We start from the raw sequence: 57,010 nt of genomic DNA on the forward strand, positions 1-57,010 counted from the left end.
TGGACGGCGACGACCTCGGCGTACTGAGGCCCGCGGTCGACGAAACTGTACGCCACGGCGCCACCTGCGGTGGCGACGATGGCTCCCAGAACCGTACCTACGAGCATCGACTTGTTCACTACAACCTCCTGACTACTCTGTCATAGCGGGCACCTGGCCCTTCGCCATGCCTGGGACATCAGGGGCGGTCGTCGAGTTCCTTGGCCTGCGGCGGGATCAGATCCTCGCTCTTCAGATCCAGCCAGATCAGCACCACGTTGGCGATATAGATCGACGAGTAGGTACCGGCCAGCACGCCGATGAACAGCGCCAGGGAAAAGCCGAACAGGTTGTCGCCGCCAAAGAACAGCAGCGCCGCCACGGCCAGCAGGGTCGAGATCGAGGTCGCCAGGGTGCGCAGCAGGGTCTGGGTGGTCGAGACGTTGATGTTCTCGATCAGACTGGCCTTGCGCAGCACCCGGAAGTTTTCCCGCACCCGGTCGAACACCACGATGGTGTCGTTGAGCGAGTAGCCGATGATGGCCAGGACCGCCGCCAGCACCGTCAGGTCGAAGGTGATCTGGAAGAACGACAGCAGACCCAGGGTCACCACCACGTCGTGCACCAGGGAAATGATGGCGCCGACGGCGAACTTCCACTGGAAGCGGAAGGCCACGTAGACCAGCACGCTACCCAGGGCCAGCAGCATGCCCAGGCCGCCCTGGTCACGCAGTTCCTCGCCCACCTGCGGACCGACGAATTCGGTACGGGTCAGGGAGAAACGCTCGGTGCTCGCCTTCTGCAGCGCGCCGGTCACCTGCTGGCCCAGCTGCGGGTTGTCGCCCGGCATCCGTACCAGGACATCGGTGGTGGCGCCGAAGCTCTGCACCACCGCATCCTCGAAGCCGGCGCCCTGCAGTTGCTGACGGATCTTGCCGAGGTCGGCGGGCTGCTCGTAGCGCAGCTCGATCAGGGTACCGCCAGTGAAATCCAGGCCGAAGTTCAGCCCCTTGTAGAACCAGCTGAACAACGCCAGAACGGTCAGGAGCGCGGTGATGGCGAACGCGATATTGCGTACGCCCATGAAGTTGATGGTCTTTTTCATCGCCGCGTCCTCAAATCCACAGCTTCTTGACGTTCCGGCCGCCATAAATCAGGTTGACCATGGCACGGGTCACGAAGATGGCGGTGAACAGGGAGGTGAAGATACCCAGCGACATGGTCACGGCGAAGCCCTTGACCGGCCCGGTGCCCATGGCGAACAGGATGGCGCCCACCAGCAGGGTCGTCAGGTTGGAGTCCAGGATCGCCGTGAAGGCGCGGCTGAAGCCCTCATGGATGGCGCGCTGGATCGGCATGCCGTTGGCGATCTCTTCGCGGATCCGCGAGAAGATCAGCACGTTGGCGTCCACCGCCTGACCCATGGTCAGGACGATACCGGCGATACCCGGCAAGGTCAGGGTGGCATGCAGGATGGACATCAAGGCCATCAGCAAGACCATGTTGAAGCCCAGGGCGATGGTCGCCAGCAGCCCAAAGAAGCGGTAGATGGCGATCAGGAACAGCGAGACGAAGACCATGCCCCACAGCGAGGCATCGATACCCTTCTCGATGTTGTCGGCGCCCAGGCTCGGGCCGAGGGTGCGTTCTTCGGCGAAGTACATGGGTGCGGCCAGGCCACCGGCGCGCAGCAGCAGCGCCAGTTCCGAGGCCTCGCCCGAGCCGTTCAGGCCGGTGATGCGGAAGCTGTTGCCCAGGGCCGACTGAATGGTCGCCAGGCTGATTATGCGCCGCTCTTCCTCGAAGCCGGGCACCGCCACTTCCTTCTGCACGCCATCCACGGTCTGGGTGGTGTAGCGAGTGACCGGACGCTGCTCGATGAACACCACGGCCATGCTGCGGCCGACGTTGCTGCGGGTAGCGCGGTTGATCAGGTCGCCGCCATGGCCATCCAGGCGGATGTTGACCTGGGGCCGGCCGTTCTCGTCGAAGCTGGCCGAGGCGTCGGTGACCTGGTCACCGGTGATGATGACGTTACGCTCCAGCGGGACCGCCGGACGACCGGGCTCGCGGAATTCGAAGCTCTCGGTGGAAGCGCGCGGGGTGTCCGCAGTGGCGGCCAGGCGGAATTCCAGGTTGGCGGTCTTGCCGAGGATGCGCTTGGCTTCGGCGGTGTCCTGCACACCCGGCAGCTCGACCACGATGCGGTCGGCGCCCTGGCGCTGCACCAGCGGCTCGGCCACGCCCAGTTCGTTGACCCGGTTGCGCACCGTGGTCAGGTTCTGGGTGACGGCATAGTTGCGGATCTCGCGCAGCTTGGCCTCGGTCAGCTGCAGACGCAGCACCTGCAGGTCGCCACGGGTATCGGTGGTCAGCTCGAAATCGCTGTAGTTCTTGCGGATCAGGCTCTGCGCCTGTTGCAGGTCGGCGGCGTCGGTGAAGCCGAGCTGCAGGGCACCGTTCTGGTCGGGCATGCTGCGATAGCGCACCTTCTCGCGACGCAGCAGGGTTTTGACCTCATTGTCATAGACCTTCAGGCGCGCATCCACGGCCTTGTCCATGTCGACCGCCAGCAGGAAGTGCACACCGCCGGACAGGTCCAGGCCGAGCTTCATAGGGCTGGCGCCCAGCTTGCGCAGCCACTGCGGCGTGGTAGGGGCCAGGTTCAGGGCGACCACGAAGTCGTCGCCGAGGGTACGACGGACTACTTCCTGGGCCGGCAGCTGATCGTCGGCGCGCGTCAGGCGGATCAGCACCCGGCTGCCATTGGCGTTGAGATCACTGGACTTCACGGCGAGCTTCGCCTGCGCCAGGGCCGCGTCTACACGCTGGACCTCGGCGGGGGTCACCGCGCGTTCGGTGCTGGAAGCGCTGATCTGCAGGGCCGGATCGTCGGGGTACAGATTAGGAACCGAATAGATGGCGCCCACGACCAGTACGGCCAGGATCAGCAGGTACTTCCAGAGGGGATATTTGTTGAGCATGACACCGCCCGAGATAAAGGCGGGGCGCCTTGCGCGCCCCGGTGTTAGCTAGATTGAGGAAGGCTCAGAGGGCCTTCAGGGTGCCTTTCGGCAGGGTCGCGGCGATGGCGCCCTTCTGGAACTTCAGTTCGACGTTGTCGGACACTTCCAGCACCACGAACTCGTCGGTGACCTTGTTGATGCGGCCGGCGATACCACCGGTGGTCACCACTTCGTCACCCTTCTGCAAGCCGCCGATCAGGTTCTTGTGATCCTTGGTGCGCTTGGCCTGGGGACGCCAGATCAGGAAATAGAAGATCACCACGAAGCCGATCAGGAAGATGAACTGAATGTATTCACCCCCCGGTGCAGCGTTGGCGGCCGGCGCGGCAGCTTCCTGGGCCTGGGCCGTGGAAATCAGAAAACTCATTGCACTACTCCTTGCAGAGTTGGATGACGGAAAAAGAAGAGATGCCGGGGGTCGCTCGCAGCCGTTCCGACCGCCTCGGGACCCCGCTCACGCACCCGGCGAAGGACGCGCGAGCGCCGTTTCGCCTGGACGATCGGACAGGGGCTTTCAGCGGTCGAGCGGCGGCGTAGGCAGGCCGCGCCGAGCATAGAAGGCGTCCACAAAGTCGGCCAATTTACCCTCTTGGATAGCCTGGCGCAAACCGGCCATCACGCGCTGGTAATACCGCAGGTTGTGGATCGTATTCAGCATACTCCCCAGCATTTCCCCGCATTTATCCAGATGGTGCAGATAGGCCCGGGAGAAATGTTTGCAGGTGTAACAGTCGCAGGTCGGATCCAGCGGCGTCTCGTCGTGACGGTGCACGGCGTTGCGCAGCTTGAGCACGCCGGTGTCGATGAACAGGTGGCCGTTGCGGGCATTGCGGGTGGGCATCACGCAGTCGAACATGTCGACGCCGCGGCGCACGCCTTCCACCAGGTCTTCCGGCTTGCCCACGCCCATCAGGTAGCGCGGCTTGTCCGCTGGCAGGTGTGGCGGCAGGAAGTCCAGCACCCGGATCATCTCTTCCTTGGGCTCGCCCACCGACAGGCCGCCGATGGCGTAGCCGTCGAAGCCGATGCCTTCCAGCCCTTCCAGGGATCTCAGGCGCAGCTCTTCGTGCATGCCGCCCTGGACGATGCCGAACAGCGCGGAGGGATTGTCGGCATGGGCTTCGCGGGAGCGCTTGGCCCAGCGCAGCGACAGCTCCATGGAGCGGCGCGCGGTGTCGAAGTCCGCCGGATAAGGCGTGCACTCGTCGAAGATCATCACGATGTCCGAGCCCAGGGCACGCTGCACCGCCATGGATTCCTCGGGACCCATGAAGACCTTGGCGCCGTCCACCGGCGAGGCGAAGTAGACGCCCTCTTCCTTGATCTTGCGCAGCGCACCCAGGCTGAACACCTGGAAGCCGCCGGAATCGGTGAGGATCGGCCCCTGCCACTGCATGAAGTCGTGCAGGTCGCCGTGGCGCTGGATCACCTCGGTCCCCGGGCGCAGCCAGAGGTGGAAGGTGTTGCCGAGGATGATCTGGGCGCCGATGTCGGCGACGCTGTCGGGCAGCATGCCCTTGACCGTGCCGTAGGTACCGACCGGCATGAAGGCCGGGGTCTCGACCACGCCGCGGGGAAAGGTCAGGCGACCACGACGGGCCTTGCCCTCGGTGGCCAGCAATTCGAAATTCATGAAACTCATATCAGCTCTCCGGGCCCTGGGCCCCGGGATTGCGGGTGATGAACATGGCGTCGCCATAACTGAAGAAGCGATAGCCCTCGGCCACGGCCGTCGCATAGGCGGCCATGGTCTCGCGGTAACCGGCGAAGGCCGACACCAGCATCAGCAGGGTCGACTCGGGCAGGTGGAAGTTGGTCACCAGGGCATCGACCACGTGGAAGGGCCGACCCGGATAGAGAAAGATGTCCGTCTCGCCGGCGAAGGCCTTGAGCTCGCCGTCACGGGCGGCGCTTTCCAGCGAACGCACGCTGGTGGTGCCGACGGCGATCACCCGACCACCCCGGGCGCGGCAGGCGGCCACGGCGTCCACCACGGCCTGGTCGACCTGCAGCCACTCGCGGTGCATGTGATGGTCTTCGATCTTTTCCACCCGTACCGGTTGGAAGGTACCGGCACCGACGTGCAGGGTGACGAAGGCGGTCGCCACGCCCTTGGCGCGGATGGCCTCCAGCAGCGGCTCGTCGAAGTGCAACCCGGCGGTGGGCGCGGCCACCGCACCGGCATTGCGCGCATAGACGGTCTGGTAGCGCTCGCGATCCTCGGCTTCGTCGGGCCGGTCGATATAGGGCGGCAGCGGCATGTGGCCGACCCGCTCCAGCAGCGGCAGCACCGGCTCGGCGAATTTCAGCTCGAACAGGGCGTCGTGGCGCGCCACCATCGCGGCTTCGGCACCGCCGTCGATGAGGATACGGCTGCCCGGCTTGGGCGACTTGCTGGACCGCACATGGGCCAGCACCCGCTCCTCGTCCAGCACCCGCTCCACCAGGATCTCCAGCTTGCCGCCACTGGCCTTCTGGCCGAACAGCCGCGCGGGTATCACCCGGGTGTCGTTGAACACCATCAGGTCGCCGGGCCGCAGATAACCCAGCAGATCGGCGAAGTGGCGATGGCTCAGTTCACCACTGGGGCCGTCGAGCACCAGCAATCGACTGCCGCGGCGCTCGGCCAGCGGATGACGGGCGATGAGGGATTCGGGGAGGTCGAAATGGAAGTCGGCGACGTGCATGGCAGGTAGATCTCGAAAGGCCGCACAGCTTACCGGAAGCGGCCTTTTTCACCAACGCACTTTGGATTGACCGGGCCTGCCTGCGTCCCTATACTCCGCCGCCATTGCCCCGGTGGCGGAACCGGTAGACGCGGCGGATTCAAAATCCGTTTCCGAAAGGAGTGGGAGTTCGAGTCTCCCCCGGGGCACCAAGCTGTACCTTCCAGGCCTCCCCCGTGTTGGCTGGAAGCCGAAGAAACCGCCCCTGAGGCGGTTTTTTTGTGCCCTTGAAAAAGCACCACTGAGATTTTCGTCGCCCCCATGGGCGTTACGCCAGGCGTCGCCACAGGGAAGGAGAATCCATGAGACTGCTGCTTTTAGCCCTCGCTCTACTTCTGACCGGCTGCAATCACTACAGCCCAGCCGGCTCCGTCTGCGAACCCAGTCCACTGAGCGGCGAGGACTGCAAGCACCGGCAGGCGGTCGGCGACCACCTGATGGACAAGTATCGGGAATGGCAGCGTTACCAGTAGGCTGGCGTCTGCCCAAAGACTTGCCGAGACCGGAAGATGCGCCTGTACCCTCCCCTGCTACTCGCCCTGCTGCTGATTCTGGGTGGCTGCGCCGTGCAGCAACCGGCCCAGCCAGCCGGTGCGGGTATCGACCTGGATCGCTCGCCCAGCTGGACCTTGCAGGCACGGTTGCACAGTGCACTCTATGGCTGCGAATTGCTGGTGCTGCACGGCAACAACGCCCGCCTGGCGGGCGAGCAGGGGCGGCTGGCGGACTTTCGCCAGCGGCTGAGCGGTTGCCAGACCCAGGCCACCGCCGAAGAAAAGCAGGCCACGGGCCAGTTACCCGCTGGCCAGGATCGCCTGCTGCGCAATGCGCAAAAGGTTTACCTGGCCGCCTGGCAACGCTATCTGGGCGGACTCACCATCGATCATCCGGCCGACTTGCAGCAGAAGCAGTCTTATCTTAACGCGCGATCAGCACTGCTCGACGTGGCGACCGAAGCGCCCGGACATCCGCGCTGAGCCCTGGAAACGACCGAATAGCCAGCTGACAACCGGCAGCTGAAACGCAGGGGCAAAGCATGCAATAGTAAGACATCGATACGGACGCGAGATCTTGCGCATGGAAACGCTCTCCCCCCTCTCCCAGGTGGCGGTCAAGGACCTGGAAACGGCCCAGACCCCCGCCCGCTTCTCCCCGGCCTTCATCGAGCGGCTGCTCTCGCGTTGCGAGACGCGCATCGACGAGATGGAAGCCTGCCCCGACATGAGCGCGGATCTGCGCCTGATCCACATGCAGAACGTCGATCTGCTGGTACGTACCGTGGTGGGCGAATGCCGCCATCGGGATCAGATCCGCCGTGTGCAGCGGATCCTGAATTTCTGCGAAGCGCACGCCGGCTGGTTGCAGCCGCAGCCGGTAGCGAGCAAAGGCGCCGCCTAGCGAGCGGCGCCGACGGGAGGCGCTAGCCGGCCCGTCGCAGCAACAGCACCCCGGCCACGGCGCAGAGCAGCGCCGGTGCCAGCACGGCCAGCAGCGGCGAGAAGCCGAACACCAGGCTGGATGGCCCGAGCAGATCCTGGAAGATCCGCAGGGCGAAGCCGATGATCACCCCGGTGAAGATCCGCTGGCCCAGGGTCACCGAACGCAGCGGACCGAAGATGAAGGAGATCGCCATCAGCACCAGGGCGGCGGTCACCAGCGGCTGGAAGATCTTCGACCAGAACGCCAGCCAGTAGCTCTTGTTGCTCAGCCCCTGATCGGCCAGATAGTGGATGTACCACCACAGCCCGGAGATCGACAGCGCATCCGGCTCCATGATCACGGTGTCGAGCACCTGCGGCGTCAGCTCGACGTTCCAGATCACCTTGGGTTCCTGGCGGATGCTGGTCTGGCGATTGCCGAAGTCGGTGATGCTGACGTTTTCCAGCTCCCAGTGATCGCCGCGATAGATGCCGCGCTGGGCGAAGCTGGATTGCAGCAGGTGGCGATTGTCGTCGAATTCGTAGCGCGTCACGCCCAGCAGCAGGCCGTTGGGCTGCACCGCGTTGACGTGGGTGTACTCGTGACCCTGACGATGCCAGAGGCCATGGCGCGAGCTCTGCGCCTTGCCGGCGCTCTGGGCCAGGGCGCGACCGCTCTGCGCCAGGTTTTCCGACCAGGGCGCCACGTATTCGCCGACCAGGATGCCGGCGATGAGCAGCACGAACATTGGCTTCATCACCGCCCAGACGATACGCCCCAGGGAGACGCCGGCGGCGCGCATCACGATCAGCTCGCTGCTGCTGGCCAGGGTGCCCAGGCCGATCAGGCAGCCGATGAGCGCGGCCATGGGCAGCATCTCGTAGGCCCGCCGCGGCGAGGTCAGGAGGACGAACTTGAGCGCCTCGGCGACGCCGTAGTTGTCGTCGAAGTCGCCGAGCTGGTCGATGAAGGCGAACAGCAGGGCCAGACCGACGATCACGCCCAGCACCGCGAGGATGCTGACGAAGACGGTGCGCCCTATGTACCAGTCGAGCTTGTTCATGCCGCTACCTCCGGCTTGTGACCGCGCAGACGCGCCTTGAGCGGTTCCCAGAAGGCCAGCAGCAGGCCGAGCACCAGGAACAGCAGGTGCACGCCCCACAGGCCGATGGCCGGCGGCAGGCGACCCTTGTCCAGGGCGCCACGGGCGGCGATCAGCAGCGACAGGTAGGCCATGTACAGCAGGATCGCCGGCAGCAGCTTGAGGAAGCGGCCCTGGCGCGGATTGACCTTGGCCAGGGGTACGGCGATGAGGGTCACGATGAACACCAGGATCGGCAGCGACAGCCGCCATTGCAGTTCGCCGCGATACTGCAGCTCGTTGCTGCGCATGAGTTCGCCGGTGGTGACGGCGTCACGCTCGCTGATGTCCTCGCTGACCGCGGGCTTGGGCAGGAGCACGCCATAGGTGTCGTACTGCACCGCGCGGTAGTCGGCCTGACCGGGGACGCCGTCGTAGCGGAAGCCGTTCTGCAGGATCAGGTAGCGACTGCCGTCCGGATGGATTTCCTGCCGGCCGGTGTCGGCCACCAGCACGCCCACGCCACGGTCCTTGCCGCCGGCGGTGGAGGTGTTGCGCTCGGAAATGAAGACCCCGCCCAGCTGGCTTCGATCCGCCGACAGGCGCTCGGTGTAGGTGACCCGCGAGTTGTCCCGCAGCGACTGGAAGCGGCCGGGTTCGAGGGTGTCGAACTCGGTCATGGCGTCCTGCTGGTTGAGGATGGTGGTGACCTTCTGCACGCCCAGGGGCGCCAGCGACAGGCTCAGCCAGGCGACCACCAGGGCCACCAGCGCGGCGGGCGCCATGCTGTAGGCCAGCAGGCGGCGCGGACTCAGGCCGGTGGCGGTGAGCACGGTCATCTCGCTGTCCAGGTACAGCCGACCATAGGCCAGCAGGAAGCCGAGAAAGAGCCCCAGCGGCAGGATCAGCTGCAGGAAGCCCGGGATGCGGTAGGCCATGATAAGCAGGAGCACACCCGGATCCAGCAGGCCCTGGGCCGCCTGGGCCAGGTACTTGATGAAGCGGCCGCTCATGATGATCACCAGCAGCACGGCACTGACCGCGCCGAGGGTGGTGAGAACTTCTCGAGACAGATAGCGGAAGACGATCAAACAGGATTCTCCAGGGTTGTCAGGCTCTGGCGCGAACGCTCACACTAGCTCGGCTGCATGGCTTGCGTTGCAAGGCCCACCCGTTGAAGGCCGATCGCCGGGAAAGGCCCTGGCGAAAGCCCCGCATTATATCCTGCGAACTCATGTGTTTGTCTTGGGGAGCTTCTCCTAATGGAATTCGTCGTCAAAAACGCTCGTCCGGAAATCCTGAAAACCGCCACGCTGGTCGTGGCCGTCGGTGAAGGCGGCGCGCTCGACGCAGCGGCCAGCGCCGTGGATGCCGCCACCTCCGGCGCCCTGAGCGCGGCGGTCAAGCGCGGCGACATCGCCGGCAAGGCCGGCCAGACCCTGCTGCTGACCAACCTGCCCGGCCTCAAGGCCGAGCGCGTGCTGCTGGTGGGTAGCGGCGCCAGCGAAGGGCTATCCGACCGCCAGTACCGCAAACTGGCCAGCGGCGCCCTGAGCGTGCTCAAGAGCCTGGGCGGCAGCGACGCCGCCATCGCCCTCGGCGATGTTCCGGTCAAGAATCGCGACGGCTATGCCCGTCTGCGCCTGCTGGCCGAGACTCTGGCCGATGGCGACTACGTCTTCGATCGCTTCAAGAGCAAGAAGGCCGAGCCGCGGCCGCTGAAGAAGCTGACCCTGGTCACCACCAAGGCCTCCCAGCCGGAAGCCGAACGCGCCCTGGCCCATGCCCTGGCGATCACCCACGGCACCGCCTACGCCAAGGACTTCGGCAACCTGCCGCCGAACGTCTGCAACCCGGTCTATGTGGCCGACCAGGCCAAGGCCCTGGGCAAGCAGTTCAAGGATGCCGGGCTCTCCGTCGAGGTGCTCGACGAGAAGAAGATGCGCGAACTGGGCATGGGCTCCTTCCTCGCCGTGGCCCAGGGCAGCGCCCAGCCGCCGCGCCTGGTGGTGCTGCAGTACAGGGGCGGCGCCAAGAATGCCCAGCCCTACACCCTGGTCGGCAAGGGCATCACCTTCGACACCGGCGGCATCAGCATCAAGCCCAGCGCCGGCATGGACGAGATGAAGTACGACATGTGCGGCGCCGCCAGCGTCCTGGGCACCTTCCGTGCCCTCGTGGAGCTCAAGCCGGCGATCAACGTGGTGGGCCTGCTGGCTCTGGCCGAGAACATGCCCAGCGGCACCGCCACCCGGCCGGGTGACATCGTCACCAGCATGAGCGGCCAGACCATCGAGATCCTCAACACCGACGCCGAAGGCCGCCTGGTGCTGTGCGACACCCTCACCTACGCCGAGCGCTTCCAGCCCAAGGCGGTGATCGACATCGCCACCCTTACCGGCGCCTGCATCACCGCCCTGGGTTCGCTGGTCTCGGGCCTGATGGGCAACAACGACGCCCTGATCGACCAGGTCAAGCAGGCCGGCGATCGCGCCGACGACCGTGTCTGGCAACTGCCGCTGCACGACGAGTACCAGGAGCAGCTGGACAGCCCCTTCGCCGACATGGCCAACATCGGTGGCCCCAAGGCCGGCACCATCACCGCGGGCTGCTTCCTGGCGCGCTATGCCAAGGCCTATTCCTGGGTGCACCTGGACGTGGCCGGTACCGCCTGGATCAGCGGCGGCAAGGACAAGGCCGCCACCGGTCGTCCGGTCCCGCTGCTGGTGCAGTACCTGCTCGACCGTAGTAACGAGGCCTAAGCCTCTCCGAGGCCGCGACGCCCTGGCGTCGCGGCCTTGCCGCTTCCCTCCCCTTTTTCGTGATCCGCCATGACCCGTGTCGACTTCTATGTGCTGCCTTCCACCGATCCCGCGGCGCGGCTGGCCTTTGCCTGTCGGCTGGTGGACAAGGCCTGGAAGCAGGGCATGCCGGTCTATGTGCACTGCGCCGACGCCGAGCAGCGCCAGCGCCTGGACGAACAGCTGTGGGCGTTTCGCGCCGACAGCTTCGTTCCCCACGATCTGGCGGAGAACGCCAGCGACAGCCCCGTGGTGCTGGGCCTGACCACGCCGGCCGAGCAGCAAGGCGAGCTGCTGATCAACCTCAGCCTGGCCCCGCCGCCCTGCCATGCGGGTTTCGCCCGGATCGCCGAGGTGGTCGTCGAAGCCCCCGACGTTCGGCAGGCGATGCGCGAAGGTTTTCGCTTCTACCGCAAGCTTGGCTATGCTCTACAGGACCATCAGCTGTCACGTGTCTGATTTCATGACCAGCACCAAGCCTCCCGCGCACGTCCTGCAAGACCTCGAAGCCATCCGCCAGGTACTCGACAAGAGCCGCAACGCGGTCCATCCGAGCAGCGTCGATGGAATCCCCATCCTCTCCGACGTCATCGCACCCAGCGCCGAGCGCCTCAAGGCCATCCCGCCGCTGCTCGACCAGATCGTGCCGGACGTCATCGAAGACGTTACGCCCAGCGCGCCGCACGAAGACCTGGCCCAGGTACGCCTGCGCCAGGAGGCGCCGGCCATGCTCCAGGAACTGCTCGACGAGCAGTTGCCGCGCCTGGAGGCCGAATTGCAGCGCCGCCTGCAGCAGCGCCTGGAAGAATTGCTGCAGCGTCCCTGAGCGCGGGGCGCCAAGGCGCCCTGCCGTCGGCGGGCCGGAGTCGCTATACTCGGAGGCTTTCCTCTTCCAGCGACAAAAGCCCCCTCCATGGACAAGACCTACCAGCCGCACGCCATCGAAACCTCCTGGTACCAGACCTGGGAACGACAGGGCCATTTCGCGCCCCAGGGGTCGGGCGAGCCGTACACCATCATGATCCCGCCGCCGAACGTGACCGGCAGCCTGCACATGGGTCATGGCTTCAACAACGCCATCATGGACGCCCTGATCCGCTTCCGTCGCATGCAGGGTCGCAACACCCTCTGGCAGCCGGGCACGGACCACGCCGGCATCGCCACCCAGATGCTGGTGGAACGCCGCATCGGCGCCGAGGGCCTGTCGCGCCATGACCTGGGCCGGGAGAAATTCCTGGAGAAGGTCTGGGAATGGAAGAACGAATCCGGGGGCAATATCAGCCGGCAGATCCGCCGCCTGGGCTCCTCGGTGGACTGGTCGCGTGAGCGCTTCACCATGGACGAGGGCCTCTCCGAGGCGGTCAAGGAAGCCTTCGTGCGCCTGCACGAGGATGGCCTGATCTATCGCGGCAAGCGCCTGGTCAACTGGGACACCAAACTGCACACCGCCATTTCCGACCTGGAAGTGGAAAGCCATGACGAGAAGGGCCACCTCTGGCACCTGCGCTACCCCCTGGCCGATGGCGCCCGCACCGCCGAGGGCGTGGACCACCTGGTGGTCGCCACCACCCGCCCCGAGACCCTGCTGGGCGACGCCGCCGTGGCCGTGCACCCGGAAGACCCGCGCTACAAGGACCTGATCGGCCAATATGTCGAGCTGCCCTTGGTGGGCCGTCGCATCCCCATCGTCGGCGACGACTACTGCGATCCCGAATTCGGCACCGGTTGCGTCAAGATCACCCCGGCTCACGACTTCAACGACTATGAAGTCGGCAAGCGGCACAACCTGCCGCTGATCAACATCTTCGACGCCGACGCGGCCGTCCTGCCCGGCGCCCAGGTGTTCAACCTGGACGGCAGCGTCAACGGCATGTTCGACGCTACCCTACCCGCTGCCTACGCCGGCCTGGACCGCTTCGAGGCGCGCAAGCGCATCGTCGCCGACCTGGAGGCCGCCGGCCGCCTGGAAAAGATCGACGACCACGCCCTCAAGGTGCCCAAGGGCGATCGCTCCGGCACCGTGATCGAGCCCTGGCTGACCGACCAGTGGTACGTCTCCACCAAGCCCCTGGCCGAGAAGGCCATCGCCGTGGTCGAGAGCGGCGAGGTGCAATTCGTGCCCAAGCAGTACGAGAACATGTACTTCAGCTGGATGCGCGATATCCAGGACTGGTGCATCAGCCGCCAGCTCTGGTGGGGCCACCGCATTCCCGCCTGGTACGACCAGGCCGGCAACGTCTACGTCGGTCGCGACGAGGCGGAGGTGCGCGCCAAGCACGACCTGGGTGACATCGCCCTGCGCCAGGACGACGACGTGCTGGACACCTGGTTCAGCTCCGGCCTGTGGACCTTCTCCACCCTGGGCTGGCCCGAGCAGACCGAAGCACTGAAGACCTTCCACCCCACCGACGTGCTGGTCACCGGCTTCGACATCATCTTCTTCTGGGTCGCCCGGATGATCATGCTGTCCACCCACTTGACCGGGCAGATCCCGTTCAAGACCGTCTACGTCCACGGCCTGGTGCGCGACGGCCAGGGCCAAAAGATGTCCAAGTCCAAGGGCAACGTGCTCGATCCGCTGGACATCGTCGACGGCATCGACCTGGACACCCTGCTGCAGAAGCGCACCAGTGGCCTGATGCAACCCAAGCTGGCCGAGAAGATCGCCAAGCAGACCCGCGCCGAATTCCCGGACGGCATCGCCAGCTACGGCACCGACGCCCTGAGATTCACCTTCTGCTCCCTGGCCACCACCGGTCGCGACATCAAGTTCGACATGGGTCGCGTCGAGGGCTATCGCAACTTCTGCAACAAGCTGTGGAACGCGGCGAACTTCGTCATGGAGAACGTCGAGGGCCAGGACACCGGCGTCACCGACGAACCCGTCGAGCTGTCCTCGGTGGATCGCTGGATCATCTCCCAGCTGCAGCGCACCGAGGCCGAGGTGACCCGTCAGCTCGACGCCTTCCGCTTCGACCTGGCCACCCAGGCCCTTTACGAATTCGTCTGGGACGAGTACTGCGCTTGGTACCTGGAACTGGTCAAGCCGGTGCTGTGGGACGAGAACGCCTCCCTCGAGCGTCAGCGCGGCACCCGCCGTACCCTGGCGCGGGTCCTGGAAGTGGTGCTGCGCCTGGCGCATCCCTTCATGCCCTTCATCACCGAGGAGATCTGGCAGCGCCTCAAGGCGCCGGCCGGTGTCCAGGGCGAGACCCTGATGCTGCAACCCTGGCCGGTGGCCAACGAGGCACGCATCGACACCGCCGCCGAAGGCGACATCGAGTGGGTCAAGGCACTGATGCTGGGCGTGCGGCAGATCCGTGGCGAGATGAAGATCTCCATGGCCAAGCGCATCGACATCATCGTCGCCAACGCCAATGCCGAGGATCAGCGCCGCCTGAGCGACTTCGAGCCGCTGCTGAACAAGCTGGCCAAGCTGGAATCGGTCCGCGTGCTGGCCGCCGGTGAAGAAGCACCGATGTCCGCCACCACCCTGGTGGGCGAGATGGAAGTGCTGGTGCCCATGGCCGGCCTGATCGACAAGGACGCCGAACTTACGCGCCTGGACAAGGAGATCGGCCGCCTGGAAGGCGAGGTCAAGCGCGTCGGTGGCAAGCTGGGCAACGAAGGCTTCGTCGCCAAGGCCCCGGCCGAGGTGCTGGAGAAGGAGCGCGCCAAACTGGCCGAAGCCGAGCAGGCCCTGGCCAAGCTGGTGGACCAGCGGCAGCGCATCGCGACCCTCTGATGCCCCTGAAGCCCACCCTTGCGGTGGGCTTTTTATTGCCCAGGACGATTCTCATGGATGTGAGCAAGACCAAGACCAGCTTCTATCGCCGACTCTATGTGGCCTGGCTGGTGGCCAGCGGCACCGCCACCAGCGTGCCGACTCTGATGACCGCCACCGGCATGCCGCGGCGCACGGCCCAGGACACCCTGCTGGCGCTGGCCGATCTGGATATCGACTGCCAGTTCGTACAGGGCGAAGGCGCCCGCAACAACGCCGGCGGCTACGAGATCCGCGACTGGGGCGCGGTGGATCCCCGCTGGGTCGAGCGTGAGCTGCCGCGGATCAAGACGGTACTGGGTTATCCCTGACCCCTAGAAATCCAGCACCTGCACCACGTCATAGGCTGGCGTCTCATAGGGATGCGCCGCCTTGAGCGCTGCCACGGCCTGGCGGGCGATCGGCTCGTCGGCCAGCACCAGCTCCACCCGCCATTCCTCCAACTGTTCGAAACTGCCCTGCTCGCCCAGGTGCGGCTGGCTGCCCGGCAATGGGCGGAACTGGCCGAGGCCCCGGACCTGCCAGCAGCAGTTGTCATAGAGACCGATGCGACCGCCGCCCACGGCGAAGATCGCCTGCTTGACGGCTTCGAGGTGCGAGTCGGGGACGTAGAAACACAGCTTGAACATCTAGAATTCCAGGGACAGGGGACGACCCCTTCAGCTTAAGCCTTTCCCAGAAAGACGAAACCCGCGCCAGGGCGCGGGTTTCGTCAAAGGGACAAGCCAGAGGACCTAGTCCACCCAGACCCGCGCATTGCGGAACAGGCGCATCCAGCCGCCATCCTCGCCCTGCCAGTCGGCAGGGATCCAGGAGTTCTGCACGGCCCGGAAGCAGCGCTCGGGGTGCGGCATCATCAGCAGCACGCGACCGTCCTGGCTGGACAGACCGGTGATGCCCAGCGGCGAGCCGTTGGGGTTGGCCGGATAGGTCTCGGTGACCTTGCTGTGACCATCGACATAGCGCAGCGCCACGGTGCCGGAGACATCAGCGGCGACCAGCGCCTGCTGGTTCGGGTACTCGGCGAAGCCTTCGCCGTGGGCGATGGCGATGGGCAGCCGCGACCCGGCCATGCCGGCGAGGAACAGCGAGGGCGAATCCTGCACCTGGACCATGGCCACCCGCGCCTCGAACTGCTCGGAGCGGTTGCGCACGAAGCGCGGCCAGAATTCGCTGCCGGGCACCAGCTCGCGCAGGTTGGCGACCATCTGGCAGCCGTTGCACACGCCCAGGGTAAAGGTGTCGGTGCGCTCGAAGAACTGCTGGAAGCCGTCGCGGGCACGGGCGTTGAACAGGATGGACTTGGCCCAGCCACCGCCGGCGCCGAGGACGTCGCCATAGGAGAAGCCGCCACAGGCCACCACGCCCTTGAAGTCCGCCAGGTCGATGCGCCCGGAGAGGATGTCGCTCATGTGCACGTCGATGGCGGCGAAGCCGGCGCGATCGAAGGCTGCACCCATCTCCACCTGGCCGTTGACGCCCTGCTCGCGCAGGATGGCGACCTGCGGCCGCACGCCCTTCTTGATGTAGGGGGCGCAGATGTCTTCGTTGGGGTCATAGGCCAGCTTGGCCGACAGCCCCGGATGATCCTCTTCCAGCAGGGCATCGAATTCCTGCTGGGCGCACTCGGCGTTGTCGCGCAGACGCTGGATCTGGAAGCTGGTCTCGCTCCAGACGCGCTGCAGCATGCGCCGCTCGGCCCGGTAGAGGTGCTCGTCGTGGTAGTGGATGTTGATCTCGTAGCCGTTGACCGGGTTGCCGATCACCGCCACGCAGTCTTCCAGACCGGCCGCGCTGAACTGGGCCAGCACCTCGTGGGTGAAGTCCTGGGGCACCTGGATGACGGCGCCCAGCTCTTCGGCGAACAGCGCACGAGTCAGCTCGTCACGGTCGGCGGCCAGGGCGTCCAGGCGCAGGGCCAGGCCGCAGTGACCGGCGAAGGCCATTTCCACCAGGGTGGTGATGAGGCCGCCGTCGGAACGGTCGTGGTAGGCCAGCAGCAGGCCGTCCTGGTTGAGGCCCTGGATCACGGCGAAGAAGGCCTTGAGGTCTTCGGCTTCATCGACGTCGGGGGCCTGCTGGCCGAGCTTGCCGTGGGTCTGGGCGAGGATGGAGCCGCCCAGGCGATTCTGGCCGCGACCCAGGTCGATGAGGATCAGGTCGGTCTGGCCCTTGTCCAGGCGCAGCTGGGGGGTCAGGGTGCGTCGGATGTCCTGGACCGGGGCGAAGCCGGTGATCACCAGCGACAGCGGCGCGGTGACGCTCTTGTCTTCGCCACCGTCCTGCCAGCGGGTCTTCATGGACATGGAGTCCTTGCCGACCGGGATGGTGATGCCCAGCTGCGGGCACAGCTCCATGCCGACCGCCTTGACGGTCTCATAGAGGCGCGCGTCTTCGCCCGGGTGGCCGGCAGCGGCCATCCAGTTGGCGGACAGCTTGATGTCGCCGAGTTTCTCGATGCGCGCGGCGGCCAGGTTGGTGATGGTCTCGCCGATGGCCATGCGGCCGGAAGCGGGCGCATCGAGCAGCGCCAGCGGGGTGCGCTCGCCCATGGCCATGGCTTCGCCGGTGTGGACGTCGAAGCTGGTGGCGGTCACGGCGCAGTCGGCCACCGGCACCTGCCAGGGGCCGACCATCTGGTCGCGGGCGACCAGGCCGGTGATGGTGCGGTCGCCGATGGTGATCAGGAAACTCTTGCTGGCCACGGCAGGGTGGCGCAGGACGCGCTCCACCGACTCGGTCAGGTCCAGGCCGGCGCCATCGAAGGCGTCGCCCAGTTCGGCTTCCCGGGTCGCGCTGCGGTGCATGCGCGGCGGCTTGCCGAGCAGGACGTCCAGCGGCATGTCCACGGCGTTGTTGCCGAAGTGGCTGTCGGCCACGGTCAGCTGGCGCTCCTCGGTGGCCTCGCCGACCACGGCGAAGGGGCAACGCTCGCGTTCGCAGATGGCCTTGAAGGTTGCGAAGTTTTCGGCGTCCACGGAGAGCACATAGCGCTCCTGGGACTCGTTGCACCAGATCTCCAGCGGACTCATGCCCGGCTCGTCGTTGGGCACGTTGCGCAATTCGAAGCGACCGCCGCGACCGGCATCGTTGACCAGCTCGGGGAAGGCGTTGGACAGGCCGCCCGCACCCACGTCGTGGATGAAGGTGATGGGGTTGTTCTCACCCAGCTGCCAGCAGCGGTCGATGACCTCCTGGCAGCGGCGCTCCATTTCCGGGTTCTCACGCTGCACCGAGGCGAAATCCAGGTCGGCGGAGCTGGCGCCGGTGGACATGGACGAGGCCGCGCCACCGCCCAGGCCGATCAGCATGGCCGGGCCGCCCAGCACGATGAGCTTGCCGCCCACCGAGATGTCGCCCTTCTGTACGTGGTCGGCACGGATGTTGCCCAGGCCGCCGGCGAGCATGATCGGCTTGTGATAGCCGCGCACCTCGGGACCGCGGGGGGTCTCGACCTGCTGCTCGAAGGTGCGGAAGTAGCCGGCCAGGGCCGGGCGACCGAATTCGTTGTTGAAGGCGGCGCCACCCAGCGGGCCTTCGATCATGATGTCCAGCGGGGTGACGATGCGCTCGGGCTTGCCGTAGGGCTGCTCCCAGGGCTGCTCGAAACCGGGGATGTTCAGGTTGGAGACGGTGAAGCCGGTCAGGCCCGCCTTGGGCTTGGAGCCGCGACCGGTGGCGCCTTCGTCGCGGATCTCGCCGCCGGAGCCGGTGGAGGCGCCGGGGAAGGGGGCGATGGCGGTCGGGTGGTTGTGGGTCTCCACCTTCATCAGGATGTGCACGGGCTGGCTGTGCGCCCCGTACTCGCGGGACTCGGCGTCGGGGTAGAAGCGCCCGGCGGTGAAGCCTTCCATGACCGCGGCATTGTCCTTGTAGGCGGACAGCACGCCGGTGCGGTTCAGCTCAAAGGTGTTCTTGATCATGCCGAACAGCGACTTTTCCTGGCTCTCGCCGTCGATGTCCCAGCTGGCGTTGAAGATCTTGTGCCGGCAGTGCTCGGAGTTGGCCTGGGCGAACATCATGAGTTCGATGTCATGGGGATTGCGCCCCAGGGCGGTGAAGCTCTTGACCAGGTAGTCGATCTCGTCATCGGCCAGGGCCAGGCCCAGTGCCAGGTTGGCCTGCTCCAGGGCGGAGTGACCGCCGCCGAGCACATCCACCGCGGTGAGCGGCCTGGGCGCGGCATGGCTGAAGATGTCGGCGGCAGCGTCCAGGGTTGGCAGTACGCGCTGGGTCATGCGGTCATGCAGCGCCGCGGCCAGCTGCGCCTGGGCAGCGGCGTCCAGCTCGCCGGCGACGTAGTAGGCCACGCCGCGCTCCAGGCGCTCGATCTGCGCCAGGCCACAGTTGTGGGCGATGTCGGTGGCCTTGCTCGACCAGGGCGAGATGGTGCCCAGGCGAGGCACGATGAGGAACAGCGCGCCGCTGGGTTCTTGCTGGGGGACGCTGGGGCCGTATTGCAGCAGTCGGCCGAGGATGCCCTCTTCCTCCGCGCTCAGGGTGCCGGCGACTTCGGCGAAATGAACGAACTCGGCATAGAGCCCGGAGACACCGGGAACCAGGCGAGTCAGCTGGTCGAGAAGTTTGCCGTGACGGAACGAAGAAAGAGCGGGAGCGCCGCGCAGGATCAGCATCGGGGACAGCCTCGGGGCCAAGTCACTTTGGGGCCGTGCATTCTAGCCTAAAGGCGCGCCGGGGACACCTTCCGGCGACGAGGGTTCATCCAGCCTTACCACCAACCCTGTATGTATAAAATGGGCGCTTGGCCACTTCTCGCGTATACTGCCCGCCGATACGGCCTGCCGCGCCCCATGGACGCGGCTCCACATTGGGCTCAGGATAGAGCCTTTGGCCGGACCGGTGGCGCGGAGCGTCCCGACTATAACGAGTGCCCGGAGGGGCCGACCGATGAGGCGCGTCAGCAAGGCGCCAGTGCCGTTTTGATGCCGTATGGCCGAGCTAGCCCATTTGAATAGAGCCTTCAAGCGATTCGCCTGGCTTACCCTGCCCTTCCTCGCCTTGCTCATGAGCTGCGGGGAGGCCGACGTGCCTGCGCCGCCCAAGTCGACCACGCTGGAGCAGGTGCAGCAGGCGGGTGTGCTGCGCGTGGTGACGCGCAACAGTCCGGCGACCTACTTCCAGGACCGCAACGGCGAGACCGGCTTCGAATACGAACTGGTCAAGGGCTTCGCCGAATCGCTCAAGGTGCGCCTGGAAATCAGCACCGCCGACAACCTCGACGACCTCTTCAATCGCCTGACCGCGCCGGACGGCCCGGTGATCGCCGCCGCCGGCCTCACGCCCTCGGTCAATCGCCAGAATCTGAAATTCTCCCGCAGCTATCTGGACGTGGTGCCCCAGGTCATCTACCGCAACGGCACCGTCCGCCCCAGCACGCCCAAGGATCTGGTCGGCAAGCGCATCCTGGTGCTCAAGGGCAGCAGCCAGGCGCAGCAGCTCAGGGCGTTGCAGGCCCAGGTGCCGGAACTCACCTTCGACGAATCCGATCAGGTGGAGGTCAGCGACCTGTTGCGCATGGTCGACGAAGGCCAGATCGACCTGACCCTGGTGGATTCCAACGAACTGGCCATGAACCAGGTCTATTTCCCCAACGTGCGGGTGGCCTTCGACCTCGGCGACAACCAGGGCCAGGCCTGGGCGCTGCAACCCGGCGAGGACAACAGCCTGCTCGACGCGGTCAACGCCTACCTCGACAAGGTCCGCCGCGACGGCACCCTGCAGCAGCTCAAGGAACGCTACTACGGGCACGTCGACGTGCTCGGCTATGTGGGCGCCTACACCTTCGCCCAGCACCTGCAGGAACGCCTGCCCAAGTACGAGAAGCACTTTCGCAAGGTGGCGCAGAAGCATCAGCTGGACTGGCGCCTGCTCGCCGCCATGGGCTACCAGGAGTCGCTGTGGACCCCGGACGCCACCTCCAAGACCGGGGTGCGCGGCCTGATGATGCTGACCAACAACACGGCCCAGGCCATGGGCGTCGCCAATCGCCTGGATCCGGAGCAGAGCATCACCGGCGGCGCCAAGTATTTCGACCAGATCCGCGACGAGCTGCCTGACAGCATCAACGAACCGGATCGCACCTGGTTCGCCCTGGCCACCTACAACATCGGCATCGCCCATATCCTCGACGCCCGCCGGCTGGCCGAGTCCCAGGGCCTGGACCCGGATCGCTGGCTGGACGTGAAGAAGATGCTGCCGCGCCTGGCGCAGAAGCAGTGGTACAGCAAGACCCGCTACGGCTACGCCCGCGGCGGCGAGACGGTGGAGTTCGTGCAGAACGTGCGCCGCTATTACGACATCCTCACCTGGACCACCCAGCCGCAGATGGAAGGCCAGCAACTGGCCAAGACCGGCCTGCACGTCCCCGCCATCGCCGACGACCGCCCCGCCCGGGAAACGCCGCAGGATATGTAGAGAGAGACGTACCGTCGTTCGTCCGATGTGCCAGTACCGCCCCCTCTCCCTCCGGGAGAGGGCTGGGGTGAGGGCCGGCTCGCTCGAAACCTCGTAGCGTGGAAAACCGCACAGCGTTTTCCACGGGCACCCCGGCACCTCCCGCGTGGACAAGGCTGCGCCGTTGTCCACCCTACGCGCCCGCGGGCGCATTCACGCCAAACATGGCCGGCTCGAACGGGTCACCGTTGGGCTTCGCTGCGCTCGACCCAACCGACGAAAAGCGCTACTTCTTCGGCTTCTGGATCAGCTTGTCCACGGCGCGGGCCGCGGCGACCATGCCGAAGGTGGCGGTGACCATCATCACCGCGCCGAAGCCGCCGGCGCAGTCCAGGCGGACGCCTTCGCCGACGAAACTCTTCTGCTGGCAGACGCTGCCGTCCGGCTTGGGATAGCGCAGCTGCTCGGTGGAAAAGACGCAGGGCACGCTGTAGTGGCGGCTGGGATTGCGCGAGAAGCCGTAGTCGCGACGCAGCAGGGAGCGCACCCGCGAGGCCAGGGGGTCGTTGTAGGTGCGATTGAGGTCCACCACCTGGATCTGGGTGGGATCGATCTGGCCACCGGCACCGCCGGTGGTGACGATGGCGATCTTGCGCCTCTTGCACCAGGCGATCAGCGCTGCCTTGGAGGCCACGCTGTCGATGCAGTCCAGCACCAGGTCGAGGTCTTCGGTGATGTAGTCGGCCATGGTCTCGCGGGTGACGAAGTCCGCCACCGCCTTGACCGCGCAGGCCGGATTGATGGCCTGGATGCGCTCGGCCATCACCGTGACCTTGGGCCGCCCCACCTGCCCTTCCAGCGCATGCACCTGGCGATTGGTGTTGCTGACGCAGACGTCGTCCAGATCGAACAGGCTGATCCGGCCGACGCCGCTGCGGGCCAGGGCCTCGGCGGCCCAGGAACCCACCCCGCCAATGCCGACCACGGCGACGTGGCTGGTCGCCAGGCGCTCGACGGCCTCCTGCCCATAGAGCCGGGCGATCCCGCCGAAGCGTTGTTCATCGAACGTCATGAAGGCTTTCCACAAAAGCCACAGTATAGGTTTTCCTTTACCATACCGCTCCCCCTGAACCCTAGCCGCCTCCCGGGACCCGCCATGACCACCGCCCTCACCCCCACCCTGGAACTCGCCTGCGACCTGATCGGCCGGGCTTCGGTCACGCCGCTGGACGAAGGCTGCCAGGCCCTGATGATGCAGCGCCTGGAACGCCTGGGCTTCGCCCTCGAACCCCTGCGCATCGAAGAGGTGGACAACTTCTGGGCACGCCGTGGCGGCGAGGGTCCGGTGCTGTGCTTCGCCGGCCACACCGACGTGGTGCCCACCGGTCCGCTGGAGGCCTGGCAGCAGGCGCCCTTCAATGCCCACGTGGATGCCGACGGCATGCTGCGCGGTCGCGGCGCCGCCGACATGAAGGGCAGCCTGGCGAGCATGATCATCGCCGTGGAGCGCTTCGTCGCCGACCATCCCAACCACCGCGGCGCCATCGCCTTCCTCATCACCAGCGACGAGGAAGGCCCGGCCCTGCACGGCACCCGTGCCGTGGTCGAGCGCCTGCGCGAGCGTGGCGAGCGCCTGGACTGGTGCATCGTCGGCGAACCCTCCAGCACCCGCCTCCTGGGTGACGTGGTCAAGAACGGGCGTCGCGGTTCGCTCAACGGCCGCCTGACCGTGCGCGGCAAGCAGGGCCACGTGGCCTATCCGCACCTGGCACGCAACCCCATCCACCTGGCCGCCCAGGCCCTGGCAGATCTGGCCGCCGAGCAGTGGGACGCCGGCAACGCCTTCTTCCCGCCCACCAGCTTCCAGATTTCCAACGTCAATTCCGGCACCGGCGCCGGCAATGTGGTGCCGGGCGAGCTACAGGCGCTGTTCAATTTTCGCTTTTCCACCGAATCCACCGTGGAGGGCTTGCAGGCCCGGGTCGAGGCCATCCTCGATCGCCACGGCCTGGACTGGCACCTGGACTGGTCGCTGTCCGGCCTGCCCTTCCTCACCGAGCCGGGTGACCTGCTCGACGCCGTCGCCGCTAGCGTGGAAGCCGTTACCGGCTACCGCCCCGAAGCCTCCACCAGCGGCGGCACCTCGGACGGTCGCTTCATCGCCACCCTGGGCGCCCAGGTGGTGGAAGTGGGTCCGGTCAACGCCACCATCCACCAGGTGGACGAGCACGTGCTGGCCAGCGACCTGGATCTGCTGACCGAGGTGTACTACGGCACCCTGGTACGGTTGCTGGCATGAAGCTGATCTGTCCGCTCTGCCAGGCCCCGCTGGCCGAACTCGCCGGTGGCGTCGGTTGCGCCGCCGGTCATAGATTCGACCGTGCCCGCCAGGGCTACCTGAATCTCCTGCCGGTGCAGCACAAGAAGAGCCTGGACCCGGGCGACAACGCCGCCATGGTCGAGGCACGCCGGCGCTTTCTCGATGCCGGTCACTATGCGCCCCTGGCCGAGCGCCTGGCGCTCCTGGCCGCCGAACGCGCGCCCCGGCGCTGGATCGACGTGGGCTGTGGCGAAGGCTTCTATACCGCGCGCCTGGCCCAGGCCCTGCCCGCGGTCGACGGCTATGCCCTGGACATCTCCCGCGAGGCGGTGCGCCGCGCCTGCCGGCGCACCCCGGCCCTGACCTGGCTGGTGGCGAGCATGGCGCGCCTGCCGCTGCCGGACGCCAGTTGCCAGCTGCTGGCCAGCGTTTTCAGCCCCATCGACTGGAACGAAGCCCGGCGCGTGCTGGCACCCGGCGGCGGCATCCTGCGCCTGGGTCCGGCCAGCGCCCACCTGCTGGAGCTGCGCCAGCGACTCTATGACGAGGTGCGCGACTATGCCGAAGACAAGCATCTGCAGGATCTGCCGGAGGGCCTGGAACTGGCCCACAGCGAGGGGCTCGAATTCGTGCTGCCGCTGGCCGAGCGCCAGACCCGCGAAGACCTGCTGGCCATGACCCCCCACGGCTGGCGAGTCAACGCCGAGCGCCGCGAGCGGGTCCTCGCCGAGCCCTTCGAGGTGCGGGTGGCAGTACGTTACGATTGGATCATCAAATCCGGAGCCTAAGCCCCATGCGCCAGCCCGATATCGAAATCTACCTCAAGGACGTCGATCAGGACGCCGTCTCGGCCTGGCTCGAACAGGTATTCGCCATGCCCTGCGTCTGGCAGGCGCGCGGCCAGACCTTCAAATGCACCCTGCGCTATGGCGGCGAGTCCATTCCGGTGACCTGGCTGCCGAAGGCCGTGGGCAAGTGGCACAGCCTGCTGCTGGAAAGCGATGTGTCGCCCTGGGTGGATGACCTGGCCTGCGCCCGCGATGCCTATGCCGCCCTGCAGGTACAGGTGCGCTGCGCTCCGAGTGGCTGGAGCGAGGAAGAAGAGGAAGAAGCCGCCGATCGCTGGCTGAAGGTGACGGAGGCGGGTGTCGAGGAGATCGTCTGGCGCACCGAGTGAACTGAAGGCGCGAGGAGCCTTGCGCTCCTCGCGCGGCGGACCTAGACCCGAGCGACGTCTTCGGCCTGCAGGCCCTTCTGGCCCTCGATCACCGAAAACTCCACCTGCTGGCCCTCGCTCAGGGAGCGGTGACCTTCGCCGCGGATGGCGCGGTAGTGAACGAACACGTCGGCACCGCCCTCGCGCTGAATGAATCCATATCCCTTGGCGTCATTGAACCACTTGACGGTCCCGGTTTCGCGTTGCTCACCCATCACATCTCTCCGAAGCTTTCTGGATTTCCTATCCCCGATCGCCACGACCTGGTCGATCGGGTTGCCTTGTCGTATCGGTACAGATCAAGCATCGAACCGGTTGCCGGGTTGGCGCCCTGATCCGACGGCCAGCAAGAAGCTGCCGACGCCTTATGAAGCATGGCTTTCCTGGCAAAAGCAACGTTCTTTACGCAAAGTGCCAGCATGGCTGGAAGCCGCGTCAGCGCCGGGTTTTCGACGATTTAAGCGGCATTTTTTCGACAGCGGGGACAAGCCGTCGACTGCCAGGTCGAAGAGAGAACAACACGGGCGGTTTTACGCCCGCCAGGCCATCCGGCACACTGCCGCCCCGTCAATCCGGTAGCCCTCAATGACCCGTTCGCCGCTGCGCCTCCTGGCCTTCTCGCTGCTCAAGCGCCTGCTCTATCTCTGGGTTCGCTCCGAGACCACCCAGGCGGCCAGCCTGCTCAGCCGCATCGATCCCGCCAAGCCGGTGCTCTACGTCCTCCCCGAGGCCTCGCTGAGCGATCTGGCAGTGCTCGACCGGGAGTGCCGCAAGGCCGGGCTGCCGCGACCGCTACGCCCGCTGGTGCTAGGTAGCAAGACCGAGCCACTGGCCTACTTCAACGCCACCGGCAAGGCGAACTGGCGCGGGCGCCCCGCCCGGCGCTCGGTACCTCCGACCCTGCGCCGGGTGGTGGCCGCGGTGACCGAGCAGCAGCTGGAAGACGTCCAGCTGGTGCCGGTCAGCGTCTTCTGGGGCCAGTCGCCGGATCGCGAGACCAGTCCCTGGAAACTGCTCTGGGCGGACAACTGGGTGGTGACCGGCCGGCTGCGCAAGCTGGCACGCATCCTGGTGCTGGGCCGGCTGACCCGGGTGCAGTTCTCCAAGCCGCTGTCGCTGGGCGAGCTGGCCAGCCAGCGTCCCGATCCGCAACGCCTGGAGCGCCTGGTGATGCGCCGGCTGCGCATCCACTTCCGCAACGTGCGCCAGGCGGTGATCGGCCCGGACCTGTCGCACCGACGCACCCTGCTGCGCGGCCTGCTGCGCGCACCCCAGGTGCGGGCGACCATCGCCCACGAGATCGCCCAGCGCAAGGCCACTCCCGGGCGCATCGAAGACGAGGCGGCGCATTATGCGCGCGAGATCGCCTCGGACTTCTCCTATCCGGTGGTGCGCTGCCTGGACGTCGGCCTGCGCTGGTTCTGGAACAGCATCTATGACGGCGTCACGGTCAGCCACATCGAGCGGATCCAGGAGATGGCGCCCGGTCATACCGTGGTCTACGTGCCCTGCCACCGCAGCCACATCGACTACCTGCTGCTCTCCTACCTGCTGTTCCAGAATGGCCTGACCCCGCCGCACATCGCCGCCGGCATCAACTTGGACATGCCGGTGGTGGGCAACATCCTCAGACGCGGCGGCGCCTTCTTCATGAGGCGCAGCTTCAAGGGCAACGCCCTCTATGCGGCGGTGTTCAACGAATACCTGCACAGCCTCTTCAGCCGCGGCTTCTCCACCGAGTACTTCGTCGAGGGCGGTCGCTCGCGGACCGGACGGACCCTGCAGCCGCGCACCGGCATGCTGGCCATGACCCTGCGCAGCTTCCTGCGCGACTCCCGGCGGCCGATCGTCTTCGTGCCCGTGTACATCGGCTACGAAAAGGTCTTCGAAGGCCGCACCTACCTGGGCGAGTTGCGCGGCGCGGCCAAGAAGAAGGAATCCATCTTCGACCTGGTCAAGGTCTTTGGCGCCCTGCGCCAACGCTTCGGTCGGGTCTGGGTCAACTTCGGCGAGCCCATCCCGCTGCAGGGCTTTCTCGATGCCCGCCGCCCGGGCTGGCGCGACGAACCCCTCGACGAAGACCTGAAGCCCGCCTGGTTCAATTCGGTCACCCACGAACTGGGCGAGCGGGTGGTACGCCGCATCAATGCCGCGGCAGCCGTCACCCCGGTCAACCTGGTGGCCCTGGCACTGCTCTCGACCCATCGCCAGGCCCTTGACGAAGGCGCCCTGGTGCGCGCCATCGACCTCTATCTGGATCTGCTGAAGCGGGTGCCCTACTCCACCAGCGTCACCCTGCCCGAGGGCGACGGCCAGGCGATCATCGAAGAGGTGCGTGCCCTGGGATTCCTCTCCGAGCAGCAGGACGCCCTGGGGCGCATCCTCTACCTGGACGAGCAGAACGCGGTGCTGATGACCTACTACCGCAACAACGTCCTGCACCTCTTCGCCATCCCGGCGCTGATCGCCAGTTTCTTCCAGAACACCGGGCGCATGACCCGCGAGCTGATCCACAGATTCGCCCTGGCACTCTATCCCTATCTGCAGGCCGAGCTGTTCATCCACTGGGAACGCGAGGAACTGCCCCTGGTGCTGGACGGCTGGCTGGAGGCCATGGTCGAGCGGGGCCTGCTGCGCATCGAGGATGACGTCTTCGTGCGCGCGGCGCCCAGCTCGCGGCAATTCGTCCGCCTCACCCTGCTGGCGCGGGCCATCCTGCAGACCCTGCAGCGCTACTACATGACCACCGCGCTGATCCTCAACCACGGCCAGAACAGCCTGACCGCGCCGCAGCTGGAAGAACTCTGCACGGTGATGGCGCAGCGGCTGTCGGTGCTGCATGGCCTCAATGCGCCGGAATTCTTCGACAAGTCGCTGTTCCGCCACTTCATCCAGACGCTGCTGGCCGAGGGAGTGCTGCGCAAGGCCGACGACGGCACCCTGGGCCATCACGAATTGCTGGGCGAACTGGCCGAAGGCGCCGGCAAACGGGTGCTGCCGGCGGAGATCCGCCTGTCGATCCGCCAGGTGGCGCTGGACCGACCCGACGCGCCCGACCTGCCGGAGCCCCAATCCCCTGCAGTCGCCGGCAACTAAGCCGGCGTCCATGGGTCACAGCAGTCGATTTCAGTCCAGGATCTACCCATGAAAAGAATCGCCACCCTGCTCGCCACCTCGCTGCTGCTCAGCGCCTGTAGCGGGCTGCGCCCCGGTCCCGCGACGCCACCGCCGCCCGCCGGCCAGCCGCTGCCGCCCACCGAGCAGCCGCAGACCACCACCCCTGGCGTGCCGGCCCAGCCGAGCATGACCAGCCTCAGCGGCCAGGCCACCTTTACCGCCAGCGAGCCGGTGCCACCCACCGCCAAGCTCACCGTCAGCCTCTACAGCGCCAGTGCCGGCGACACCCCTGCCGGTCGCCTGGCCCAGCGCACCCTCTTCGTCAAGCAGCCCGGCCAGGTGCCCTTCCGCCTCGACTACGCCCCGGCCAAGGTCAAGAGCGGCGAGCGCTACCTGCTCAGCGGCCGCATCCTGCTCGGCGGTCGCCCGCTGTACCTGACCCAGGAGCCGGTGCCCGTGGACCTGAGCAGTGGTGGCGAAGTGGAGTTGCCGCTGCAGCCGGTGCGTTGAGGGCCGAAAGACCAGGGGTGGCGTGCTAGGATCGAGACTCTCGACCTCCCGCTCCCCAACGAGGTGCGCCTTGACTCCCCGCCTCGCCATCAAGCGCTATCAGGACGAACACCAGCCCCATGCCCATGCCTTCGCGCAGCTGGTGCTGCCCATCCAGGGCGGCATGGAGCTGGAGCTCGACGGGCGTAGCGGGACGCGGCTGCATACCGGTCTCGCGGCCCTGGTGGCGCCCGCCTGTGGTCATGCCCAGCAATCGGAGCCAGGCAGCCGTTTTCTGGTGATCGACTGCGCGGCCGACTGGTTGCCTGCCCCGATCCTGGATCGAGCGCTACGGCAGCCGGGTCTGGCGATTCCACCCGCGACCCGCCAGCTGATCGCCTTCGCCGAGCTGACCTCGCCTGACACCCTCGACCAACACGCGCCCGCACTCACCCGCCTGCTGCTCGCGTCGCTCACCGCCGCTACCGCCGGCTCGGCGTTCGACCGCCTGCTGGCCCAGGTGGAGGCCCATCCCGCCGGTGACTGGAACAATGCGGCCATGGCCCGCCTGGCGGGCCTGGGGCTGACCCGCTTGCACCTGCTGTTCCACCAACGTTTCGCCCAGACGCCCCAGGCCTGGCTGACCGATCTGCGGCTGCGCCAGGCGCAGCGCTGGCTGGGGGACAGCCGCCTGCCCATCGCCGACATCGCCCTGCGCGTCGGCTTTTCCGACCAGGCCGCCCTGACCCGCGCCATGACCCGCCGCCTGGGCATCAGCCCGGCCGCCTGGCGGCGCGGCCAGCGACTGCCCGGGTAAGCAGTCCGGGTAAAAAGCCCCGCAGTCTCGCGCAAGACCGGTCGCCATCGCCCTCGCCACACTGGTGACGAATCGGTGGAGACGGCGCGATGCAGGAACGAGAACTATCGGCGGTGGGTATCGGCTACGGGCTGGCGGCAGGCCTGTGCTGGGGCGTGATCTTTCTGGCGCCGGCGCTGGTGCCTGATCTGAGCGGCGCCCAATTCGCCGTGCTGCGCTTCCTCTGCTACGGACTGGTGTCTCTCGGGCTGCTGCTGCCCTGCTGGCGCCGACTCCGCACGCAACTGATCTGGGCCGACGGCACGCGCCTGTTCTGGCTCAGCCTGATCGGCAACCTGGGTTATTACACCCTGGTCGGCGTGGGCGTGAAGCAGGCCGGTATCGCGGCGACCACCCTGATCGTCGGCCTGATCCCGCTGCTGGTGGCCCTGGCCGGGCAGCGTGACGCGGGCGCCGTGGGTTTCGCTCGCCTCTGGCCATCGCTCTGCTGCGCAGTGCTCGGCGTGGTCCTGATCAGCTACGAGACGCTGACCACCACCAACGCCGTCGGTGAGCGGCCCGCCCTGGGCCTGCTATGCGCCTGCGGTGCCCTGCTGGCCTGGAGCTGGTTCGCGGTAGTCAACACGCGCTTCCTGGCCAGGACGCCGATCGGCGCCCACGATTGGGGCCTGCTGCTGGGCGGCATGACCGGTGCCCAGGCCCTGCTGGCCGCGCCCTGGTTGCTGGGCGAGGAGCTGGCGTCGCGGGCACCGGCGGACTGGCTGCAGCCACTGCTGGTGGCCGCCGGCGTGGCGCTGCTGGCCTCGATCATCGGCGGCGCCTGCTGGAACCAGGCCAGCCGCCGGCTCCCCCTGACCCTGAGTGGGCAGGCCATCGTCATCGAGACCCTGGCCTCGCTGACCTATGGCTTTCTCTGGAACGGGCGCTGGCCGACTCGCCTGGAAGCCCTGGCGATCCTCCTGCTCCTGCTCGGGACGAGCTGGTGCCTGCAGTGCCACCGGCGCCCGGCTCGGACGGTAGCGACCTGACCGTGAGGTCCTGCTGGCGGCGCCACCTTTAAGCCAGCGGCGGCAGTGCCCAGTCGATGGGCGTGAGGCCGGCGTTGCGCAGGAATTCATTGGTGCGGCCGAAATGGCCGTTGCCGATGAAGCCGCGGTGGGCCGACAGCGGCGAGGGATGCGCCGACTTGAGGATCAGGTGCTTCTGGGGATCGATGAGATTCTGCTTGCTCTGGGCATGGCTGCCCCAGAGCAGGAACACCAGGTTCTCCCGCTCGGCGCTGACCACCTCGATGATGCGATCGGTGAATCGCTGCCAGCCAGCCTTGGCGTGGGAGCCGGCGTTGGCCTGCTCCACCGTCAGCGAGGTGTTGAGCAGCAACACGCCCTGTTCCGCCCAGTGCTGCAGATAGCCGTGGTTGGGAATCGGCAGGTTCAGATCGCGCTTGAGTTCCTTGAAGATGTTCTGCAGCGACGGTGGCGCCGGTACCCCGGGTTGCACCGAGAAACTCAGGCCATGGGCCTGGCCCGGACCGTGGTAGGGATCCTGGCCGAGGATGACCACCCTGACCTGATCCAGAGGGGTGGTATTGAGGGCATTGAAGATCAGCGGACCGGGCGGATAGATGACCTTGCCCGCCGCCTTCTCGCGCCTGAGGAATTCGCTCAGCTGACGCATGTAGGGCTGCTCGAATTCGTCGCGCAGCGCGGCTTTCCATTGGGGGTCGAGCTTGATGCGATCGTCGTCCACGATTCGAGGCTTCCTGGTCAAGACAAGGGCAGCACCCTAGAAAAGCCGGCTGCCCCTGTCAAACCCGCTACCAGCGCGGACCGTAGCGCGGGCCCCAGCCGGGCGGACCATAACCCGGACGCGGACCCCAGCCCGGCGGTCCCCAACCGGGGCCCGGCCCCCAGTGGGGCGGTGGCGGCGGTGCCGGTCGATAGTAGTAGCCGTAGCCATAGGGCCGCACGATGACCGCGGGCGGCGGATAGGCCGGCGTGCCGTAGAAGACCGCCGCGGGGGGTGCCGGACGGCTGTAATAGCGCGGGGACGTGTCGTAGACGGTGCAGCCGGTGAAGGTCAGAGCACAGAGCGACGCCAAGAGGAAATGGCGCATGGGGGAGATCTCCAGAACGGCCCGGATGGACCTGAAGAAAGCTTAAGCCCTGGCCAGGCGCCGCGCCCGGTTATCGCGCGTTCATTCAGCCGGGATTAAGAGACGCCGGTCCGTTCTCCGCCTGCTCGCCCAGGTAGTCCCGCAGCCGCGCCTGCAGATGGGGCACGCCCTGGGGATGGGCGAGAAAGTCGGCGATGCTCATCAGCTGCCAGTGCTGGCCTTCGTCACCGAAGCGGATGGTGGCGATCTCGGCGGGATGCAACTGCCCGGCGAACAGCCAGCTGGGCAGATAGCCGGGCTGGCGCGGCGGATAGCAACGCCCCCAGGTCAGCCGCGCCTCGTCCAGCACCAGGCCGAATTCCTCCTCCAGCTCGCGCAGGGCGCAGCGCTCGGGCGTCTCGTCGTCTTCGCGCCCGCCGCCGGGCAGGTCCCAGAGAGCGGGCCAGGGAATGTCGGGTTTGTCGTCGCGCTGATAGACCAGGATCTGCTCGGCGCAGAGCAGCGCCAGCTTGGCGCCGTTGAAGGCATGGCGGGACATGAGAGGGCCTCCCGTGACGACGGGGAGACTGCAAGGCCTCCCCGCCTGGACTCAATAACCCAGCTGCTTGAGCAGGGCACCGGGTTCCTGCTTGGCCGGACGCTCATAGAATTTCAGCAATTCGGCACTGCGGTTGCTGAAGAAGCCATCCACGCCACGCGGCGCCAGGCGGGCATAGTCCACCGCCGAGTCGACCGTGTAGGCATGCACCAGCAGGCCACGCTCGTGGGCGACGTCGTTCATCCAGGGCTTCACTAGGTCCGCATAGCTCTGGTCGCCACCCTCCTCCAGCGCCGCCGAGGGGCCGATGCCGATGGCACCATGGGCCTTGGCCCACTCGATCCAGGCGGTGAAATCGCCCTCGGAGCGCACCTGCTGCTTGGCGTAGTAGGCCGCCTTGCTGGCCTCGCCCGACTCGGCGTAGCTCGGCCCGGGCTTGGCCGGGATGTAGTCGTCGCCCAGCCACAGCAGCAGGATCTTCGGCGTCTTCGGCATCTCCTTCTGCAACAGCTCCAGGCTGCTCTTCTCGAAGGTCTGCAGGATCACCCGCCCGGGCATGGCGGCGACGCCGGTGGCGCCCGGCTTGGGCTTGCCGAGCCAGCCACGCTGGGTCAGCTTGGCCTTGAGGTCGCGCTCGATGCCGGGAAACAGCTTGGGTTGCTTGGTCTCGATGTAGAGACCCGGCTTGTTGCGACCGCCTTCGGCGATGTCGATGACCTCGTCGAGGGTGAGGATCCGGAGTCCGGCGAACTTTGGCCGGGCGCGATCGGGATGGGCCTGGTTGAACCAGCTGCCGGCGTCCAGCGACTTGAGTTCGGCCAGGGTGAACTGGCTGACCGGGGCCTTGGCGCGGTCGGGGAAGCGCTTGGCGACGTCGGTGGTCCGTTCCAGGGTGTCGTCGTGCAGGGCGATGAGCTGGCCGTCCTTGGTGCGCTGCAGGTCGAGCTCCAGGTAGTCGGCACCCAGCTCCCGCGCTACCAGATAGGCCGGCGCGGTGGATTCGGGGGCGTCGAAGGAGGCGCCGCGATGGGCGATCACCGCCGGCCAGGGAATGCCGGCCTGCCGGGCCAGGGTCTGGCCGATATCGGCTTCGGTAGCCAGGGCCAGCTGGCTGACCAGCAGGGTGCCGGGAATGAGGGTGCGGATCAGGGTGCGCAGAGCAGTTATTGTCATGGGTTCCTCGGGTGGTCCGACGATCGGAGCTAGGATGCAGCTTGCACCCCGGATGCGACAGTACGCAGACCCCCAGCGTAGCGGACGTTATCCAGGTCGCAATTTCCGGTACTCTGCCGCCCGCTTCGCCCGACGAGATCACCATGGCTGCATCGCCCACCCCCTTCGATCCCACCCGCTGCCCGCTGTGCGGCCAGGCCAACAGCTGCGTCCTGGCGGCCGGTGGCGAGATCCGCGACTGCTGGTGCCTGCAGACGCCGATCGATCCCGCCGTCCTGGACCGCCTGCCCGCGCAAGAGCGCGATCGACGCTGCCTCTGCCCGGCCTGCGCGGCGGGCGCCACCGGCGAGTCGCGCTGATGCGCCTGGACCGCTGGCTGGGCAACCGACCCGAGCTGGGCCGGCAGCTGGCGCGGCGCCTGCTCGCCGAGGGCCGGGTAAGGGTCAACGGCGTCACCACCCTGCAGGCCGAGCAGGAGGTGTTCGCCTTCGATCGCATCGAGGCCGACGAGCGCCTGCTGCAGGACGGTCCCGGCGGTCGCTACCTGATGCTGCACAAGCCGCGCGGCTGCGTGAGCGCCACCGTCGATGCCCGTCATGCCACGGTGCTGGACTGCCTCGCGCCGGACCAGCGCACCGATCTGCACCTGGCCGGACGGCTGGACTTCAACACCACCGGCCTGCTGCTGCTCACCAACGATGGCCAGTGGTCGCGCGGCCTCAGTCATCCGCGTCACAAGCAGACCAAGCGCTACCGGGTCACCACCGCCGAGGTCATCCCGCTGCAGCTGGTGGCCGCCTTCGCCGAGGGGCTCTACTTCGCCTATGAAGACCTGGTCACCCAACCCGCACGACTGGAGCCGCTGGACGACCACAACGCCTTCCTGACCCTGGTCGAAGGCCGCTATCACCAGGTCAAGCGCATGTTCGGCCGCTTCGGCATCGAGGTCATTGCCCTGCATCGCGACCGCATCGGCGAGCTGGCGCTGGATCCCGCCCTGGCCGAGGGTGCCTATCGCCCGCTCACCCGCGCCGAGGTGGCCCTGCTACGTCCGGCGGACTAAGGGAACAGGAGCCTGGGGACATCGGTCGGGATGCAGACACGCACCACCCTGGAGACTTCCCATGCGTATCGACATCCCCTCCCTCGGCTTTGGCGGCGCCCCGCTGGGCAACATGTTCCGCGAGGTAGGCGACGCCGACGCCCGGGCGACTCTCGAAGCCGCCTGGGACGCCGGCATCCGCCTCTATGACACCTCGCCGCACTATGGCGCCGGGCTGTCCGAACGGCGCTTCGCCGAGGTCCTGGCCGACAAGCCGCGCGACGATTTCGTCCTCTGCAGCAAGGTCGGCCGCCTGCTGGAACCGGCCGACCAGCCGGAAAACGCGCCGCCGTTCGTCAACGAACTGCCCTTCAAGCGGGTGCTCGACTATTCCGCTGACGGCGCCCGCCGCTCCATCGAGGCCAGTCTGGAACGCCTCAGGACCGACCGCCTCGATCTGGTCTGGATCCACGACCTGTCCGAGGACCAGCACGGCCCGGCCTGGCGCGACCACTTCGCCCAGGCCATGCAGGGCGCGGCCAAGGCCCTCACCGAGATGCGCGAGGAAGGCCTGATCCTGGGCTGGGGCCTGGGCGTCAACCTGGTGGAACCCTGCCGCCTGGCGCTGGAGCAGAGCGACCCCGACGCCTTCCTGCTGGCCGGTCGCTACTCCTTGCTGGATCATCGCGAAGCCCTGGACACGCTCTTCCCGGAATGCGAACGCCGCGGCGTAGGCATCGTGGCGGGTGGGCCCTACAACTCCGGCCTGCTCGCCGGCGGCAAGCACTACAACTATGCCGAAGCCGAGCCGGCGTTGCGCCGCAAGGTCGAGTTGATCGAGGGCGTCTGCCAGGATCACGGGGTGGACATCCGCGCCGCGGCCCTGCAGTTCTGCCTGGCCCATCCCACCGTCGCCGCCACCATTCCCGGCAGCAGCACAGCGGAACGGGCCCGGCAGAACGCCGAACTGCTGCGGGCGCCCATCCCCGCCGCCTTCTGGCGCAATCTGCGCGAGATCGGCGTGCTGCCGGAGGACGCCCCGACGCCGGCGTGAGTGAAAAGGGCGGCTGTGCTAGGCTCGCCGCCCCTTTTCCACCCTGCCTGCCCTCATGACCTCGCCCCGTCGCCCCCTTCCTGGCCGCCCTACGCCCCTGCATCCACGCAATCGCCACCAGGGCAGCTACGACTTTCCAGCGCTGATGCGCACGAGTCCGGCGCTCAGGCCGTTCGTAGCGCCGACGCCGCGGGGCAATCTATCCATCGACTTCACCGATCCCCAAGCCGTCCGCGCGCTCAACCGCGCGTTACTGGCGCTGCACCATGGCGTGCGCGATTGGGACATCCCTGCCGACTTCCTCTGCCCACCGATTCCCGGCCGGGCGGATTACCTGCACCACCTGGCCGACCTGCTGGCCGAGGGCAATGGCGGCCGGATTCCCCGGGGTGCGACGACGCGGCTGCTGGATGTGGGCACGGGCGCCAATGGCGTCTATCCCTTGATAGGCTTCAAGGAGTATGGCTGGCACTTCATTGGCAGCGACATCGCCCCGGCAGCGCTGGAGGCCTTCGGGCGCACCCTGGCGGCCAATCCGGATTGCGCCGCCGCCATCGAGTTGCGCCGCCAGCCGGATCCCCAGGCGATCTTCGCCGGCATCCTGCAACCCGGCGAGCGCTATGCCGCCACCCTGTGCAATCCGCCCTTCCACGCCAGCCCCGACGACGCCGTGCGCGGCAGCCAGCGCAAGTGGAAGAACCTGGGCAAGACCACCGGCAAGCAGGTACCCCTGCTCAATTTCGGCGGCCAGGCGGCTGAACTCTGGTGCCCCGGGGGCGAGGCCGTCTTTGTCGAGCGGATGATCCGCGAGAGTCGCGCCTTCGCCGGTCAGGTCGGCTGGTTCACCTGCCTGGTGTCCAAGGCCAGCAATCTGCCGCCGTTGCAGGCGACGCTGCGCCGCGAACAGGTCAGTGAAAGTCGCGTGGTGGCCATGGCCCAGGGCCAGAAGCAGAGTCGCTTTCTCGCCTGGCGCTTCGCCTGACCGACCTCCCCACACTTGAACGACGACCCTCCGGCGGCTTTCCGGCCGCTTTCGTCGGTGCCGTCGGCTGCTCACGGAAAGACGCCTAGACCGCTCCGGTTCGCTTGGAGCGGCAGTGGGCGGGACTTTGACCGCCGTCACAAAGGATTAGACTAAAGGCTAATAGGCAAAGCCAATGAATTACGGGCTAGGCAGCCCCACCCCTTCCCTTTAAAATGTCCGGCAACAATTACGCCACGCGCACGCAGCCGCGCCCGAGAACTCTGTCTCCGGTCAGCCGCTGCCAAGGCCGCGCCTTGCGTTTTTGCTCCGACTCCTCCGGTGACTCATGAGAGAGGGGCGGTGGAGGGAAAAGAACCTGCCCTTGCGTGTTTCCGGCTGCATTCTGCCTTGCCCACTGCACATCCACCCATGTGCCATGGTGCCGCACCGCACCGAAACTCGATAAGCAGACCCAGCTTCTATCGAACGAGAGACCACATGCTGAAGAAAATGACTGGCGCGCTGCTCGGCGTCGCCATCGCCTCCGCCCTGGGCACCGCACAGGCCGAAGACACCAAGAAGGTCGACGTCCTGCTGATCGGCGGCGGCATCATGAGCTCCACCCTGGGCATCTGGCTGAACGAGCTGGAGCCGAACTGGACCATGGAAATGGTCGAGCGCCTGGACAAGGTCGCCAACGAGAGCTCCAACGGCTGGAACAACGCCGGTACCGGCCACTCCGCCCTGGCCGAGCTGAACTACACGCCCGAAGACAAGGACGGCAAGGTCACCATCGCCAAGGCCATCGAGATCAACGAAGCCTTCCAGATCTCCCGTCAATTCTGGTCCTGGCAGGTCAAGAACGGCGTCCTCAAGGACCCGAAGAGCTTCATCAACAGCACCCCGCACATGAGCTTCGTCTGGGGTGACGAGAACATCGCCTTCCTGAAGAAGCGCTACGAGGCGCTCAAGGCCAGCCCGCTGTTCTCCGGCATGCAGTTCTCCGAAGATCCCGCGCAGATCAAGCAGTGGGTTCCGCTGATGATGGAAGGCCGCGATCCCAAGCAGAAGATCGCCGCCACCTGGAGTCCGCTGGGCACCGATGTCAACTTCGGCGAGATCACCCGCCAGTTCGCCGCCAACCTGCAGTCCAAGCCGAACTTCAAGCTGAACCTGTCCAGCGAAGTCGAGAACATCACCCGCAATGCCGATGGCAGCTGGCGCGTGGAGTACAAGAACCTCAAGGACGGCAAGAAGACCGAGACCGACGCCAAGTTCGTCTTCATAGGCGCCGGTGGCGGTGCCCTGCACCTGCTGCAGAAGTCGGGCATCCCCGAAGCCAACGACTACGCCGGCTTCCCGGTGGGCGGCTCCTTCCTGGTCACCGACAATCCCGAGATCGCCCAGCAGCACCTGGCCAAGGCCTATGGCAAGGCCTCGGTGGGCGCACCGCCGATGTCGGTGCCGCACCTGGACACCCGCATGCTCGACGGCAAGCGCGTGATCCTGTTCGGGCCCTTCGCCACCTTCTCCACCAAGTTCCTCAAGCAGGGTTCCTACCTGGACCTGCTGACCAGCACCAACACCCACAACGCCTGGCCGATGGTCCGCGTGGGCGTGGCCGAATACCCGCTGGTGGAATACCTCGCCGGCCAGCTGATGCTGTCGGATGACGACCGCATGGCCGCCCTGCGCGAGTACTTCCCCAACGCCAAGAAGGAAGACTGGCGCCTGTGGCAGGCCGGTCAGCGCGTGCAGATCATCAAGCGCGACGCCGACAAGGGTGGCGTCCTGAAGCTGGGTACCGAGATCGTCGCGGCCAAGGACGGCAGCATCGCCGGCCTGCTGGGCGCCTCCCCGGGTGCCTCGACCGCCGCGCCCATCATGCTGAGCGTGCTGGAGAAGGTGTTCAAGGACAAGGTCGCGACCCCGGAGTGGCAAGCCAAGCTGCACCAGATCGTGCCCAGCTACGGCACCAAGCTGAACAGCGACCCGGCGCGCGTGCAGCAGGAGTGGAACTACACCGCCGAAGTCCTGCAACTGGCCACCCCGCCGGTCGCCACCGGCACCGAGAACGCCAAGGCCACCGCCAGCGCCCCGCGCGCCGAAAAGGCCGCCAACGACATGGCACTGTAGATCGCTGCCAGGCCCGCTGCGCGAGCAGCGGGCGCTTCGCGATGACCAGAAGGCCCCACCCCGACCCGGCGTGGGGCTTTTTTTCGTCCGCTGCTTGCCCGGGATAGAGCCCTTGCGCCCGCCCAGGCCCTGTGACGAAAACCGCAACGACGTGAATTTTTTCCTGTCAGACAGGCACTAAAAACTGCAGCGATACGCCAAGGCAGGTCGTTGCACGCCACAATGGTGATCTATCCTCGAGCCTTAACCGTTACCTGAATCTGGAGACACGATGACGGCACATCCCGCCCCGGGCATCCTGCATACCCGAGAAGGCCAGCGCCTGGCAGATACCGATGCCGCCGCCTGGCGGCAGTGGGGGCCCTACCTGAGCGAGCGCCAGTGGGCCACGGTCCGTGAAGACTACAGCGCCGATGGCGACGCCTGGCGCTACTTCCCCCATGACCATGCGCGCAGCCGCGCCTATCGCTGGGGCGAAGACGGCCTCGCCGGGTTCTGCGACAAGGCTCAGCAATGGTGCCTGGGCATCGCCCTCTGGAACGAACGCGATCCCTTCCTCAAGGAACGGCTGTTCGGCCTGACCAATGCCGAGGGCAACCATGGCGAAGACGTCAAGGAACTGTATTTCTACCTGGACGGGGTGCCGAGCCACGCCTACCAGAAAATGCTCTACAAGTACCCCCACGCCGCCTTTCCCTATGCCCAGCTCACCGAGGAAAACGCCCGGCGCGGCCTGAACGATCGTGAATACGAGATCCTCGACACCGGCGTCTTCGCCGAGGATCGCTATTTCGACGTCACCGTCGAATACGCCAAGCACACCCCGGACGACATCCTCATGCGGGTCACGGTGGAAAACCGCGGGTCCGAGCGGGCCAGCCTGCGGGTGCTGCCACAGATCTGGTCACGCAACACCTGGGCCTGGACCGGTACGCCGCCGCGCTCCATGCTCAGCCTGGAAGGCGACCAGGTTCGCGCCAGCTATTTCGACCGGCCCGACCTGGTGGTCAGCGCCTGGGGCCCACGCGAGGCCGAGTGGCTGTTCTGCAACAACGAAACCAACCTGCCCCGCCTGACCGGCGAAGCCGCCGAGGGCCCCTTCAAGGACGGCATCAACGACTACGTGGTGCGCGGCGCCCGCGAGGCGATCCGCCGCGACTTCGGCAGCAAGGCGGCCGCCCATTTCGCCGTGGAGCTGGAGGGTGGCGCCAAGACCGTGGTCTACCTGCGCCTGGCGCCCACCAATGCGCTGTCGGTGGATGCCGATGCGATCTTTGCCGAGCGCATCGCCGAGGCCGATGCCTTCTATGCCGCCCTGCAGGAAAAGATCGCCGATCCCGACGCGCGCCTGGTGCAGCGCCAGGCCCTGGCCGGCCTGCTCTGGTCCAAGCAGCTCTATTATTTCGAGGTCAATCGCTGGCTCGATGGCGATCCGGCCCAGCCGACGCCGCCGGCGCAGCGCCAGCGCATCCGCAATGGCCACTGGCGCCACCTGCTCAATTTCGACATCGTCTCCATGCCGGACAAGTGGGAGTACCCCTGGTACGCCTCCTGGGACCTGGCCTTCCAGGCGGTCGCCTATGCCCTGATCGATCCCGGCTTCGCCAAGCAGCAGTTGCTGCTGCTGGTGAAGGACAGATTCATGCACCCCAATGGCCAGCTGCCGGCCTACGAGTGGAATTTCGAGGACGCCAATCCGCCGGTGCATGCCTGGGCCACCTGGCACGTCTACCTGCAGGAAAAGTCGCTGACCGGAGTGGGTGATCGGGTCTTTCTCGAACGTGTCTTCCACAAGCTGCTGCTGAATTTCTCCTGGTGGATCAACCGCAAGGACACCGAGGGTCGCAACATCTTCCAGGGCGGCTTCCTCGGCCTGGACAACATCGCCCTCTTCGATCGCTCGGCACCGCTGCCGGAGGGCTATCACCTGGACCAGGCCGACGGCACCGCCTGGATGGCCGCCTATGCGCTAGACCTGATGCGCATCGCCCTGGAGCTGGCCAAGGAAAATCCGGTGTACGTCGATCTGGGGGTGAAGTTCTTCGAGCACTTCCTGCACATCGCCGGCGCCATCAATCACAGCGATGACCGCGAAGACGGCCTCTGGGACGAACAGGACGAATTCTTCTACGACGTCCTGCACAAGGCGGATGGCAGCGCCGAGCCGCTGCGCCTGAGGTCCATCGTCGGCCTCATCCCGCTGTTCGCGGTGCAGGTGCTGGAACAGCGCGAGCACGAAGGCCTCCCCGGCCTCGGCGGACGACTGCGCGGCTTCCTGCGCCAGCGTCCGGATCTCGCCCGGCTGGTCTCACGCTGGACCGAACCCGGCCAGGGCAACAGATTCCTGCTCTCGCTGCTGCGCGGCCACCGCACCAAGCTGCTGCTCAAGCGCATGCTGGATGACAACGAATTCCTTTCCGAATACGGCATCCGCTCGCTGTCCAAGGCCCACGAACAGCAACCCTTCGAGATGCGCCAGGCCGACGGCAATCTGCTCAGCGCCCGCTATCAACCGGCGGAATCGGATTCGCGCCTCTATGGTGGCAACTCCAACTGGCGCGGGCCGCTGTGGATGCCGATCAACTACATGCTCATCGAGTCGCTGCACGAATTCCACCGTTACTACGCCGACAGCTTCTCGGTGGAATACCCCAGCGGCTCCGGCTACCTGGCCAATCTGGAAGAGGTCGCCGACGGCCTCAGCCAGCGCCTGACGCGGCTGTTCCTCAAGGACGCCGACGGCAAGCGCCCGAGCATGGTCGACTATCCGCAACTGCAGAACGATCCGCGCAGTCGCGACTTGGTGCTGTTCCACGAGTATTTCCACGGCGAAAACGGCCGCGGACTCGGAGCCTCCCACCAGACCGGCTGGAGCGCCCTGGTGGCGCTGCTGCTGCAACCCCGGCGCTAGTCCGCTAACGTCCGGGCGCCGGTACCGACCGGCGCCCGGGCGAGCTGCGGCAACGCTACAGTTTTCCTCTGTCGCCCTGGATACTATGCTCTAGCCAGACCCCGCCTTCGCGAGCCCGCATGACTCACCCCGATGACGCCCAGCGTCTCCACGCCCTGAGCGAGCTGCAGATTCTCGATAGCGGCGTCGAAGCCGCCTACGAGGACATCGTCGCCCTGGCCTGCCAACTGACCCGGGCGCCCGTGGCCTTCATCACCCTGGCCGATCGGCAGCGTCTCTGGTTCAAGGCCTGCCAGGGCATGACGGTAACCGAGGTACCGGTCGACGCCTCCCTCTGCCACCTGGCGATCCGTACCCCTCGCCAGCCGTTTCTGGTGGAGGATCTGCAGGGGGATCCACGCGTTTCACACCTGAGGGCGGCACCTGGTCTGGAGCGGATGCGCGCCTACCTGGGCATTCCCCTGCTCGACCGGCACGGAGTCGCCCTCGGTACCCTCTGCGTGATGGACGACCGCGTCCGGCGGTTCGAGGCGGCTCAGGTCGACAACCTGCAACGGCTGGCCCGACAGGTCATCATCCTGCTGCAACAGCGCGAGACCCTGCGCCAGCTGGAAGAGCTGGACATCAACTTTTCCGCCTTCATGAACAACGGGCCCTTCATCGCCTACATCAAGGACCGCGACTGGCGCTACCGCTATGTCAACGAGCCCTTTCTGCAGCAGCTGGAACTGACCCGCGACGAGGTCCTCGGCCAGGATGACTTCACCATCTGGCCAGAGGCGGCGCCACGTTTCCGCCAGGTCGACGAGCAGGTGATGAACGAACTCAAGCCGAGCCGACTCATCGAGCGCATGACGGCCCCCGATGGCCGACGCCTGTTCTGGCAGTCCTACAAGTTTCCCCTGGTCACCCGGCAGGGCATCGCCCTGGCGGGGCTGTCGGTGGACGTCACCGAGCATATCGAGCAGCAGCACATGCTGGAGGCCTCGCAGCGCCAGCTGCTGGACATGATGCAGGCCGCCGAGCAGCGCAGCGTCACCGATGCCCTGACCGGCCTGTTCAACAGACGCGCTTTCGACCTGCGCCTGGCGGAGCACCTGCTGCGCGCCGAGGAGCAGCACACGCCGCTGTCCATGCTGTTGATCGACGTGGATCACTTCAAGGCATACAACGACGCCTATGGGCATCAGGCCGGCGACACCGCCCTGCAGGCCGTCGGCCAGTTGCTGCTGCAGAGCTGTCGCGACAACGACGCCTGCTTCCGCTATGGCGGTGAGGAATTCGCCATCCTGCTGCCGGGCGCCGCTCTCGCTGCGGCTCATCTGGTGGCGGAGCGTTGTCGCGTCGCCGTGGCCAATCATGCCTGGCCGCGACGCCCCATCACCCTGAGCGTCGGCCTGGCCACCCATAGGGCCGGGATGGATGCCTACACCCTCACCGAAGGCGCCGACCGGGCGCTCTACGCGGCCAAGGGTGCCGGTCGCAATCGCATCGCCGCGGAACCCGGACCCGAAGCCCCTGCCAGCCCGGAATGACGCCCAACAAAAAACCCGCCGAAGCGGGTTCTTTGTTGCGACCATCCCAACATCCTGTCAGGCGCCATCCTGGCCTGGTCTTCGTCCGTGACCTCAGGGCTGCGCATCCTGCGCGGCTGATGGGTGTAGATTACGCACCCTGCCGAGGTGGCAACATGGCCAGGTGACACCAGTGCTTGTAAGCCTTTCGCCATACCCTGCCCGGTTCGCCTGCGGACCTCAAATCGCGCCCAACAAAAAACCCGCCGAAGCGGGTTCTTTGTTGCGACCATCCCAACGTCCTGTCAGGCGCCATCCTGGCCTGGTCATCATCCGTGACCTCAGAGCTGCGCATCCTGCGCGGCTGATGGGTGTAGATTACGCACCCCGCCGAGATGGCAACATGGCCAGGTGACACCAGTGCTTGTAAGCCTTTCGCCATACCCTGCCCGGTCCGCCTGCCGACCTCAAATCGCACCCAACAAAAAACCCGCCGAAGCGGGTTCTTTGTTGCGACCATCCCAACATCCTGTCAGGCGCCATCCTGGCCTGGTCATCATCCTTGACCTCAGAGCTACGCATCCTGCGCGGCTGATGGGTGTAGATTACGCACCCTGCCGAGGTGGCAACATGGCCAGGTGACACCAGTCCGTGTAAGCCTTTTGCCATACCCTACCCGGTCTGCCTGCCGACCTCAAATCGCGCCCAACAAAAAACCCGCCGAAGCGGGTTCTTTGTTGCGACCATCCCAACGTCCTGTCAGGCGCCATCCTGGCCTGGTCATCATCCTTGACCTCAGAGCTACGCATCCTGCGCGGCTGATGGGTGTAGATTACGCAGCCCGCCGAGGGAGCAACATGGCCAGGTGACACCAGTGCTTGTAAGCCTTTTGCCATAGCCTGGGGAACATGGCGACCGCCGCCTCGCCTAATGCTGACCCTCGCCGAAGATCCGCCATGGCCCTCTCGACTTCCTTCGCTATCGTGCAACAGCAGATGCGCCGCGCTGCCGGCCTGGTCTGGAGCACCTCTCCCGCACTGATGATTGGCCTGATCCTGGCCACCCTGGTCGCCGGCCTGCTGCCGGCGCTGGCCGCCTGGCTGGGGCAGCGCATCGTCGATGCCGTGGTGGCGGCCATGCGGCTGCATGCCGACCAGGGCCAGGCACCGCTGTGGCCGGTGCTGAAGTTCGTGCTGGCCGAAGCCGGGGTGCTGGCCGCACTGGCGGGCGCCCAGCGGCTGCTGTCGGTGCAGCAATCGCTGCTGCGGGTACGCCTGGGGCAGACCGTGAATCTGCTGATCCTGGAAAAGGCCCAAACTCTGTCGCTGGCGCAATTCGAGGACGCCGACTTCTACGACAAGCTGGTGCGAGCCCGGCGCGAGGCCTCTATCCGCCCCCTGGCGCTGGTGACCAAGTCCCTGACCCTGCTGCAGAACCTGATCTCGCTGGTCAGCTTCGCCGCGCTGCTGGTGCACTTCTCGCCCTGGGCGCTGCTGTTGCTGGTGGTGGGCGCCCTGCCGGTGTTCCTGGCCGAGGCGCGCTTTTCCGGCGATGCCTTTCGCCTGTTCAGTCGGCGTGCGCCCGAGACCCGTCGCCAGACCTACCTGGAGACGCTGCTGTCCCATGAGGCCTACATCAAGGAGGTCAAGCTGTTCGGCCTGGCGCCGCTGCTGCTGGAGCGCTATCGCACCACCTTCACCAAACTCTATGCCGAAGACCGCCGCCTGACGCTGAGACGTGACGGCTGGGGTTTCGTCTTTGGCCTGCTGGGCACCCTCGCCTTCTATGCCGCCTATGCCTGGGTAGTGCTCGATACCGTGCGCGGGCGCTTGAGCCTGGGCCAGATGACCCTCTATCTCACCCTGTTCCGCCAGGGCCAGGCCGCGGTCAGCGCCAGCCTGACGGCCCTTGGCGGACTCTACGAGGACAGCCTCTACCTGAGCAATCTCTACGACTACCTGGGCCAGCCGACCAGCGCCGAGGGCGGTAGCCTCACCGCTGGCAGCCAGCCCGGTGCTGGCCTGAGATTCGAAGGGGTCGGCTTCACCTATCCGGGCGCGACCGCGCCAACGCTCAAGGACATCAGCTTTCACCTGGCGCCGGGCCAGAGCCTGGCGCTGGTGGGCGCCAACGGCTCGGGCAAGACCACCCTGATCAAGCTGCTGACCCGGCTGCATGCACCCACCCAGGGCCGCATCCTGCTCGATGGCAGCGATCTGCAGGAGTGGCAGCCGGCCGCCCTGCACAGGCGCATCGGTGTCATCTTCCAGGACTTCATCCGCTACCAGCTCACCGCCGGCGAAAACCTGGGAGTCGGCGACACCACCGCCTTCAACGACGAGGCGCGCTGGCGCAAGGCGGCCGAGCAGGGCCTGGCTGACGAAGTCATCGCCGGTCTGCGCGAGGGCTACGAGACCCAGCTGGGGCGCTGGTTCATGGGCGGCCAGGAATTGTCCGGCGGGCAGTGGCAGAAGATCGCCCTGTCGCGTGCCTATATGCGCGAGGACGCCGATATCCTGGTGCTGGACGAACCCACCGCCGCGCTGGACGCTGCCGCCGAGGCGGTGATCTTCGAGCGCTTTCGCGCCCAGGCGCAGCAGCGCATGACCCTGCTGATCTCGCACCGTTTCTCCAGCGTGCGCAATGCCGATCAGATCCTGGTGCTGGAAGGCGGCGAGATCCGCGAGCGCGGCGATCACGAGGGATTGCTGGCCAGCGGCGGTCGCTATGCCCAGCTGTTCGATCTGCAGGCGCGAGGCTATCGCTGATCACCGGTGGCGAACTTCGCGTGGAGGGCTCTGCCCAACGTTTGACAACCACTCGCGGAGGCCGCATGAACGATCAGATCAAGGAAAACCCTGACGAACTGGATATCGATCCGGACATCGCGCCCGATCCCGAAGAGCCCGTGGGCGAGGATCCGGATGACAAGCCGGTCGAGGAACGCCTGCCGCAGAAGAATCCGCGCAATCCGGAGTACAGCTGATGAACGCCATCCTGCCGTTGCCCGAGGACGAAGATCCGGAAGGGCTGCACCCGGCGGAGTTGCCCGCCGACGAGGACGATACGCCGCCGGTGGATCCGTTGTGACGTCTGGAGCCAGCATCCGGATGGAGCTGGCGTAGGGTTGCCCTCACCCCAGCCCTCTCCCGGAGGAAGAGGGGAAAGAGCGGCCCGTAGGTTGGGTTGAGCGTAGCGAAGCCCAACGGGTACGTCTTATTTGACACTTGTTGGGCTTCGACGATAGAGCTGTCTCAGCCCAGCCTACGGATTTAACGCCATGAAAAAGGTCCGCCGTGGCGGACCTTTTCTTTGGCCTTATTTCGCGCCGGGTTGTGGTTTGTAGAGTTCGAGCAGCTTGAGCGTGACGCCATTGGTCCAGCCGAAGCCGTCCTGCAACTCGTACTCGCCGCCGCCACCCCCCTGGCCACCAGTGAGGTCGTATTTCTCCACCAGCTTTTGCTCGCGGGTGTAGAGGTTCTGCACCTGGGTCAGGAAGCGGGTGCCGATGTCCGCGGCCAGCTTGTCCTGCTGGTAGCGACGCAGGCCGTCCACGGCGACCCATTGCAGCGGCGCCCAGCCATTGGGCTCGTCCCACTGCTGGCCGGTCTTGACGGTGGTGGTGGCGATGCCGCCCGGACGCAGCAGCTGGTTGGCCACGGTCGCGGCGGTCTGGTCGGCGCTGCTCTGGCTGGCGAGGCCCACGAACAGCGGGAACAGGGTGGCGGCGGAAACCTTGTCGGTACGGCGCTTGGCCTGCCAGTCGAAGTCGGTGTAGTAACCGGCCGGATTCCACAGGTAGCGGTCGATGGCCTGCTGGCGGGTCTTGGCCTTCTGGCTGTAGGCCTGGACGCAACTGGCCTCGCCGGTCTTCTCGCAAGCCTTGGCGATGGTCTGCTCCAGATGATAGAGCAGGCTGTTGAGGTCAACCGGCGCGATGGCGGTGGTGCGAATGGTCGCCAGGGTCTTGCCGTCGCCCAGCCAGCGCGAGGAAAAGTCCCAGCCACTCTCGGCGCCGGCGCGCAGGTCGCGATAGACCTCGCCGGCCGGTCGGCCCTTGGCCTGGGCAGCGGTGGCCAGGTCTTCCATATAGGACTCCTGGCGCGGGGTGTCGCGGGCATCCCAGTAGCGATTGAGCAGGGTTCCGTCGGCCAGCCTGACCACATGGGCATTGGCCTGGCCCGGTTGCAGGCCTTCGGCGCCGGCCATCCAGTAGGCGTATTCCTTCTGCAGCTGCGGCAGGTAGCGACGATAGGCGGAATCGCCTTCCAGGCTGGCCTGCAGATCGACCATGTAGGCGAAGAACGGCGGCTGCGAGCGACTCAGGTAGTAGCTGCGGTTGCCGTTGGGGATGTGGCCGTAGACGTCGATCTCATGGGCGAAGTTGTCCACCATGTCGCGGACCAGGTCGGTGCGCCCGTCCTTGGCCAGCCCCAGCATGGTGAAGTAGGAATCCCAGTAGTAGACCTCGCGGAAGCGGCCACCCGGCACCACATAGGGCTTGGGCAGCGGCAGCAGGCTGCTGTAGGCCGGCACCTCTTCGTAGTGGCGGGTCAGCACCGGCCAGAGGTCCTTGACGTGGGTGGGCAGGTCGGCCCCCGCCTTGGGCGGGGCGGCCTTGATCGGATCGGATTCTTCGAAGTTGGCGCTGACGAAGGCCTTGAGGTCGAAGCCGGGCTTGTCGCGCTGGGCCAGGTAGTCCTGGCGGATGTCGGCCGGATTGCGCTTGGGCAGGGCATCGACGAAGTGCTTCTGGTCGCTGAACAGCTTGCCCTGCTGCACCGCGGTGAACAGCTCGGGATAGGCCTGGTCCGGCGGCACGGCGCGGGCGTTGCTGGCGTCGCGCCAACTCCAGGTCGGGGTTTCCGGCTTGCTGCCCTCATGGGCGCAGGCGGCGAGAAAGGCGATGGACAGGGACAGGACGAGCATCCGCGCGGGTGGCGCAGGTGGCAGGCGTTTCATGAAGCGCTCCTTTTCTTGTCGACACGACAGCAGCCGCAACGGAGGTTGCGACTCGAAAGGATCGACCCTGGCGCGCCGCGACAGTTCGCCGCGACTGGCTCAGCCGCCCGGACGCAGACGCCTCACGCAGCGCGCCAGCTCTTCTAGGCCGAAGGGTTTGCCGATGAGTTCGACGCCCTCTTCCGCCAGCTCCGGCAGGGACGCCGGATCTGCCTGGCCGGACAGGTAGAGCACTGGCAGGCCGGGCGTGGTGGACCGCGCCTGTTCGGCCAGTTGCCGGCCGTCCAGCCCGGAGAGACCGAGACTGGTCACCAGCAGATCGATGCGCAGGGTGCCGGAGGCGATGAGCGCGACAGCGGTAGCGCTATCGGCCACCGCCAGCGGCGTGTAGCCCAGTTCCGCCAGCACCTCGCCGATGATGACGCGGACTTCGCGCTCCTCTTCGACGATCAGCGCGCAGTCGCCGGAGACTTCCGGCAGCACCGGGCCTTCGGCGTCGTTGGGCGCGCTTTCCGGCTCCGGCCGGGCCAGCAGCCGCGGCAGATAGAGGCTGATGCAGGTGCCCTCACCCACTACCGAGTGGATCTCCACCTGGCCACCGGACTGGCGGACGAAACCATAGATCATCGACAGCCCGAGTCCGGTGCCACGGCCGCTGGGCTTGGTGGTGAAGAAGGGTTCGCAGGCGCGCTTGAGGGTATCGGCGTCCATGCCGGTGCCGGTATCGCAGACCTGGATGCGGACGAAATCGCCCTCCACCGTCTCGCTCGGCAGGCCGATGCTGAGCGGTCCGCTGACATTGCCCACCCGGATGCTCAGGTTGCCGCCCTCGGGCATGGCGTCACGGGCATTGATGGCCAGATTGAGGATGGCGTTCTCCAGCTGGTGCGGATCGCAGTGCAGCAGCCAGAGGTCGCTGTCGAGCTGGACGTCCTTGCGGATCTTCTTGCCCAGGCTGTGGCGCAGCAATTCGTGCATGCCCTGCACCAGCTGGCCGGCATCCACCGGGCGGGGTTCGAGCACCTGGCGGCGGGCGAAGGCCAGCAGCCGCTGGGTCAGGGCCGCAGCGTTCTCGGCCGAGCGGGTGGCGGTGTCCAGGTAGCGTTCCAGCTCCTGGATGCGCCCCTGTTGCACGCGGCGGCGCATCAGATCGAGGGAGCCGACGATGCCGGTCAGCAGGTTGTTGAAGTCGTGAGCGATGCCGCCGGTAAGTTGGCCGATGGCTTCCATCTTCTGCGCCTGGCGCAACTCTTCTTCCAGGGCCACCAGCTCCTGGCTGCGCACCTCGATGCGCTCTTCGAGGTTGCGATTGAGTTCGTCCAGCGCCTCGCGGGTGTGGACGGCTTCGCTGACGTCGCGGGAGATGGAGAGGAATTTGAGCGGGCTGCCGTCATCGCCGAGGATCGGCGTGACCACCACGTCCCACCAGCGCCGGGTGCCCTTGGCGGTGGGCGCCAGCCCGGTGAAACGGCCGATGCCGCCCTGCCGCGCCGCCTCGATGGCGGCGGTTACCTCATGGCGCTGCTGCTCGGGCCAGAGTTCGGCCCAGAGGCGGCCCTGGAAGGGAATGAAGTCGTCGATCTCCATGACCATGAGGCCGCCCGGATTCATGTATTCCAGGCGCCCTTCCAGATCGATCAGCTTGATGCAGTCGACGCTGCAGACCATGACGCTGCGCTTGAAGGCCTCGCCCTGCCAGAGCTCGGCTTCATGGCGACGCTGCGCGGTGACGTCCAGCAGTACGCCGCCGGCCTCGCGCCGCTGGAACTGCAGGCAGCGCAGCTGGCCATCGGCGCCCTGGCGCCAGGCCTCCCAGACCTGTCCCGGGGCGGGCAGCAAGCCCACGGGTGGCGCGCTGCGACTCTGCAGATCGCTCAGCAGCTCGGCGGGCGCGAGCCCCCGGGCCAGTGCCTCGGCGTCCCGTTCCAGCATGGCCGCACAGGCGGCATCCGCGCGCCATCTGGCGCGGCTGGGATCGTATTCGAACAGGCCGACGGCAAGGAATTGGGACATGGTAGGTAGGTGGCCGGTAGGAGAAGGAGATGTCATAACGCCAGTAGACACGGCGAACCTGTCTACGTTAACAGTTTCGACGTTTCGCTTCGCGCTGGCCTTCGACCACTGCACCGGAAAAATTACTCACTCGGTCGCGTTTTTCTCCACGGCATAGCGCCGTTCCAGGCCGCTGTGGCCCAGACCGACGCCCTTGCGCACCTTGAGCTGCACCGGGATGCGCTCCTTGAGCGCCTCCACGTGACTGATGATGCCGATGGTCTTGCCGCCGGCGTTGAGCTGATCGAGGGCATCCAGGGCGACCTCCAGGGTCTCGCCATCGAGGGTGCCGAAGCCTTCGTCGAGAAACAGCGAGTCGATGCCGGTGCGCTGGCTGACCAGATCCGACAGGGCCAGCGCCAGGGCCAGGCTCACCAGGAAGCTCTCGCCACCGGAGAGGGTACGGATGTCGCGCAGGGCATCGGCCTGCCAGGTGTCGAGGATCTGCAATTCCAGCTCCGCCGCCTGGCGCCGGATCAGGCGATAGCGGCCATGCAGGCGCATGAGCTGGCCGTTGGCCAGGTGCACCAGGTGATCCAGGGTCAGCCCCTGGGCGAACTTGCGGAACTTGGCGCCGTCGGCCGAGCCGATCAGGCCGTTGAGGTGCTGCCAGAGATCGTGATCGCGTTCCTGGGCGGCGATCTCGCCGAGCAGGGCCTGCAGGCCGTCGCGGCGGCGTTCGTCTTCGCGCAGGGCGGCGTTGACCTCGCCCTGGCGCTGGCCCAGGGCGCGCAATTCGGCGCCGGCGGCGGCCAGTTCGGCATCCAGCTCGGCGGCGCTGCGCTCGGTCTGCGACTCGGCGCTGAGGGTCGCCAGGCGTTGCTGCGCCGCGCCGGCCAGGGCGCGAACCTCGGTCAGGGCGGTCTCGAGGCGGGTACGCTCCCTGGTCAGGGCGCTGTGTTCGTGGTCGTCCAGTTGGGCGGCGCGCCAGGCGTCGGCATCGGCGAAGGCACTGGCGTCCAGGGCCGTCTGCCAGCGCTCGCCGGCTTCGCGGGCCAGCTGCACCTCACCCGCCAGCCGCTCGTGCAGCGCCTGGTGGCTGCCCTGCAGCGCCGCACCCTGCTCGCGGCAGTCTTCCCAGGTCGCGGTCGCCTCGGCGAGCACGGCAGCGGCGCGCTCCGCCGCTACCGGGACGGGCGCGACCTCACCGGCGCGCTGGCGCCAGGTCTCGACCAGCGGCGCGAGCGTGGCCAGGCGCTGGGCAATGTCCTTGAGGTGCTGCTGCAGGTCCTGCGCCCGCTGGCGATCGGCCTGCCAGCGGCGCCACTCCTGCTCGCGCAGCGTCAGCCATTCGCCGGCACGACCGGGCACCTCATGCCCCCAGCGCGCCAGTTCCGCGCCCAGCTGGCGCTCTGCCGTGGCCTGTTGCGCCTCGGCATCGCGCTGTTCCCTGGCACCCTCCGCCAGGCCTTGGCGCGCGCGCTCCCAGGCCGCCTCGGCCAGTGCCTGGCGCTGTTCGGCATCGGCCTGTTGACGCGCCAGGCGCTGGGCTTCGTTGCGGCCTTCCTCGCCTTGCTGGCGCAGGCCATCCAGGGTGGCGAGCACTTGCTGGATGCGCGCCAGTTCCTGATCCTGGCGGCGGCGCAATTCGGCCACCGCGCCGGGCGTCTCGGGATCGGCACCCAGGGCCACGCAGCGCTGACGCCAGAGTTCGCCCAGCTGTTCCAGCTGCTGAACGGCTTCGGCCTGCTGCTCGTTGGCCTGATCGAGTTGCGCCTTGAGCGCGGCCAGGGCCTCGCTGAGTTCCTTGCCCTCCTGGGTCAGGCGCTCCAGTTCGGCCTTGGCGTCCTGCAGGGCGGTCTGGGTAGCGGAGACGTCCAGGGCGGCATAGTCGGCCACCGCGGGGTGATCGCGGGAGCCGCACAGCGGACAGGGTTCGTCGGGCTGCAATTCGGCGCGCTGGGCTTCCAGGCTGCGGATGACCCTTTCCTGTTCGAGCAGCTTCTCGCGCTCGCGCACCTGCTGGGCCACCTCGCGATAGCGCCCGCGCAGGGCATCCAGGCGCACCTGATGATCGCCATGCTGGCGCTGGCGCTCACCCTGGCTGCGGGCCAGACGCTCCAGCTGGATCTGCAGCTGGCGCCGCCGCTCGACCAGCTGATCCAGCTGATCCACCTCGTTGACCCGACCCAGCGTGGCCTGCCAGAGGGCACGCCAGGCCTTTTCGTCGCGGCCGTCCAGCGCCGCCTGCCAGCGCTCGCGCTGGGCCTGCTCCGCCGCCTGGGCCTGGGCAGCCTGCTCGCGCGCCCGCGTCACCGCCTCCTGCTGGGCTTCGCGTTCCTCAGCCAGCAGCTGCAACTGCCGGGTCTGCTCCTGCTGGCGACGCGTCAGGCGCGCCAGGGCCTCGGCTCGTTCATCGCGCAGGGCCAGCTGGCTGCGCCAGTCGCCCAGGCGTTCGCCGAGCTCGGCATGACCACTGCGCGCGGCCAGGCTGTCGGCCAGCTGCTGTTGTTCATCGAGCGCCTGCGCCTGCTCCGCCTCGGCCTGGCGCAGCTGTTCGCCACTGGCACCCAGGGCCTGGGCCAGGGCGGCGTCGCGGCGACTGGCCAGGGTCTGGATACGCTGATCGAGCTGGACCAGTTCGTCCCGGCTGCGCTGTTCACGCACCGCGGCCTCGCGCCACGCCTGCTCGATGGGCAGCAACCGGGCCGCCGGTTCGGCCGCCGCCAGGCGCAGACGCTGCGGCTCGGCGGCCTCCCAGGCCTGCTGCGCGGTGGCCAGGCGCGCCTGGGCCTGCTGCTCGTCCGCCGCCGCCTGCTCCATGGCGGACAGCCACTGGCGCTGGGCCTGCCAGGTCTTGAGGTCTGCGCCCAGTCGCTCTTCGCGCTGCGCCAGGCTGGTGCCCTCGACGGCCAGCGCCTGGCGGCGTTCGTCATCCAGCACCTCGACCCCGGCGACGCGCTGGCGCAGGCCCTCCAGGACGCCCTTGGCCTCGCGCGCGCGCTCGAAGACGCGCTGGGAGATCTGCCCGTACACCGCGGTCCCGGTCAGCTCTTCCAGCAATTCGGCGCGCTGACTGGCACTGGCTTCCAGAAAGGCGGCGAAGCCCCCCTGGGCCAAGAGCATGGAGCGGGTGAAGCGCTCGAAGTCGAGGCCGGTGAGTTCTTCGGTGAGTCTGAGCTTGTCGTGGGTCTTTTCGGCGAGGATGCTGCCATCGAGCCTGGCCAGTTCCACCTTGGGCGGCTGCAGGGCGCCATCGGCGCGGTCACGGGCGCGGCGCTGGCTCCAGAAGGCCCGGTAGCGCTCGCCACGCACGGCGAATTCCACCTCGGCGAGGCAGTCGCCGGTGTGGCGGGTCATGAGTTCGTTGCTCTCCCCGCCCACCTTGCTCATGCGTGGCGTGCGGTGATAGAGCGCCAGGCAGATGGCGTCCAGCAGGGTGGTCTTGCCCGCCCCGGTCGGCCCGGTGATGGCGAACAAGCCGCTGCTGGCGAAGGGTTCGGCGGTGAAGTCGATCTTCCACTCACCCTTGAGGGAATTGAGGTTCTTCAGGCGCAGGGTGAGGATCTTCATCGGGCTTTTCCAGGACGACTCGGCGAACCGCCGATTCTGGCATTGTTGGGCGCGCTCGCCCATGCCAACCGACCACTCGACCTATGGTCGTGCCCACCGCTGAACTTGCTCCGGCCGCCGCTCTCAACTGCAAGGTATCGCTCTGCAACCACGTTTCCCCGGAGGATCCGTCGTGCGCTCGCCCCTCTCTCCCTTCGATTTTCTCGGCATGCCCCTGTTGGTCGGTGTGGGCACCCTGGCACTGGTCAGTTGCAGTGGCGGCCACAAGGTCGCCGCGCTGTGGCAGCCGCTGGCGACCTGGCTGGTCTAGCCGCTGGAAAGCCCGGTGAGCCCCAGGATCACCGGGCAGCTCGTCACGGCATGAACACCGCCCTCATGCAGTTCTTGTCCTTGGACTTGAACAGCTCGTAGCCGTAGGGCGACTCTTCCAGGCTCATCGGATGGGTGAGCAGGTAGGACGGATCCAGCTCGCCCTTCTGGATGTGTTCGAACAGCCGCTCCACATAGCGTTGTCCCGGCTGCTGGCCCGATCTCAGGGTCAGGGCCTTGTTGACGATGGCGCCCATGGGGAATTTGTCGATCACCCCGCCATAGACGCCGATCACCGACACCGTGCCGCCCTTGCGACAGGCACGGATGGCCTGGCGCAGCGCCGAGCCGCGCTCGGTGTGCAGGCGCAGCAGCTGCTTGGTCTTGTCGTAGGCGTAGTCGACCTGCGTGCCGTGGGCCTCCATGCCGACGCAGTCGATGCAGCGATCCGGACCGCGGCCACCGGTCAATTCCAGCAGCGCCTCATGGATGTTGGTGGTCTCGTAGTCGAGGACGATGGCGCCGGCCTTTTCGGCCGCCAGCTGCAGGCGATCGCTGAAGCGGTCGATGGCGATGACCCGTTCGGCGCCCAGCAGGTAGGCGCTGCGAATGGCCATCTGCCCGACCCCGCCGCAGCCCCAGACCGCCACGGTATCGCCGGGCTGGATGTCGGCGATGTCGGCGGCGTAGTAGCCGGTGGGCACGGCGTCGGAGACGAACACCGCCTGGGCGTCGCTGACCCCGTCGGGCACCTTGAACAGATTGACGTCGGCATAGGGCACCCGCACATAGGTGGCATGGCTGCCGGCATAGCCACCGAAGGCATGGCTGTAGCCGAAGATGCCGGTGCAGGGCTGTCCGTAGGCCAGTTCGGTCAGCTCGGGCTTGGGATTGCTGTTGTCGCAGCAGTTGTAGTCCTCGCGCTGGCAGTGCTCGCAGTCACCGCAGCCGAGGATGGAGACCGTCACCACCCGGTCGCCGATGGCCAGCCCCTGATTGCGCAGGCCGCTGCCCAGCTCGACGATCTCGGCGAGGAATTCGTGGCCGATGATGTCGCCCGGCTTCATCGCCGGGACGTAGCCGCCCAGCAGATGCAGGTCCGAGCCGCATACCGAGGACATGATGACGCGCACGATGGCGTCACGCGGGTTGAGGATCTCCGGATCCGGGACGGTTTCCACCTGCAGACGATTGGGGGCTTGCCAGGTCAGGGCGCGCATCATTCGGTCCTCGCTTGGGTGCCCAGGCCGGCGTCGAGGTCGGCCTGGGGTTCGTCGGCCGGACGGCTCACCGGCGGATGGGGGGGTGCCAGGGGTCGACCGCTGCGGGTGACCTCGGGGGTGGCGATCTCGCCGGTCTCCAGTTGCTGCTTGAGGCGCCGCAGGCCCAGGTTGACCGCCTTGCCGGTGAAGCGGCTGATGCCTTCGGTGACGGCATGGCCGAGCAGGCCGGCCGGGGCTTCGCAGGCCAGTACGGCCTGGACCAGGGTGCCGCGGCCCTGGGGGGCGTCGCTGAAGGTCAGACTGGCCTTGTGCGCCATGACCGTGCCGGGCACGGTGCTCCACAGCAGGAATTCGTTCTCGCGGCGTTCGCTCTGCTCCAGGGTCCAGCTCAGGGTGCGTCCCAATGGACCGGAGGCGTGCCAGTGGCTGTCGCCATCGGCGCCCAGTTCGATGCGGTCGACGAAGGGCAGCAGCTCGCGCAGGTGCTGCAAGTCGGTGCAGTAGGCGAACACCTCTTCACGCGGCTTGGCGATGGTGACGCTGCGCTGGATGGCGGTGGGATTGCGCCAGCCCCAGCGTTCGGCCAGGGCCTGCTCGAAGGGCGAAGGCTGCAAGGCGGCCTTGAGTTCGCACCGCTGGCGCACGCCGCGGCTAAGGGCCATGGCGCCCAGCGCCAGCTTCACGCAGCCGGTCAGGCCGCCGCGGCGCAGACCGCCAAGGATCAGCAGGCCGCCGCCCAGCAGGGACACCAGGCGTTCGGTGCCCTGGACGTTGGGCACCTGGTTGTCGGTGCGCTCGTGGCGCGTGGCGGCGAGGGGTTGCGATAGGTCGTGCATGGGGTCTCCTCCGGTATGGGCTACATAGAGAGGGTGACCCCGGGCAAACGGGCCTTGTTCCGGACGAAAAATCTCGCCCGATGGAAGCGTTTCGCTGCGATCAGGCAGGCAACTCGCCAAGAACCTCACGGTAAAGGCCTTCCAGGCGGGTACGCAGTTCGTCGTCCAGGGTTTCGGCGGCCAGGCGCTGGCTGAAGACGTCCAGCGGGCTGAGTTCTTCCAGGGTTTCGCGCTGGGTACCCTGCAGGGCAGGGGCGACGGCGCTGCGCGCGCGCCTTACCCGCAGCACGTCCAGTGGCAATTCGGCCACCAAAGCGGAGATGCGCGGCTGCAGATCGGCCAGGTAGTCGTCACCGGCCACCACCACCTCGGCCCACACCGGGCACTCGGGGCTGCCGTCGGCCGCCGCCTCGACCAGGGCGGCGCCCAGGGTGTCGAGAGTGCCCTGCACCACGGCCAGTGGCTGGAAACAGGGCACCGCCACGGGCGTGACCCGCTCCAGGGCGGCGCCGAATTCCACCAGCAGGACTTCCTTGGCGCGTTCCTCGTCGAAACTCAGGCACAGCGGCGAGCCGCTGTAGCGCACCTGCTCCAGGCCGCCGACCCGCTGGGGTCGGTGGATATGGCCGAGGGCGATGTAGTCCGCCGGCGGAAAGGCGCTGGTGGGAAAGGCGTCGAGACTGCCGACATAGATCTCCCGCACCGACTCGCTGGCGCTGGCGCCTACGGTGGTCAGGTGGCCGGTGGCGATGATCGGCAGCGGCGCGCCCAGTTCGGCGCGGCGCGCCTCGGCCAGGGCGAACAACTCGGCATAGTGCCCCTGGATGGCCTGTTGCAGCGCCTGGCGCTTTTCCTCGGCGCTCTGCCCGGCCTGGCTCTGCACCACATCGCGCGGCCGCACGAAGGGAATGCCGCAGAGCAGCGCGCCGATCTCGCCGTCGCGGCGACGCAATTCCAGCAACTGGTCGGCTGGCGTCTCGCTGACGCAGGGGATCACCCGGGTGTCCAGGCAGGCCAGCAATTCGCGGGACTCGGCCAGCACCGCGGCGGAATCATGGTTGCCGCCGAGCACCACCAGGCTGGCGCCGGTGCCGCGCAGGGCGACGATGAAGCCGTTGTACAACTCGCGGGCATAGCTCGGCGGCGTGGCGGTGTCGAAGATGTCTCCCGCCACCAGCACCACGTCTACCTCCTGCTCCGCCACCTGGGCGACCAGCCAGGCGAGAAAGGCGCGATGCTCGGCCTCGCGGGTGCGTCCGAGGAAGTGCTGCCCCAGGTGCCAGTCGGAGGTGTGCAGCAGGCGCAGGCCGCTGGCGGGAGCGGACTTGCGGGCGCGCCTGGGCTTGGGTTTTTCCTCGGCGGCGGCGGCGGGCAGATCGAACAGCGGGAGGTTTTCCATGGGTATCGGCGGTCAGCGCGGCAAAGGGCGCAGTATCCTCTCCGGGGCGCCGGAGGGAAACCGCCCCGCGCCCCGACCG

Annotated in this window: 48 protein-coding genes and 1 tRNA gene (1 of these 49 cut by a window edge); 27 read left to right on the forward strand and 22 right to left on the reverse strand. The window is 67.0% G+C overall.

Annotation, left to right across the window (positions count from 1 at the left end; all coding sequences use genetic code 11):
- The 6 genes from FHR73_RS11860 to queA all read right to left on the reverse strand — a co-directional run.
- Positions 1-119: the start of a glycine zipper 2TM domain-containing protein gene (locus FHR73_RS11860; protein ID WP_183631321.1), read on the reverse strand. It extends 409 nt beyond the left edge of the window; 119 of the gene's 528 nt are visible here — the first part of the coding sequence; the start codon lies at positions 117-119; its stop codon lies off the left edge, out of view.
- Between the two features lie 59 nt (positions 120-178).
- Complete coding sequence (gene secF / locus FHR73_RS11865; protein WP_183631323.1) at positions 179-1,084, reverse strand: protein translocase subunit SecF; 906 nt, start codon at positions 1,082-1,084, stop codon at positions 179-181.
- Between the two features lie 10 nt (positions 1,085-1,094).
- Positions 1,095-2,963 carry a protein translocase subunit SecD gene (secD, locus tag FHR73_RS11870; protein WP_183631325.1) on the reverse strand — a complete coding sequence of 623 codons (1,869 nt, stop codon included), beginning with the start codon at positions 2,961-2,963 and terminating at the stop codon, positions 1,095-1,097.
- Positions 2,964-3,027: 64 nt separating this feature from the next.
- Entirely contained in the window at positions 3,028-3,372 is a 345-nt protein-coding gene (gene yajC, locus FHR73_RS11875; protein ID WP_007162951.1) for a preprotein translocase subunit YajC, read from the reverse strand.
- A 147-nt stretch (positions 3,373-3,519) separates the two neighbouring features.
- Entirely contained in the window at positions 3,520-4,638 is a 1,119-nt protein-coding gene (tgt, locus tag FHR73_RS11880; protein WP_183631571.1) for a tRNA guanosine(34) transglycosylase Tgt, read from the reverse strand.
- Between the two features lie 10 nt (positions 4,639-4,648).
- Entirely contained in the window at positions 4,649-5,692 is a 1,044-nt protein-coding gene (gene queA / locus FHR73_RS11885) for a tRNA preQ1(34) S-adenosylmethionine ribosyltransferase-isomerase QueA (RefSeq protein WP_183631327.1), read from the reverse strand.
- Positions 5,693-5,798: 106 nt separating this feature from the next.
- On the opposite strand from queA, the gene FHR73_RS11890 reads away from it, so the two are divergent.
- The 4 genes from FHR73_RS11890 to FHR73_RS11905 all read left to right on the forward strand — a co-directional run bounded on the left by FHR73_RS11890 (position 5,799) and on the right by FHR73_RS11905 (position 7,129).
- A tRNA-Leu gene (locus tag FHR73_RS11890) sits at positions 5,799-5,883 on the forward strand.
- 150 nt (positions 5,884-6,033) lie between these two features.
- Positions 6,034-6,204, forward strand: coding sequence for a hypothetical protein (locus FHR73_RS11895; RefSeq protein ID WP_183631328.1), 171 nt, complete (start codon positions 6,034-6,036; stop codon positions 6,202-6,204).
- Between the two features lie 36 nt (positions 6,205-6,240).
- Complete coding sequence (locus FHR73_RS11900; RefSeq protein WP_183631329.1) at positions 6,241-6,708, forward strand: hypothetical protein; 468 nt, start codon at positions 6,241-6,243, stop codon at positions 6,706-6,708.
- 100 nt (positions 6,709-6,808) lie between these two features.
- Positions 6,809-7,129, forward strand: coding sequence for a hypothetical protein (locus tag FHR73_RS11905; protein ID WP_183631330.1), 321 nt, complete (start codon positions 6,809-6,811; stop codon positions 7,127-7,129).
- A 22-nt stretch (positions 7,130-7,151) separates the two neighbouring features.
- Here the strand turns inward: FHR73_RS11905 and lptG are convergent, their stop codons facing one another.
- Together lptG and lptF are read right to left on the reverse strand one after the other, a co-directional pair.
- Complete coding sequence (gene lptG / locus FHR73_RS11910) at positions 7,152-8,213, reverse strand: LPS export ABC transporter permease LptG (protein WP_133863132.1); 1,062 nt, start codon at positions 8,211-8,213, stop codon at positions 7,152-7,154.
- Complete coding sequence (gene lptF / locus FHR73_RS11915) at positions 8,210-9,322, reverse strand: LPS export ABC transporter permease LptF (RefSeq protein ID WP_133863131.1); 1,113 nt, start codon at positions 9,320-9,322, stop codon at positions 8,210-8,212. The genes lptG and lptF overlap by 4 nt, the downstream gene beginning before the upstream one ends.
- Before the next feature lie 171 nt (positions 9,323-9,493).
- On the opposite strand from lptF, the gene FHR73_RS11920 reads away from it, so the two are divergent.
- From FHR73_RS11920 to FHR73_RS11940, 5 genes are all read left to right on the forward strand, one after another.
- Complete coding sequence (locus FHR73_RS11920; protein ID WP_183631331.1) at positions 9,494-10,993, forward strand: leucyl aminopeptidase; 1,500 nt, start codon at positions 9,494-9,496, stop codon at positions 10,991-10,993.
- A 69-nt stretch (positions 10,994-11,062) separates the two neighbouring features.
- Positions 11,063-11,491, forward strand: coding sequence for a DNA polymerase III subunit chi (locus FHR73_RS11925; protein ID WP_183631332.1), 429 nt, complete (start codon positions 11,063-11,065; stop codon positions 11,489-11,491).
- A gap of 4 nt (positions 11,492-11,495) precedes the next feature.
- Positions 11,496-11,858: a hypothetical protein gene (locus FHR73_RS11930; protein WP_183631334.1), complete on the forward strand. Its 363-nt coding sequence runs from the start codon at positions 11,496-11,498 to the stop codon at positions 11,856-11,858.
- 87 nt (positions 11,859-11,945) lie between these two features.
- Complete coding sequence (locus FHR73_RS11935) at positions 11,946-14,777, forward strand: valine--tRNA ligase (RefSeq protein WP_183631342.1); 2,832 nt, start codon at positions 11,946-11,948, stop codon at positions 14,775-14,777.
- A 53-nt stretch (positions 14,778-14,830) separates the two neighbouring features.
- Complete coding sequence (locus tag FHR73_RS11940) at positions 14,831-15,127, forward strand: helix-turn-helix domain-containing protein (RefSeq protein WP_183631573.1); 297 nt, start codon at positions 14,831-14,833, stop codon at positions 15,125-15,127.
- 3 nt (positions 15,128-15,130) lie between these two features.
- Here the strand turns inward: FHR73_RS11940 and FHR73_RS11945 are convergent, their stop codons facing one another.
- Together FHR73_RS11945 and purL are read right to left on the reverse strand one after the other, a co-directional pair.
- The gene (locus FHR73_RS11945; RefSeq protein WP_183631344.1) at positions 15,131-15,445 is read right to left on the reverse strand and encodes an NGG1p interacting factor NIF3; all 315 of its coding nucleotides are present in this window, start codon (positions 15,443-15,445) and stop codon (positions 15,131-15,133) included.
- Between the two features lie 105 nt (positions 15,446-15,550).
- Entirely contained in the window at positions 15,551-19,450 is a 3,900-nt protein-coding gene (gene purL / locus FHR73_RS11950) for a phosphoribosylformylglycinamidine synthase (RefSeq protein ID WP_183631346.1), read from the reverse strand.
- A gap of 316 nt (positions 19,451-19,766) precedes the next feature.
- Between purL and mltF the strand changes: the two genes are divergently transcribed.
- Positions 19,767-21,251, forward strand: coding sequence for a membrane-bound lytic murein transglycosylase MltF (gene mltF, locus FHR73_RS11955; RefSeq protein ID WP_183631348.1), 1,485 nt, complete (start codon positions 19,767-19,769; stop codon positions 21,249-21,251).
- Positions 21,252-21,516: 265 nt separating this feature from the next.
- On the opposite strand, the gene tcdA is transcribed toward mltF, so the two are convergent.
- A complete protein-coding gene (tcdA, locus tag FHR73_RS11960; protein ID WP_183631350.1) occupies positions 21,517-22,302 on the reverse strand; it encodes a tRNA cyclic N6-threonylcarbamoyladenosine(37) synthase TcdA in 786 nt (261 codons plus the stop codon).
- A gap of 84 nt (positions 22,303-22,386) precedes the next feature.
- On the opposite strand from tcdA, the gene dapE reads away from it, so the two are divergent.
- The 3 genes from dapE to FHR73_RS11975 are packed head-to-tail and all read left to right on the forward strand — an operon-like array spanning position 22,387 to position 24,727.
- Entirely contained in the window at positions 22,387-23,529 is a 1,143-nt protein-coding gene (dapE, locus tag FHR73_RS11965) for a succinyl-diaminopimelate desuccinylase (protein ID WP_183631351.1), read from the forward strand.
- Positions 23,526-24,338 carry a putative RNA methyltransferase gene (locus tag FHR73_RS11970; RefSeq protein WP_183631353.1) on the forward strand — a complete coding sequence of 271 codons (813 nt, stop codon included), beginning with the start codon at positions 23,526-23,528 and terminating at the stop codon, positions 24,336-24,338. The genes dapE and FHR73_RS11970 overlap by 4 nt, the downstream gene beginning before the upstream one ends.
- Positions 24,339-24,343: 5 nt before the next feature.
- Positions 24,344-24,727 (forward strand): hypothetical protein, encoded by a 384-nt coding sequence (locus FHR73_RS11975; RefSeq protein WP_183631355.1) that lies wholly within the window; start codon positions 24,344-24,346, stop codon positions 24,725-24,727.
- A 41-nt stretch (positions 24,728-24,768) separates the two neighbouring features.
- Here the strand turns inward: FHR73_RS11975 and FHR73_RS11980 are convergent, their stop codons facing one another.
- Positions 24,769-24,981: a cold-shock protein gene (locus FHR73_RS11980; RefSeq protein WP_183631357.1), complete on the reverse strand. Its 213-nt coding sequence runs from the start codon at positions 24,979-24,981 to the stop codon at positions 24,769-24,771.
- Between the two features lie 370 nt (positions 24,982-25,351).
- On the opposite strand from FHR73_RS11980, the gene plsB reads away from it, so the two are divergent.
- The 4 genes from plsB to FHR73_RS12000 all read left to right on the forward strand — a co-directional run bounded on the left by plsB (position 25,352) and on the right by FHR73_RS12000 (position 30,217).
- Entirely contained in the window at positions 25,352-27,862 is a 2,511-nt protein-coding gene (plsB, locus tag FHR73_RS11985; RefSeq protein WP_183631359.1) for a glycerol-3-phosphate 1-O-acyltransferase PlsB, read from the forward strand.
- 48 nt (positions 27,863-27,910) lie between these two features.
- Positions 27,911-28,393 (forward strand): YbaY family lipoprotein, encoded by a 483-nt coding sequence (locus FHR73_RS11990; RefSeq protein ID WP_183631361.1) that lies wholly within the window; start codon positions 27,911-27,913, stop codon positions 28,391-28,393.
- A 70-nt stretch (positions 28,394-28,463) separates the two neighbouring features.
- The gene (locus FHR73_RS11995; RefSeq protein ID WP_183631363.1) at positions 28,464-29,189 is read left to right on the forward strand and encodes an AraC family transcriptional regulator; all 726 of its coding nucleotides are present in this window, start codon (positions 28,464-28,466) and stop codon (positions 29,187-29,189) included.
- Positions 29,190-29,278: 89 nt separating this feature from the next.
- Entirely contained in the window at positions 29,279-30,217 is a 939-nt protein-coding gene (locus tag FHR73_RS12000) for a DMT family transporter (RefSeq protein ID WP_183631365.1), read from the forward strand.
- A gap of 28 nt (positions 30,218-30,245) precedes the next feature.
- On the opposite strand, the gene ung is transcribed toward FHR73_RS12000, so the two are convergent.
- From ung to FHR73_RS12020, 4 genes are all read right to left on the reverse strand, one after another.
- Positions 30,246-30,941, reverse strand: coding sequence for a uracil-DNA glycosylase (ung, locus tag FHR73_RS12005; protein WP_183631575.1), 696 nt, complete (start codon positions 30,939-30,941; stop codon positions 30,246-30,248).
- Between the two features lie 64 nt (positions 30,942-31,005).
- Positions 31,006-31,305, reverse strand: coding sequence for a hypothetical protein (locus FHR73_RS12010; protein ID WP_007163043.1), 300 nt, complete (start codon positions 31,303-31,305; stop codon positions 31,006-31,008).
- A gap of 85 nt (positions 31,306-31,390) precedes the next feature.
- A complete protein-coding gene (locus FHR73_RS12015) occupies positions 31,391-31,843 on the reverse strand; it encodes an NUDIX hydrolase (protein WP_183631367.1) in 453 nt (150 codons plus the stop codon).
- A gap of 51 nt (positions 31,844-31,894) precedes the next feature.
- A complete protein-coding gene (locus FHR73_RS12020) occupies positions 31,895-33,016 on the reverse strand; it encodes a glycerophosphodiester phosphodiesterase (protein ID WP_183631369.1) in 1,122 nt (373 codons plus the stop codon).
- A 143-nt stretch (positions 33,017-33,159) separates the two neighbouring features.
- On the opposite strand from FHR73_RS12020, the gene FHR73_RS12025 reads away from it, so the two are divergent.
- The 9 genes from FHR73_RS12025 (at position 33,160) to FHR73_RS12065 (ending at position 45,623) form a co-directional block, all read left to right on the forward strand.
- Complete coding sequence (locus FHR73_RS12025) at positions 33,160-33,375, forward strand: cysteine-rich CWC family protein (protein ID WP_183631371.1); 216 nt, start codon at positions 33,160-33,162, stop codon at positions 33,373-33,375.
- Positions 33,375-34,079, forward strand: coding sequence for a pseudouridine synthase (locus FHR73_RS12030; RefSeq protein ID WP_183631373.1), 705 nt, complete (start codon positions 33,375-33,377; stop codon positions 34,077-34,079). Before FHR73_RS12025 ends, FHR73_RS12030 begins: the two co-directional genes overlap by 1 nt.
- Before the next feature lie 61 nt (positions 34,080-34,140).
- Entirely contained in the window at positions 34,141-35,112 is a 972-nt protein-coding gene (locus FHR73_RS12035) for an aldo/keto reductase (protein ID WP_183631375.1), read from the forward strand.
- A gap of 55 nt (positions 35,113-35,167) precedes the next feature.
- Positions 35,168-36,094 (forward strand): 23S rRNA (adenine(1618)-N(6))-methyltransferase RlmF, encoded by a 927-nt coding sequence (gene rlmF / locus FHR73_RS12040; protein ID WP_183631377.1) that lies wholly within the window; start codon positions 35,168-35,170, stop codon positions 36,092-36,094.
- A gap of 480 nt (positions 36,095-36,574) precedes the next feature.
- Positions 36,575-38,212: a malate dehydrogenase (quinone) gene (gene mqo, locus FHR73_RS12045; protein WP_183631379.1), complete on the forward strand. Its 1,638-nt coding sequence runs from the start codon at positions 36,575-36,577 to the stop codon at positions 38,210-38,212.
- Between the two features lie 271 nt (positions 38,213-38,483).
- The gene (locus FHR73_RS12050; RefSeq protein ID WP_183631381.1) at positions 38,484-41,123 is read left to right on the forward strand and encodes an MGH1-like glycoside hydrolase domain-containing protein; all 2,640 of its coding nucleotides are present in this window, start codon (positions 38,484-38,486) and stop codon (positions 41,121-41,123) included.
- Between the two features lie 119 nt (positions 41,124-41,242).
- Complete coding sequence (locus FHR73_RS12055; RefSeq protein ID WP_183631383.1) at positions 41,243-42,658, forward strand: diguanylate cyclase; 1,416 nt, start codon at positions 41,243-41,245, stop codon at positions 42,656-42,658.
- A 935-nt stretch (positions 42,659-43,593) separates the two neighbouring features.
- Entirely contained in the window at positions 43,594-45,405 is a 1,812-nt protein-coding gene (locus FHR73_RS12060; RefSeq protein ID WP_183631385.1) for an ABC transporter ATP-binding protein, read from the forward strand.
- Positions 45,406-45,470: 65 nt separating this feature from the next.
- Positions 45,471-45,623, forward strand: coding sequence for a hypothetical protein (locus tag FHR73_RS12065; protein ID WP_183631387.1), 153 nt, complete (start codon positions 45,471-45,473; stop codon positions 45,621-45,623).
- A 332-nt stretch (positions 45,624-45,955) separates the two neighbouring features.
- Here the strand turns inward: FHR73_RS12065 and treA are convergent, their stop codons facing one another.
- The 3 genes from treA to FHR73_RS12080 all read right to left on the reverse strand — a co-directional run bounded on the left by treA (position 45,956) and on the right by FHR73_RS12080 (position 53,164).
- Positions 45,956-47,599: an alpha,alpha-trehalase TreA gene (treA, locus tag FHR73_RS12070; RefSeq protein ID WP_183631389.1), complete on the reverse strand. Its 1,644-nt coding sequence runs from the start codon at positions 47,597-47,599 to the stop codon at positions 45,956-45,958.
- Positions 47,600-47,698: 99 nt separating this feature from the next.
- Complete coding sequence (locus FHR73_RS12075) at positions 47,699-49,612, reverse strand: PAS domain-containing sensor histidine kinase (protein ID WP_183631390.1); 1,914 nt, start codon at positions 49,610-49,612, stop codon at positions 47,699-47,701.
- A gap of 126 nt (positions 49,613-49,738) precedes the next feature.
- The gene (locus FHR73_RS12080) at positions 49,739-53,164 is read right to left on the reverse strand and encodes an AAA family ATPase (protein WP_183631391.1); all 3,426 of its coding nucleotides are present in this window, start codon (positions 53,162-53,164) and stop codon (positions 49,739-49,741) included.
- Positions 53,165-53,336: 172 nt separating this feature from the next.
- Between FHR73_RS12080 and FHR73_RS12085 the strand changes: the two genes are divergently transcribed.
- A complete protein-coding gene (locus tag FHR73_RS12085; RefSeq protein ID WP_158895263.1) occupies positions 53,337-53,474 on the forward strand; it encodes a hypothetical protein in 138 nt (45 codons plus the stop codon).
- Between the two features lie 43 nt (positions 53,475-53,517).
- On the opposite strand, the gene FHR73_RS12090 is transcribed toward FHR73_RS12085, so the two are convergent.
- The 3 genes from FHR73_RS12090 to sbcD all read right to left on the reverse strand — a co-directional run bounded on the left by FHR73_RS12090 (position 53,518) and on the right by sbcD (position 56,838).
- The gene (locus tag FHR73_RS12090) at positions 53,518-54,693 is read right to left on the reverse strand and encodes a zinc-dependent alcohol dehydrogenase (protein ID WP_027599041.1); all 1,176 of its coding nucleotides are present in this window, start codon (positions 54,691-54,693) and stop codon (positions 53,518-53,520) included.
- On the reverse strand, positions 54,693-55,532 hold the full coding sequence (locus FHR73_RS12095) for an SRPBCC family protein (RefSeq protein ID WP_027601316.1): 840 nt from the start codon (positions 55,530-55,532) through the stop codon (positions 54,693-54,695). The genes FHR73_RS12090 and FHR73_RS12095 overlap by 1 nt, the downstream gene beginning before the upstream one ends.
- Positions 55,533-55,632: 100 nt before the next feature.
- Positions 55,633-56,838 carry an exonuclease subunit SbcD gene (gene sbcD / locus FHR73_RS12100; protein ID WP_183631577.1) on the reverse strand — a complete coding sequence of 402 codons (1,206 nt, stop codon included), beginning with the start codon at positions 56,836-56,838 and terminating at the stop codon, positions 55,633-55,635.
- Positions 56,839-57,010: the final 172 nt, after the last annotated feature.

Origin of the sequence: Pseudomonas sp. AS2.8 (assembly GCF_014190935.1) — a bacterium.
Classification (GTDB): domain Bacteria; phylum Pseudomonadota; class Gammaproteobacteria; order Pseudomonadales; family Pseudomonadaceae; genus Chryseomonas.

Excerpts from the sequence above, each read along its gene's own strand:
- secF (WP_183631323.1), bottom strand. The coding sequence starts at position 1,084 with ATGAAAAAGACCATCAACTTCATGGGCGTACGCAATATCGCGTTCGCC.
- secD (WP_183631325.1), bottom strand. The coding sequence starts at position 2,963 with ATGCTCAACAAATATCCCCTCTGGAAGTACCTGCTGATCCTGGCCGTA.
- yajC (WP_007162951.1), bottom strand. The coding sequence starts at position 3,372 with ATGAGTTTTCTGATTTCCACGGCCCAGGCCCAGGAAGCTGCCGCGCCG.
- tgt (WP_183631571.1), bottom strand. The coding sequence starts at position 4,638 with ATGAATTTCGAATTGCTGGCCACCGAGGGCAAGGCCCGTCGTGGTCGC.
- queA (WP_183631327.1), bottom strand. The coding sequence starts at position 5,692 with ATGCACGTCGCCGACTTCCATTTCGACCTCCCCGAATCCCTCATCGCC.
- FHR73_RS11895 (WP_183631328.1), top strand. The coding sequence starts at position 6,034 with ATGAGACTGCTGCTTTTAGCCCTCGCTCTACTTCTGACCGGCTGCAAT.
- FHR73_RS11900 (WP_183631329.1), top strand. The coding sequence starts at position 6,241 with ATGCGCCTGTACCCTCCCCTGCTACTCGCCCTGCTGCTGATTCTGGGT.
- FHR73_RS11905 (WP_183631330.1), top strand. The coding sequence starts at position 6,809 with ATGGAAACGCTCTCCCCCCTCTCCCAGGTGGCGGTCAAGGACCTGGAA.
- lptG (WP_133863132.1), bottom strand. The coding sequence starts at position 8,213 with ATGAACAAGCTCGACTGGTACATAGGGCGCACCGTCTTCGTCAGCATC.
- FHR73_RS11920 (WP_183631331.1), top strand. The coding sequence starts at position 9,494 with ATGGAATTCGTCGTCAAAAACGCTCGTCCGGAAATCCTGAAAACCGCC.
- FHR73_RS11925 (WP_183631332.1), top strand. The coding sequence starts at position 11,063 with ATGACCCGTGTCGACTTCTATGTGCTGCCTTCCACCGATCCCGCGGCG.
- FHR73_RS11930 (WP_183631334.1), top strand. The coding sequence starts at position 11,496 with ATGACCAGCACCAAGCCTCCCGCGCACGTCCTGCAAGACCTCGAAGCC.
- FHR73_RS11935 (WP_183631342.1), top strand. The coding sequence starts at position 11,946 with ATGGACAAGACCTACCAGCCGCACGCCATCGAAACCTCCTGGTACCAG.
- FHR73_RS11940 (WP_183631573.1), top strand. The coding sequence starts at position 14,831 with ATGGATGTGAGCAAGACCAAGACCAGCTTCTATCGCCGACTCTATGTG.
- FHR73_RS11945 (WP_183631344.1), bottom strand. The coding sequence starts at position 15,445 with ATGTTCAAGCTGTGTTTCTACGTCCCCGACTCGCACCTCGAAGCCGTC.
- purL (WP_183631346.1), bottom strand. The coding sequence starts at position 19,450 with ATGCTGATCCTGCGCGGCGCTCCCGCTCTTTCTTCGTTCCGTCACGGC.
- mltF (WP_183631348.1), top strand. The coding sequence starts at position 19,767 with ATGGCCGAGCTAGCCCATTTGAATAGAGCCTTCAAGCGATTCGCCTGG.
- tcdA (WP_183631350.1), bottom strand. The coding sequence starts at position 22,302 with ATGACGTTCGATGAACAACGCTTCGGCGGGATCGCCCGGCTCTATGGG.
- dapE (WP_183631351.1), top strand. The coding sequence starts at position 22,387 with ATGACCACCGCCCTCACCCCCACCCTGGAACTCGCCTGCGACCTGATC.
- FHR73_RS11970 (WP_183631353.1), top strand. The coding sequence starts at position 23,526 with ATGAAGCTGATCTGTCCGCTCTGCCAGGCCCCGCTGGCCGAACTCGCC.
- FHR73_RS11975 (WP_183631355.1), top strand. The coding sequence starts at position 24,344 with ATGCGCCAGCCCGATATCGAAATCTACCTCAAGGACGTCGATCAGGAC.
- FHR73_RS11980 (WP_183631357.1), bottom strand. The coding sequence starts at position 24,981 with ATGGGTGAGCAACGCGAAACCGGGACCGTCAAGTGGTTCAATGACGCC.
- plsB (WP_183631359.1), top strand. The coding sequence starts at position 25,352 with ATGACCCGTTCGCCGCTGCGCCTCCTGGCCTTCTCGCTGCTCAAGCGC.
- FHR73_RS11990 (WP_183631361.1), top strand. The coding sequence starts at position 27,911 with ATGAAAAGAATCGCCACCCTGCTCGCCACCTCGCTGCTGCTCAGCGCC.
- FHR73_RS12000 (WP_183631365.1), top strand. The coding sequence starts at position 29,279 with ATGCAGGAACGAGAACTATCGGCGGTGGGTATCGGCTACGGGCTGGCG.
- FHR73_RS12010 (WP_007163043.1), bottom strand. The coding sequence starts at position 31,305 with ATGCGCCATTTCCTCTTGGCGTCGCTCTGTGCTCTGACCTTCACCGGC.
- FHR73_RS12015 (WP_183631367.1), bottom strand. The coding sequence starts at position 31,843 with ATGTCCCGCCATGCCTTCAACGGCGCCAAGCTGGCGCTGCTCTGCGCC.
- FHR73_RS12020 (WP_183631369.1), bottom strand. The coding sequence starts at position 33,016 with ATGACAATAACTGCTCTGCGCACCCTGATCCGCACCCTCATTCCCGGC.
- FHR73_RS12025 (WP_183631371.1), top strand. The coding sequence starts at position 33,160 with ATGGCTGCATCGCCCACCCCCTTCGATCCCACCCGCTGCCCGCTGTGC.
- FHR73_RS12030 (WP_183631373.1), top strand. The coding sequence starts at position 33,375 with ATGCGCCTGGACCGCTGGCTGGGCAACCGACCCGAGCTGGGCCGGCAG.
- FHR73_RS12035 (WP_183631375.1), top strand. The coding sequence starts at position 34,141 with ATGCGTATCGACATCCCCTCCCTCGGCTTTGGCGGCGCCCCGCTGGGC.
- rlmF (WP_183631377.1), top strand. The coding sequence starts at position 35,168 with ATGACCTCGCCCCGTCGCCCCCTTCCTGGCCGCCCTACGCCCCTGCAT.
- mqo (WP_183631379.1), top strand. The coding sequence starts at position 36,575 with ATGCTGAAGAAAATGACTGGCGCGCTGCTCGGCGTCGCCATCGCCTCC.
- FHR73_RS12050 (WP_183631381.1), top strand. The coding sequence starts at position 38,484 with ATGACGGCACATCCCGCCCCGGGCATCCTGCATACCCGAGAAGGCCAG.
- FHR73_RS12055 (WP_183631383.1), top strand. The coding sequence starts at position 41,243 with ATGACTCACCCCGATGACGCCCAGCGTCTCCACGCCCTGAGCGAGCTG.
- FHR73_RS12060 (WP_183631385.1), top strand. The coding sequence starts at position 43,594 with ATGGCCCTCTCGACTTCCTTCGCTATCGTGCAACAGCAGATGCGCCGC.
- FHR73_RS12065 (WP_183631387.1), top strand. The coding sequence starts at position 45,471 with ATGAACGATCAGATCAAGGAAAACCCTGACGAACTGGATATCGATCCG.
- treA (WP_183631389.1), bottom strand. The coding sequence starts at position 47,599 with ATGAAACGCCTGCCACCTGCGCCACCCGCGCGGATGCTCGTCCTGTCC.
- FHR73_RS12075 (WP_183631390.1), bottom strand. The coding sequence starts at position 49,612 with ATGTCCCAATTCCTTGCCGTCGGCCTGTTCGAATACGATCCCAGCCGC.
- FHR73_RS12080 (WP_183631391.1), bottom strand. The coding sequence starts at position 53,164 with ATGAAGATCCTCACCCTGCGCCTGAAGAACCTCAATTCCCTCAAGGGT.
- FHR73_RS12090 (WP_027599041.1), bottom strand. The coding sequence starts at position 54,693 with ATGCGCGCCCTGACCTGGCAAGCCCCCAATCGTCTGCAGGTGGAAACC.
- FHR73_RS12095 (WP_027601316.1), bottom strand. The coding sequence starts at position 55,532 with ATGCACGACCTATCGCAACCCCTCGCCGCCACGCGCCACGAGCGCACC.